Source organism: Paenibacillus anseongensis (assembly GCF_009757995.1).
Lineage (GTDB): Bacteria > Bacillota > Bacilli > Paenibacillales > NBRC-103111 > Paenibacillus_E > Paenibacillus_E chondroitinus.
On the sequence record NZ_WSEM01000003.1, the window covers coordinates 1 to 57,671 of the forward strand.

The 57,671-nt window shown below is 44.3% G+C and carries 54 protein-coding genes and 1 rRNA gene (1 of these 55 running past the window's edge); 18 read left to right on the plus strand and 37 right to left on the minus strand.

Annotated elements, in window-relative coordinates; translation table 11 throughout:
- The 5 genes from GON05_RS01105 to GON05_RS01125 all read right to left on the minus strand — a co-directional run.
- Positions 1-245: ribosomal RNA gene (locus tag GON05_RS01105) — 16S ribosomal RNA — on the minus strand; the annotation flags it as partial.
- Positions 246-609: 364 nt separating this feature from the next.
- Positions 610-1,119, minus strand: coding sequence for a GNAT family N-acetyltransferase (locus GON05_RS01110; protein WP_157317423.1), 510 nt, complete (start codon positions 1,117-1,119; stop codon positions 610-612).
- A gap of 32 nt (positions 1,120-1,151) precedes the next feature.
- Positions 1,152-1,931, minus strand: a complete 780-nt coding sequence (locus GON05_RS01115) for a putative protein N(5)-glutamine methyltransferase (RefSeq protein ID WP_157317424.1) — start codon at positions 1,929-1,931, stop codon at positions 1,152-1,154.
- A 175-nt stretch (positions 1,932-2,106) separates the two neighbouring features.
- Entirely contained in the window at positions 2,107-2,466 is a 360-nt protein-coding gene (locus tag GON05_RS01120; protein WP_181646094.1) for a DUF1304 domain-containing protein, read from the minus strand.
- A gap of 115 nt (positions 2,467-2,581) precedes the next feature.
- Positions 2,582-3,625, minus strand: coding sequence for an LLM class flavin-dependent oxidoreductase (locus GON05_RS01125; protein ID WP_181646095.1), 1,044 nt, complete (start codon positions 3,623-3,625; stop codon positions 2,582-2,584).
- A 304-nt stretch (positions 3,626-3,929) separates the two neighbouring features.
- On the opposite strand from GON05_RS01125, the gene GON05_RS01130 reads away from it, so the two are divergent.
- A complete protein-coding gene (locus GON05_RS01130; RefSeq protein ID WP_181646075.1) occupies positions 3,930-4,118 on the plus strand; it encodes a sporulation protein Cse60 in 189 nt (62 codons plus the stop codon).
- Positions 4,119-4,476: 358 nt separating this feature from the next.
- On the opposite strand, the gene GON05_RS01135 is transcribed toward GON05_RS01130, so the two are convergent.
- The 7 genes from GON05_RS01135 to GON05_RS01165 all read right to left on the minus strand — a co-directional run bounded on the left by GON05_RS01135 (position 4,477) and on the right by GON05_RS01165 (position 13,942).
- Positions 4,477-5,670, minus strand: a complete 1,194-nt coding sequence (locus GON05_RS01135; protein WP_157317427.1) for an MFS transporter — start codon at positions 5,668-5,670, stop codon at positions 4,477-4,479.
- Positions 5,671-5,899: 229 nt separating this feature from the next.
- Positions 5,900-7,198, minus strand: coding sequence for a purine/pyrimidine permease (locus tag GON05_RS01140; RefSeq protein WP_157317428.1), 1,299 nt, complete (start codon positions 7,196-7,198; stop codon positions 5,900-5,902).
- A 10-nt stretch (positions 7,199-7,208) separates the two neighbouring features.
- Entirely contained in the window at positions 7,209-8,777 is a 1,569-nt protein-coding gene (locus GON05_RS01145; RefSeq protein WP_157317429.1) for a glutathione ABC transporter substrate-binding protein, read from the minus strand.
- A gap of 355 nt (positions 8,778-9,132) precedes the next feature.
- Positions 9,133-9,666 (minus strand): RICIN domain-containing protein, encoded by a 534-nt coding sequence (locus GON05_RS01150; RefSeq protein WP_157317430.1) that lies wholly within the window; start codon positions 9,664-9,666, stop codon positions 9,133-9,135.
- Between the two features lie 302 nt (positions 9,667-9,968).
- On the minus strand, positions 9,969-11,195 hold the full coding sequence (locus tag GON05_RS01155; protein WP_181646076.1) for an amidohydrolase family protein: 1,227 nt from the start codon (positions 11,193-11,195) through the stop codon (positions 9,969-9,971).
- A gap of 39 nt (positions 11,196-11,234) precedes the next feature.
- Positions 11,235-12,719, minus strand: coding sequence for an amidohydrolase family protein (locus tag GON05_RS01160; protein WP_157317431.1), 1,485 nt, complete (start codon positions 12,717-12,719; stop codon positions 11,235-11,237).
- A complete protein-coding gene (locus GON05_RS01165; protein WP_181646077.1) occupies positions 12,716-13,942 on the minus strand; it encodes an amidohydrolase in 1,227 nt (408 codons plus the stop codon). Before GON05_RS01165 ends, GON05_RS01160 begins: the two co-directional genes overlap by 4 nt.
- Positions 13,943-14,134: 192 nt before the next feature.
- On the opposite strand from GON05_RS01165, the gene nikC reads away from it, so the two are divergent.
- The 9 genes from nikC (at position 14,135) to GON05_RS01210 (ending at position 23,050) form a co-directional block, all read left to right on the plus strand.
- Complete coding sequence (nikC, locus tag GON05_RS01170) at positions 14,135-15,034, plus strand: nickel transporter permease (protein WP_157317433.1); 900 nt, start codon at positions 14,135-14,137, stop codon at positions 15,032-15,034.
- Positions 15,035-15,114: 80 nt separating this feature from the next.
- Complete coding sequence (locus GON05_RS01175) at positions 15,115-16,035, plus strand: ABC transporter permease (RefSeq protein WP_127457365.1); 921 nt, start codon at positions 15,115-15,117, stop codon at positions 16,033-16,035.
- Positions 16,036-16,049: 14 nt separating this feature from the next.
- The gene (locus GON05_RS01180) at positions 16,050-17,081 is read left to right on the plus strand and encodes an ABC transporter ATP-binding protein (RefSeq protein ID WP_157317434.1); all 1,032 of its coding nucleotides are present in this window, start codon (positions 16,050-16,052) and stop codon (positions 17,079-17,081) included.
- Positions 17,078-18,085: an ABC transporter ATP-binding protein gene (locus GON05_RS01185; RefSeq protein ID WP_157317435.1), complete on the plus strand. Its 1,008-nt coding sequence runs from the start codon at positions 17,078-17,080 to the stop codon at positions 18,083-18,085. The genes GON05_RS01180 and GON05_RS01185 overlap by 4 nt, the downstream gene beginning before the upstream one ends.
- Positions 18,086-18,162: 77 nt before the next feature.
- Positions 18,163-18,918, plus strand: coding sequence for a sensor histidine kinase (locus tag GON05_RS01190; protein ID WP_157317436.1), 756 nt, complete (start codon positions 18,163-18,165; stop codon positions 18,916-18,918).
- A 12-nt stretch (positions 18,919-18,930) separates the two neighbouring features.
- Positions 18,931-19,629 carry a response regulator transcription factor gene (locus GON05_RS01195; RefSeq protein ID WP_157317437.1) on the plus strand — a complete coding sequence of 233 codons (699 nt, stop codon included), beginning with the start codon at positions 18,931-18,933 and terminating at the stop codon, positions 19,627-19,629.
- Between the two features lie 2 nt (positions 19,630-19,631).
- Entirely contained in the window at positions 19,632-20,945 is a 1,314-nt protein-coding gene (locus GON05_RS01200) for a sodium:solute symporter family transporter (RefSeq protein WP_157317438.1), read from the plus strand.
- Positions 20,946-20,960: 15 nt separating this feature from the next.
- Positions 20,961-21,848 (plus strand): DMT family transporter, encoded by an 888-nt coding sequence (locus GON05_RS01205; RefSeq protein WP_157317439.1) that lies wholly within the window; start codon positions 20,961-20,963, stop codon positions 21,846-21,848.
- Positions 21,849-21,970: 122 nt separating this feature from the next.
- Complete coding sequence (locus tag GON05_RS01210) at positions 21,971-23,050, plus strand: stalk domain-containing protein (protein WP_157317440.1); 1,080 nt, start codon at positions 21,971-21,973, stop codon at positions 23,048-23,050.
- 67 nt (positions 23,051-23,117) lie between these two features.
- Here GON05_RS01210 and GON05_RS01215 read toward each other — a convergent pair whose 3' ends face one another.
- Positions 23,118-24,581 (minus strand): sulfatase family protein, encoded by a 1,464-nt coding sequence (locus GON05_RS01215; RefSeq protein ID WP_157317441.1) that lies wholly within the window; start codon positions 24,579-24,581, stop codon positions 23,118-23,120.
- Positions 24,582-24,806: 225 nt separating this feature from the next.
- Between GON05_RS01215 and GON05_RS01220 the strand changes: the two genes are divergently transcribed.
- Complete coding sequence (locus GON05_RS01220; protein ID WP_181646078.1) at positions 24,807-25,604, plus strand: AraC family transcriptional regulator; 798 nt, start codon at positions 24,807-24,809, stop codon at positions 25,602-25,604.
- Positions 25,605-25,773: 169 nt separating this feature from the next.
- Here GON05_RS01220 and GON05_RS01225 read toward each other — a convergent pair whose 3' ends face one another.
- Positions 25,774-26,688, minus strand: coding sequence for a DMT family transporter (locus GON05_RS01225; RefSeq protein WP_157317443.1), 915 nt, complete (start codon positions 26,686-26,688; stop codon positions 25,774-25,776).
- A 144-nt stretch (positions 26,689-26,832) separates the two neighbouring features.
- On the opposite strand from GON05_RS01225, the gene GON05_RS01230 reads away from it, so the two are divergent.
- A complete protein-coding gene (locus GON05_RS01230; protein ID WP_157317444.1) occupies positions 26,833-27,723 on the plus strand; it encodes an AraC family transcriptional regulator in 891 nt (296 codons plus the stop codon).
- A 60-nt stretch (positions 27,724-27,783) separates the two neighbouring features.
- Here the strand turns inward: GON05_RS01230 and GON05_RS01235 are convergent, their stop codons facing one another.
- The 7 genes from GON05_RS01235 to GON05_RS01265 all read right to left on the minus strand — a co-directional run bounded on the left by GON05_RS01235 (position 27,784) and on the right by GON05_RS01265 (position 34,568).
- Positions 27,784-28,584, minus strand: coding sequence for a hypothetical protein (locus GON05_RS01235; RefSeq protein ID WP_127457377.1), 801 nt, complete (start codon positions 28,582-28,584; stop codon positions 27,784-27,786).
- A gap of 448 nt (positions 28,585-29,032) precedes the next feature.
- A complete protein-coding gene (locus GON05_RS01240; protein ID WP_157317445.1) occupies positions 29,033-29,518 on the minus strand; it encodes a hypothetical protein in 486 nt (161 codons plus the stop codon).
- Positions 29,519-29,528: 10 nt separating this feature from the next.
- The gene (locus GON05_RS01245) at positions 29,529-30,683 is read right to left on the minus strand and encodes a Ger(x)C family spore germination protein (RefSeq protein WP_181646080.1); all 1,155 of its coding nucleotides are present in this window, start codon (positions 30,681-30,683) and stop codon (positions 29,529-29,531) included.
- Complete coding sequence (locus tag GON05_RS01250) at positions 30,680-32,152, minus strand: spore germination protein (RefSeq protein ID WP_157317446.1); 1,473 nt, start codon at positions 32,150-32,152, stop codon at positions 30,680-30,682. The genes GON05_RS01245 and GON05_RS01250 overlap by 4 nt, the downstream gene beginning before the upstream one ends.
- Positions 32,149-33,237, minus strand: coding sequence for an endospore germination permease (locus GON05_RS01255; protein ID WP_157317447.1), 1,089 nt, complete (start codon positions 33,235-33,237; stop codon positions 32,149-32,151). The genes GON05_RS01250 and GON05_RS01255 overlap by 4 nt, the downstream gene beginning before the upstream one ends.
- A gap of 132 nt (positions 33,238-33,369) precedes the next feature.
- The gene (locus GON05_RS01260) at positions 33,370-34,065 is read right to left on the minus strand and encodes a CTP synthase C-terminal region-related (seleno)protein (protein WP_157317448.1); all 696 of its coding nucleotides are present in this window, start codon (positions 34,063-34,065) and stop codon (positions 33,370-33,372) included.
- Between the two features lie 29 nt (positions 34,066-34,094).
- Positions 34,095-34,568, minus strand: coding sequence for a hypothetical protein (locus GON05_RS01265; RefSeq protein ID WP_157317449.1), 474 nt, complete (start codon positions 34,566-34,568; stop codon positions 34,095-34,097).
- A 278-nt stretch (positions 34,569-34,846) separates the two neighbouring features.
- Between GON05_RS01265 and GON05_RS01270 the strand changes: the two genes are divergently transcribed.
- On the plus strand, positions 34,847-35,455 hold the full coding sequence (locus tag GON05_RS01270; protein WP_157317450.1) for a hypothetical protein: 609 nt from the start codon (positions 34,847-34,849) through the stop codon (positions 35,453-35,455).
- A 14-nt stretch (positions 35,456-35,469) separates the two neighbouring features.
- Here the strand turns inward: GON05_RS01270 and GON05_RS01275 are convergent, their stop codons facing one another.
- A complete protein-coding gene (locus tag GON05_RS01275; protein ID WP_157317451.1) occupies positions 35,470-36,108 on the minus strand; it encodes a hypothetical protein in 639 nt (212 codons plus the stop codon).
- Positions 36,109-36,377: 269 nt separating this feature from the next.
- Complete coding sequence (locus GON05_RS01280) at positions 36,378-36,833, minus strand: NUDIX hydrolase (RefSeq protein ID WP_157317452.1); 456 nt, start codon at positions 36,831-36,833, stop codon at positions 36,378-36,380.
- Positions 36,834-37,783: 950 nt separating this feature from the next.
- Between GON05_RS01280 and GON05_RS01285 the strand changes: the two genes are divergently transcribed.
- Complete coding sequence (locus tag GON05_RS01285; protein ID WP_157317453.1) at positions 37,784-38,905, plus strand: DUF4303 domain-containing protein; 1,122 nt, start codon at positions 37,784-37,786, stop codon at positions 38,903-38,905.
- Positions 38,906-39,209: 304 nt separating this feature from the next.
- Here GON05_RS01285 and GON05_RS01290 read toward each other — a convergent pair whose 3' ends face one another.
- The 3 genes from GON05_RS01290 to GON05_RS01300 all read right to left on the minus strand — a co-directional run bounded on the left by GON05_RS01290 (position 39,210) and on the right by GON05_RS01300 (position 41,111).
- The gene (locus GON05_RS01290; protein ID WP_157317454.1) at positions 39,210-39,512 is read right to left on the minus strand and encodes a hypothetical protein; all 303 of its coding nucleotides are present in this window, start codon (positions 39,510-39,512) and stop codon (positions 39,210-39,212) included.
- A gap of 194 nt (positions 39,513-39,706) precedes the next feature.
- A complete protein-coding gene (gene lepB, locus GON05_RS01295) occupies positions 39,707-40,369 on the minus strand; it encodes a signal peptidase I (protein WP_157317455.1) in 663 nt (220 codons plus the stop codon).
- 190 nt (positions 40,370-40,559) lie between these two features.
- Positions 40,560-41,111 (minus strand): cupin domain-containing protein, encoded by a 552-nt coding sequence (locus tag GON05_RS01300; protein ID WP_157317456.1) that lies wholly within the window; start codon positions 41,109-41,111, stop codon positions 40,560-40,562.
- Positions 41,112-41,302: 191 nt separating this feature from the next.
- On the opposite strand from GON05_RS01300, the gene GON05_RS01305 reads away from it, so the two are divergent.
- Together GON05_RS01305 and GON05_RS01310 are read left to right on the plus strand one after the other, a co-directional pair.
- Positions 41,303-41,638 (plus strand): PadR family transcriptional regulator, encoded by a 336-nt coding sequence (locus GON05_RS01305; protein WP_157317457.1) that lies wholly within the window; start codon positions 41,303-41,305, stop codon positions 41,636-41,638.
- Positions 41,635-42,969, plus strand: a complete 1,335-nt coding sequence (locus GON05_RS01310; RefSeq protein ID WP_157317458.1) for an FtsW/RodA/SpoVE family cell cycle protein — start codon at positions 41,635-41,637, stop codon at positions 42,967-42,969. The genes GON05_RS01305 and GON05_RS01310 overlap by 4 nt, the downstream gene beginning before the upstream one ends.
- A gap of 465 nt (positions 42,970-43,434) precedes the next feature.
- Here the strand turns inward: GON05_RS01310 and GON05_RS01315 are convergent, their stop codons facing one another.
- From GON05_RS01315 to GON05_RS01330, 4 genes are all read right to left on the minus strand, one after another.
- On the minus strand, positions 43,435-44,472 hold the full coding sequence (locus GON05_RS01315) for an NAD(P)/FAD-dependent oxidoreductase (RefSeq protein WP_157317459.1): 1,038 nt from the start codon (positions 44,470-44,472) through the stop codon (positions 43,435-43,437).
- 161 nt (positions 44,473-44,633) lie between these two features.
- Positions 44,634-46,223 (minus strand): helix-turn-helix domain-containing protein, encoded by a 1,590-nt coding sequence (locus GON05_RS01320; RefSeq protein ID WP_157317460.1) that lies wholly within the window; start codon positions 46,221-46,223, stop codon positions 44,634-44,636.
- A gap of 151 nt (positions 46,224-46,374) precedes the next feature.
- Positions 46,375-47,373, minus strand: coding sequence for an ABC transporter substrate-binding protein (locus tag GON05_RS01325; protein ID WP_157317461.1), 999 nt, complete (start codon positions 47,371-47,373; stop codon positions 46,375-46,377).
- A 675-nt stretch (positions 47,374-48,048) separates the two neighbouring features.
- Positions 48,049-48,444 carry a VOC family protein gene (locus tag GON05_RS01330; RefSeq protein ID WP_157317462.1) on the minus strand — a complete coding sequence of 132 codons (396 nt, stop codon included), beginning with the start codon at positions 48,442-48,444 and terminating at the stop codon, positions 48,049-48,051.
- A 236-nt stretch (positions 48,445-48,680) separates the two neighbouring features.
- Here GON05_RS01330 and GON05_RS01335 point away from each other — a divergent pair, with 236 nt between their 5' ends.
- Positions 48,681-49,265 (plus strand): TetR/AcrR family transcriptional regulator, encoded by a 585-nt coding sequence (locus GON05_RS01335; RefSeq protein ID WP_157317463.1) that lies wholly within the window; start codon positions 48,681-48,683, stop codon positions 49,263-49,265.
- A gap of 7 nt (positions 49,266-49,272) precedes the next feature.
- The gene (map, locus tag GON05_RS01340; RefSeq protein ID WP_157317464.1) at positions 49,273-50,019 is read left to right on the plus strand and encodes a type I methionyl aminopeptidase; all 747 of its coding nucleotides are present in this window, start codon (positions 49,273-49,275) and stop codon (positions 50,017-50,019) included.
- Positions 50,020-50,103: 84 nt separating this feature from the next.
- Here the strand turns inward: map and GON05_RS01345 are convergent, their stop codons facing one another.
- The 7 genes from GON05_RS01345 to GON05_RS01375 form a co-directional block, all read right to left on the minus strand.
- On the minus strand, positions 50,104-50,601 hold the full coding sequence (locus tag GON05_RS01345; RefSeq protein ID WP_157317604.1) for a DinB family protein: 498 nt from the start codon (positions 50,599-50,601) through the stop codon (positions 50,104-50,106).
- Positions 50,602-50,861: 260 nt separating this feature from the next.
- Positions 50,862-51,695, minus strand: coding sequence for a carbohydrate ABC transporter permease (locus GON05_RS01350; protein ID WP_157317465.1), 834 nt, complete (start codon positions 51,693-51,695; stop codon positions 50,862-50,864).
- Positions 51,696-51,714: 19 nt separating this feature from the next.
- Positions 51,715-52,599: a carbohydrate ABC transporter permease gene (locus tag GON05_RS01355; RefSeq protein WP_157317466.1), complete on the minus strand. Its 885-nt coding sequence runs from the start codon at positions 52,597-52,599 to the stop codon at positions 51,715-51,717.
- Positions 52,600-52,691: 92 nt separating this feature from the next.
- Positions 52,692-54,134, minus strand: coding sequence for an ABC transporter substrate-binding protein (locus tag GON05_RS01360; protein WP_157317467.1), 1,443 nt, complete (start codon positions 54,132-54,134; stop codon positions 52,692-52,694).
- 240 nt (positions 54,135-54,374) lie between these two features.
- A complete protein-coding gene (locus tag GON05_RS01365; protein ID WP_157317468.1) occupies positions 54,375-55,481 on the minus strand; it encodes a GntR family transcriptional regulator in 1,107 nt (368 codons plus the stop codon).
- A 110-nt stretch (positions 55,482-55,591) separates the two neighbouring features.
- The gene (locus GON05_RS01370) at positions 55,592-56,161 is read right to left on the minus strand and encodes an NAD(P)H-dependent oxidoreductase (protein ID WP_157317469.1); all 570 of its coding nucleotides are present in this window, start codon (positions 56,159-56,161) and stop codon (positions 55,592-55,594) included.
- Positions 56,162-56,223: 62 nt separating this feature from the next.
- Positions 56,224-57,671 carry the 3' portion of a DHA2 family efflux MFS transporter permease subunit gene (locus GON05_RS01375; RefSeq protein ID WP_157317605.1) on the minus strand. Its footprint extends 247 nt past the window's final position, so the window shows 1,448 of its 1,695 coding nt (coding positions 248-1,695); its start codon lies beyond the right edge, outside the window; it ends in the stop codon at positions 56,224-56,226.

The window sequence follows — 57,671 nt, forward strand, 5'->3', positions numbered from 1 at the left end:
CTAGCTAATGCGCCGCAGGCCCATCTATAAGCCACAGATTGCTCCGTGTTTCATGATTCCCTCATGCGAGAAAACCAGTTATCCGGTCTTAGCTATCGTTTCCGATAGTTATCCCAGTCTTATAGGCAGGTTGCCTACGTGTTACTCACCCGTCCGCCGCTAAGCACCGAAGTGCTCCGCTCGACTTGCATGTATTAGGCACGCCGCCAGCGTTCGTCCTGAGCCAGGATCAAACTCTCCATAATAGAAAAGCTGAATAGCTCAATTGACTTGCTAGCGAGATTTCACAATCTCATTTATAGTCGATTACTCGACTGTGCTTACTCACTCGTTGTTCAGTTTTCAAAGATCAATTTCTTTCGTTCACTACCGCGTTGCCGAAGCAGCGAGAAGTAATATACCATGTAAGAATTTCAATTGCAAGTGTTTTTTTTCGAGCCATTCTTAAAGTTTTCAACATGTTATTTAATTGATTTGTCTGACTACTTCATGTCTATTCTTTAAATGAAGCCAAATGAATTACTCACGTTATTCATCCGCGTTGAATGGCGGATTTGCAATATACCACGGATTTAAAACTATTACAACCTTTTAGTCTAAAAACTTTTTTCATACATCGAGCCCTAGTCTCCAGTCATTACACTGCATGAAGTTCCCCGGAGGGTATTCAAACTCGCAGTCACTGATTAGTTGAAAGCCAAGCTTCTCGCAAACTGCGTTCGATGCAGGGTTATGAATAGATGGGAAAGCGTGAATATACTTATGTTTCTTCTCCATAATGGCGTTCCCGACAGCCTCTATTACCGCTGAGGTCGCTATACCTCTCCCTTGATAGGAAGGCAGGACGCTCCAACCAATCTCATAGATACTCTCTTCTTTCCACTTGCTATCCCAGTAACCAATGCTGCCTACCGTCTCATTGTCTGGAAGCAGTATAATGCTATACATGCGACCTGATCCCTTGTCGCCGATCTCGAGATATCGTTGGTGGCGCTTTAGCAACTGCTCCTCCGTTTCAGAGCCACCTAGGTGTTCCATCATCTCAGGGGCATTGATTTTACGAAGCAAATCAAGATTAGATTCCGACCAAGATATTAATTTGACATGTGGTGTTTTCATAGATAAAATATTAACAGAACACATGTTCTGTGTCAAATAAGTCTCGTTCCCACGATAACCGTAGCATCTAATTCTTCGAATCTGGACACGGTCGGAATCAACCCGCTCCGAACAAAAATCTCTACGGCTTGCAGCGCCTGCCGCTCGCTGACCTCAACCAACAGGTGTCCGCCAGGCACCAGCCAAAGCGGAGCTTCAAGCGCAACACGCCGCAGCACATCAAGTCCGTCCTCTCCCCCATCAAGCGCCAGGCGTGCCTCATGGATACGGGCTTCTGAGGGAAGCAGCTCAATTGCTTCGGTTGGTACGTAAGGTACGTTTGCCAGTAGAATATCAATACGGTTACGTAATGTCACGGGTAGGGGTTCAAAGATGTCTCCTTCGAATACATGACCTCCCACGGCTTTAATGTTTCTGCGGGCGCACTGCACTGCTTTAGGATCGATATCCACGGCATATAGCTCAATGTCTTTCATCTCTGCAGCCAAAACCGCCCCCAATGCGCCTGTTCCACAGCATAGATCAACGACGACGTCTCCTGTTTTGGCAATTTCGGTGGCCCGCCGAACAAGAAACTCTGTACGTTGACGGGGAATGAAGACGCCAGGGTCCACCTCGATCCGAAGACCGCAGAACTCCATCCAACCAATTACGTGTTCTAGCGGATGACCTAAAGCTCGTTGATCCGCCATTTCGGCTAACTCGATCGGCGACCTAGCTGCCGAAATGAGCATTTGAGCCTCATCTTCTGCGAAAACACAACCCGCAGCACGAAGTCCAGCGACAAGACGATCATAAGTAATAATCTCCATAAAAACTCACCACGTTTCTCATTAGCGATAAACTCATTTTATCCTTTGTGCCGTTTGCCGCACAGGTAGAAATCTTTTATAAAGAACTTTTCTTCCGCTCATTCCCTTAATTCGTCCAAGCATACTGGGCAGCAAAAAAGGCCCCGTGCTAACAGGACCTTTTCATTGTATAGTCTTACAAGAGAACAAACAGCAAGGCGATTACAGCCGGCAAACCTTGCACGAGTAAAATCGACCTTTTTGCGGTTGCCCCGCCATACAAGGCAGCAACAATCACACAACAAAGGAAAAAAAGTTGAATGGAGCGCCCGATCAATGGATCTGGATGAACAAATCCCCAAATGAGCCCAGCCGCCAAAAATCCATTGTATAATCCTTGATTGGCAGCCAGCGATTTGGTGGCCACTGCCTGCTCCTTCGTCATACCAAAAGCTTTCATCCCGCGAGGACTAGTCCATAAAAACATTTCCAGAACAAGAATGTACACATGTTCTACTGCCACTATGCCCACGAGAATTGACGCAATTATCGCAATAATAAGCTTATCCTCCTAAACCTTATTGGGTACCCCCTAGTACGTTTATTATATTTTATTAACTTAAATTTCGATAGTAAAAAGAAGCCTCCACGATGGAAGCTCCTTTCATCCCTTAGGCTTTCATTCTTGCAATCTGTTCCCGAACCCGCGGTGCGACTTCCGTTCCCAGCAGTTCAATGGCTTTCAGAACTTCATCATGCGGCATAGTGCCGACGGGTAAATGCAAGAAGAACCGCGAGAAGCCTAATCGCTTACTCATATAAACAATTTTATTAGCCACCGTTTCGGGATCGCCTACATATAGCGCACCTTCCAGGCTGCGAGAAGCATCGAACTGTGCACGGCTATAATGCCCCCATCCGCGCTCTTTACCAAACATATTCATGGATGCCTGAGTAGGTGGAAAATACCTGTCGACGGCAAGCGAGGTGCTTTCGGCAACGAAACCGAGCGAGTGTACAGCTACCGGTAATTTTGACGCATCATGTCCTGCACGCGTAGCTGCTTCCTTATAGAGCTTCACGATGGGAGCAAATTGCACTGGGCTCCCGCCAATGATCGCCAAAACAAGCGGCAATCCCAATACGCCTGCGCGTATGGCTGATTCCGGGTTCCCCCCGCTGCCAATCCATACGGGGAGAGGGCTCTGAACCGGACGCGGATAAACACCTAAATTCGTAAAGGCGGGGCGGTGCCCTCCTTTCCAGGATACTTTCTCCGAGTCCCTCAGTTTCAGTAATAGCTCCAATTTCTGCTCGAAAAGCTCTTCATAGTCGTTCAGATCGTAACCAAACAAAGGAAACGCATCGACCATAGAGCCTCGACCCACAATGATTTCTGCACGTCCATTGGAAATGCCATCGAGCGTTGCAAACTCCTGAAATACACGGACTGGATCGGCCGCCGAGAGCACGGTAACCGAACTGGTTAAACGTATATTTTTGGTCACAGCCGCCCCGGCTGCCAAGACTACAACACTAGCGGAATCCCCAAATTCCTTACGGTGGTGCTCGCCGACTCCGAATATATCGAGCCCAACCTGATCGGCAAGCGCGATTTCTTCGACAACCTCACGCAATCTCTCCGCATGACTTATCGTTTTGCCAGTATGAACATCCGGCGTTGTTTCCACAAATGTATCTACACCTATTTCCACTTTAAAAGTCCCCCCATTATGATCTATCTTCTTACCCATAATATTATTTATCCTAACATTAGGAATTATATTATTATTAAATCGAAATCGTCAACCATGTGTAAGAATTTGGTTTAGCAATACCCGCCAATTCCACTAGGCATTATCAGCTAAACTATCAGAACTATGCCTGATTGACAGCGTTTACTTTCAGTGGTATGGTCAGAGGAATACGCAAGGCATTCCACGTCTAAATCGGAATGTCTTGTTGTATTTCGTCCTTTTTTACATTTCATGTATTTATTAATGAAAGGAGGTTTTGAAAGTGATTCAAGTGAAAGAATTTTTAGACACGGATTCATCCTACGCAGAGTCGAGAGCTAACCAATTTCTGACTGAGCTATCGGATGATCAGGTGATTAACGTATGCTACGGCTCTATCTTTAAGACAGGGAAACATGATGCTGGACTCCAACGAAGTTCCATCCTTGTTGTTTACAGGACAAAAGAATAAATGCCGATTTTCCTGCGTTTATCAACTATTAAAGAGGTACGGATATGAAATCAAGAGTTGAAACTTTCCTTAAGTTAATCTCATTGGTCTCAACACTTTTTCTCGCAGGAGTATTGGTATATGTCATCTTACGCAATATCTGAATTCCCGGTAAAGGATGCCACGAAGAGGTATTAAGAGCATAGGCTTTACTTTTTAAAAGCAGGGAGGTTCGCAATATGAACATGTATTGGCATTGTCGTCTGATCATTTCCGGAGGAATTTACGATGAACCATAGAGTACTGTGATGTAACGACAACATCGCAAAGAAAAAAGGGGCAATCCGTTTAGCAAATAACTTCGCTAAATGAATTGCCCTTATTTTAATATTCGGTTTACTTGCTCTGTACTCAACATCATCAAAACAATAAAAGCCAGCACAATAAAAGGGAACAAATTGATGGTCATCTGTGAAGCGAGCAAGCCAAAGAGCGGTGGTAAAAACGTGGATCCCGTATACGCGACTGCCATCTGAAATCCCATTAGCTTGGCGGAATTTTCGCGACCAAAGCGTGCAGGCGTTTCATGCAGCAGGCCAGGGTAGATGGGAGCAAGCCCGATGCCAATCAGAATAAGTCCAACCAAGAAAATTTGAGGCAGCGGAAGCAACAGCATCCCCCCACCGGCAATGGCAATGATCTGACCGCACCGGATCAACACACGATTGTGGACTTTCATAGTAATAAACCCTGTAATCAGTCTTCCAATCGTTATTCCGCCATAGTATAAAGAGATCCACCCAGCCGCTGTCTCGGCTGTCATATTTCTTGCACCAACCAGATAGCTGGCTCCCCATAATCCTGCCGTAGATTCTACCCCGCAATAGAACAAAAAAGCGATAAGTGTCGGTTTAACACCTTTGATCTGAAGCACACTAGCTTTGGAAATAGCCGCCGGTTGTATCTGCTCTCCGACCTGGTCTTGTGGATTCTCACTGTTTGGACCCTCAGTCTCCTTAATAGCAGCTACACGTTTCCATAAAGGGAGCGTAACAAGCAATACAATGGCGAGTGTGAACTGTATCATAGATACCGTTGAATAACCATCTCTCCAGGAGTTGTGCTCAGCAATGTAAAAGGACATGATAATAGGTCCGAGAGTTGCGCCTACACCCCAAAAACAGTGCAGCCAGTTCATGTGATGGGCTTTATAATTTTCAGCTACATAATGATTTAGCGCCGCGTCAATCGCACCTCCGCCCAGACCAAGAGGAACGGCTAAAAAGATAAGCCAAATCATTGAAGGCGCCATTGAGAACCCCAGCAGCGCTCCTGCAGTAAGGCAGCAACTGATCAGGGTAATTTTGCCCGTCCCCACTCGCTGAACCAAACGCCCGCTTGCCAGACTGGATACGATGGTTCCTCCTGCCACAATCATCGACAAGATCCCCGCGAAGCCAAATGAAGCGCCGATGTCGGGTCGTATCACGGGCCACGCCGATCCCAGCAATGAGTCTGGAATTCCCAGGCTAATAAATGCCAAATAGATAACAACTAAAAACATGGTTGCCATCGTGCCACCCCTTCTCCTTCGATCATAAGCATCGCCTGTATCGAGGATATCACTACAGCGCCAATACTTATTAAATTATTTTAATAAGTCCAGATCATCTTAGCAGAAGTTGCATGTAAGGGCAATATAAGATTTAGTTGTTCTCGGTGGCACTGACCGTTGCTAACGCAAAAAATTGCCGCTTCTCCAGCTCTGAGGCTAGATAGCGACAATTTTTATAGATATATGCTTATGCTTTATCAGCTTTCCATAGTTGTTCAAGCAAAATCACAATCATCGTGCCTACAAGCAGTCCATTGCTGAATACATATTGCAAGATCGATGGAAGTCCTTGGAATGCTGTTGGCGGCAGAAACATAAGCCCAATGCTAATCAATAGCGTGATGCCTAGAATCGTCAGTCGGCGTTGATCCAGCGTTTCCCTTAGAATAGACTGGAACGCGATCCCGATCATTTGAACAAAAGATGCCAGTAATGCCGCCGTAGCGATCGGTCCTGGGAGCAGCGCCAAGAAATTCACGATAACCGGAACCAGGGATATCCCCGACAAGGCCAAACAAGCCACAAGAAACGGGCGAACCCGGGTCTGTTCGGTTAGTCGAATAAAGCCCGCGGATACCGGTAAGGGAACGACGCCAATTGTCGAAAATACAGCACACAAGAAGTGAGAAATTCCGCCGGCTATTCCGCCGCGATTCAACATTTCTTTTAATTTCCTCGGAGCTTCCGGTACGACTTGACTGACAGCCGAAACCGCAGCGATCGTATTGGAGACTAAAATAAACGTAAACAGAATGGCCGTGATCACGATTCCGGCATTAAAATGCGGATTTCCCCATGCGAACAACTCCGGCAGCTTAACCCAAGATTCGTTCGTACTAACGGAAGCCGAACTTTTGCCGAGCAGCGTATATAGCAGCCACCCGGATAAGATTCCGATTAGCACGGCATAGTTTTTGATCCATCCTTTTCCTTTGACCGAAAGAAGGATGACGAGAATAAAAACGCAAAACGATATAGCTGCAGTTCCATAATCGGGCAAGGATGATTCTCCTTGTAACGCGATCATTCCTTTCATGAAAACACCGCTAAGCTGAAGCGCTAAGATCAAAAGAAAAGAACCGGTAACCAGAGGGGTGAACAGGAACAGCAATCGGTGGAAATATCCGCTCAAGCCAAGGATAAGGAGGAGTAGACCCGCAATAAGGAATCCACCCTCCAAAATTTGCAGCGTTTCCTTCAAGCTTTGCCCCTGTCTGACTGCTACGTCTGCTAATATCACAAACACACTGACCCATGAACCTGCAGGACCGTCTGCGATCGGATACCGATGCCCTAACCATCCTTGGATGAAGGAACTCAAGCCAACGACCAAAAATGTTCTCTGCATCAACGCCGAAACTTCCTCTATTGATAAGTGAAAAATGCCACCGATGACGATAGGCAGTGCGACAGAATTGGCCAGCAGGAAAATAAACCATTGAAATGTGCTTAAGCTGCCGTAGAACCGGCGATTTTGTGTTTCCATTGTACCTCCCTTACTTTACGGTAACATCGTTTAACATCAGATATCCGATTGGACTCAACGAGAATCCTTTGACATTTTTAGCTGTTACGGCTACGTGATCAATAGTGCGAATTGGAATTAACGGACTGTCTTTCATCTCGATATCTTGTACTTTCGCGTAAATCTCTTTACGTTTCTCCACATCTTTCTCACGACGGCCGTCTTCAATTAGCTTATCCACTTCCGCGTTGGTATAGAAAGCCAGATTGCCTTTGCTTCCATGGGAGGAGCTGTGAAACACATTATACTGATTATAATCCGCATCCCCGGTCGCATTGCCCCAACCACCGATAAACAGATTGTGTTCGCCTTTACCAGTAATATCTAGGTAAGCACCATACTCCATCACTTTGATTTCGAGGTCGATGCCAATCCCTTTCAACTGAGATTGAACCACTTCCGCCAGGTTGATGCGCTCTTTTCTATCGTCAGTTACAATAGATGTTTTAAATCCATTTGGAAAACCAGCCTCAGCAAGCAATTCTTTCGCTTTGTTGATGTTGTACGTATATTCGGCCAAATTGGCGTTAAATCCGATCATCTTAGGAGAAAGAGCGGAGATCGCTTTGCTGCCCACGCCGTTATAAACGCCTTTGATAATGGAGTCCTTTTCAATGGCATAGGAGAATGCTTGACGAACGCGCGGGTCATCGAACGGTTTTTTCTTTGTGTTAAAACCGATGTATTCTACCCCAAGCCCTTCAGTGCGAGCCAGCGTCATGGAAGAAGAATTTTTCACGCGGTCTAATTCGGTTACAGGCAATTGATCGCTAATCTGAACTTCGCCAGATTCCACCATGGCGACACGCGTAGTATCCTCTGGAACTACTTTGTAAACAACTTTATCTACTTTCGGAATCTCGCCCCAGTAGGTATCATTTTTGACAAGAACCATCTCTTGTCCTGGTGTCCAAGACTGGAATTTGAATGGACCTGTTCCAATTGGATTTTTGGAAAGCTTGTCCGCTTGTTCCGCAATAGCTTTCGGGCTAAGGATACTGCCTTCGGTGCTAGCAAGAATGGACAGAATAGGAGCATACGGATAAGACAAAATGAATTGAACCCTGTAGTCGTCCACAACCTTCACTTCTTTGACCATGGAGAAATTGCTTGCTCTTGGTGAATTAACTTTTGGATCCAAAGCACGTTCCATAGTCTTCTTAACCGCATCTGCCGTAAATGGCGTGCCATCGTGGAACTTCACACCCTGACGCAGCTTGAACTCCCAAGTTAAGTCATCGACCTGTTTCCATTCTGATGCCAGAGAAGGCTTGTACTCCATATTTTTATCTGTCATGAGCAGACCTTCGTAAACTTTACCATAAATGTAGTTCGCTGAAGGAATGTTTGTAATAAACTGCGGATCCAGGTTGTTCGCATCTGCTTTTCTTGCGATGGTCAGCGTACCGCCCGCTTGGGACGCTTCAGCCGCTTTCCCGCTATCTGTTGTCGAATCTGGTGAAGAGGAGCATCCGGCCAACACGGACATACCTACAAGGGATATCGCGAGAAAGCCGCCGAGAATAAGTTTTCTTTTCATTGTATAAACCCTCCTATTTCTATCGTTTATCTACTACTTTAAAATGGCTTATTAGCATTATAGAAAAAAATAGCTTTAGAACATTGCACATTCTTTACGTCTATTTACAATATCTTTACTATTTTTAATATGCAAACAAGCTACGACCAAGAAAGCGCTAACATTGTATCTTTCATGCAAAATCCCCTTTACGAATGAATGGTCTTCTTATTTAGATAATAAATAATTTTCAGATTATTTAGTTTCACAATCTTTACTTGTATTTATATAATCTTTACTTCTTTTTCTTAAAAAAATAATAAAACCGCCAAGTCCACCTTACCTTGACAGTTTTATTAGGTTTGACGAGTATTCGTTATGATAATAAATACCAGTGCTGATTGTGGCCGCCATTATCATACCATTGAATGGCTTGCCCTCCATCGGATGTCGATTGGCCCGACATATCCAACAATTTACCGCTGCCTCGGTTTTTAATTTTCACCGGATCATTTTCACCTGTTCCGATAATTTCCCACTGTTGATTCCACCCGTTATTGTCTGGCCATTGAATGACAATGGCCCCATCATAGGAAGATACTCCGCTAACATCCAATAAATATCCACTGCCTACGTTTCTGATATGATAATATCCGTTTCCTAAATATTCGAGATACCATTTCTGATAATCCCCTTCTACATTCGGAAATTGTTGAATTAGCGCACCTTCCGCTTGTTTATCCCATCCGCTGACGGATAGCGCCTTTAAGCTGCGTTCATTAATAAGTCTCAGAGCAAATTGTGTTCCCGATGCGTACGACGTCGAAGTTCCTGCGAATGGCGAGATGGATGCAACTAACACAAGCACCAATATCGTTATCCATCCGTACCTAATTAGACATTGTTTCATGAAAGTGCACTCCCTTTTTAATTGATTAACTTACGCCAGTGATATTTAAGAACGAGTTTTATGTATTACACTTTAATCACCTCCTAAATCAGTCAGGCAATCAAATTCTCATTAAATTCTTTATTTGGGATTAATTTCAATTCCATCCTACACTACTGGCAGCACTCTTTTCATTGATATTTTCGGTGTATTCCTGACTAGTTCCTCACCAGCATGACAAATATGATCAAGGATTTGAGAAACACACAATAAAAAAAAGGCATAGCCCTCTCCCGAATGAGAGAAAACTATGCCTTTGGTGATTACAACGAACCGGAAACGACATTCCCGCGATATAACACCGCTTGACGCTCGGCTCTCCGCGCTACCGCTTCCGCCGAACAACTCGCGTGAACAAGCACCGCGCTTGCTTCGTCGCCAACAGCTGGCCAGACGCGGGCACCTTCCGCAGAAAGCGGAAGCTTGTCGCCTGTAATAAAGCCGAGCGCCTGCGCTAGCGAGCGCTCATCACTCCATCGGAATCGCTCCGCCAGACGGCCGACTCTTTCCAAACTGTCTCCTTGGCCGAAAGGGGACCAATGATCTGTAATGCTATCGTCGCCAAGCGAGACGGATACGCCTTTTTGCTTGAGCAGCGGAATCGGTATCGTCGCTCGGTTAATTGGCACGGTCGAGGTGATCGCGATGCCCAGCTGAGCAAACAACTCGGCCACTTCGCTTTGCAGCTCGACCGGAACGTCAGCAAATCCTAGCGCATGACTGACGGTTACGCGCCCCTGCCAACCCGCTTCCTCGGTTAGTGCGGCAAGCCTTTTGAATGTGAAGATACCTAAATGACCCGGATCATGGATGTGAACGTCCACGTCAGCATCAGCCTCTACAGCCAATTCCATAATCGTATTCAACGATTTCTCAATGTTCTGATCGACCGAAGCCGGGTCTACGCCACCCATGGATGTCGCTCCCATTCGCAGCGCCTCGCGCGCCATCTCCACAACGTTGCTGCGCAGCAGCCCGTGCTGCGGGAAGGCTACAATTTCGCCAGACAGCTTGCCCGAATAAGTTTCAAAAGCTTGCAGAGTGGCTTCAAGATTTTTCAAGCCAATATAGGGATCGATATTGCAATGGCTGCGGACGTGGGTCGTCCCGTTTTTCAGCAACAGTCCAAGCATTGCTTCCGCTCGTTCCCTGGCCGTTGGGAGCAGCTCTGTCAGCAGCGTCTCTTCTTCCTTTAAACGAGTAAAAATGTTCACGGGCGGGGAACAAGCTTTCCACGGCCCTCCGTAATACGTTTTATCGATGTGAATATGCATATCGCGGAACGCTGGAAGCAGAAGCAGCTTCTTCGCGTCTTGCTTAGGCAGATCGCTGTCTAAGCTTGCGTCAGCAGACACGATTTGCGCAATCTTCCCATCTTCAATAAGGAGGTGGCAAATCTCCGTTTCTGTGCCTGCAATTCTTCCATTTTCATAGCGATAGCCGCTCTCCAAACAAACGTTAGTTAGCCAATAAGTCGTTGTCATACTCATGTTGGTTACACCCTTTCTCCCTGTCAAATTTGTAATCTCTTACAGCAACTCAGGATCAAAACGTTTCTCATCCACATAAGCTCTTGAGTGACCCCAGAAATATTTGGTCGGTTCCATATATTTCTGCAGTCCGGCACGCTCAATCGTCCGCTTCGCTTCTTCATTCGCTTCATCAAGTGCCGAAAATTCATCAACGGTTAGCACTTTGCGATCTTCCATCACGATTTTCCCATTCACGATAACGTTGTCTACGTCGCTCCCCACGGCCTGATGGACCAAACGGTGCACATACATATACTCAGGTGTCAAATGGGGCTGGCGCATGTTGACCGTAATCACATCCGCTTTTTTCCCAGCTTCCAAAGAGCCTAGTTCATCATCCCAGCCTACACAGCGGGCGGCATCAATGGTCACCATCTCCAGCAGCTTGCCGGCCGGCAAATAATAGTAATCTTTGAGAGCTGCTTGATGAATCATCTGCGTCTTGCGCATCGCTTGAAACATGTCAAAGCTGGCTGCAGGTGAGGTACCGTCCGTGGAAATCGCCACCGTTGCGCCCATCTCCATCAGTTCCGTAATGGGCGTTCGCGCATTCACTTGTCCGAATCCTGGCGCTGAGCTCACATTGGTTCCTGTTTCAGCCAAAATTCGCGCTTCATCAAACGAAATGCCGCGGCAATGCTGCAGATGCACATCTGGACCAAGCAGAGCGTTTTCCTTATCTTGAATCGCCAGATGAATCATGCCTCCGAAGGCATCCGAGTGAATCCGAGTGTTATATTTCCGAGCGATCTCGCGAATTTTTTTCGCTTGATAACGATCATGATCGGTTAAGCCATATAACTGATCCGGCGGCGTCGGGGCTGACGGGTTCACGGAAGTAACGATTACAAAAGGCGTGATGAAAGCACGAATATGATCGTCGTGCGCATGATGCAAAGCTTCAATGACCGACTCGGCACCTTGCAGCACTTCTTCGTAAGTCACTTCTCTGGTTACCCGCTTCCCATCCACCCAGCGGCTGAACGAATGCGGCCACGGCGGATTGCAAGGGCCCGTACAAACGATCTCCCGAATGCCAACTTCGGAGTAAGCTTTGGCATGATTAAGCGCAAAGATCGGATCGTCGGAGCGAGGCATCGAACCAAGCACACAGGCGCCTGTCGTGATCCCTGCTTTTAAACGTTCAAGCGCGTTCAGCTTACCTTCGTAATACCAGAACTCATCCGTTACAAAGTGCTTATACGTATGCGTCATGATTGGCATCCAAAAACTGATATTGTCCATGGCGATTGTCTTGAACATGGAATGGCCGCCGTGACCATGGACATCGATCAAGCCAGGCAGAACACAGTGGTGATTGCAATCGATTGTTTTCTTCGCCTCATACTTCGCAAGTAATTGCTCGGTGTCAGCAACCTCCAGAATTCTCCCATCGTGGATCGCGACAGCCCCATTCTCGAGAATGCGACGATCTTGATCCATGGTAATCACGACGCCATGAACGAGTAATAAATCGATCATGGCTGGAGTCCTCCTGCCACCAATGTCCCGCGGTAGAAGACGGCCTTGCGTTCAGCTCTTCTCGCGACAGCCTCCGCCGTGGAAGTAGCCTCCACCAGAACCACGCTAGCCTCATCTCCGACATTAGGCCATGCACGTTTGCCGTCTCGATCCAGCGGCGTCTTTCCTCCAGTAATGAAACCGAGCGATTGCGACAAGGAATATTCGTCAATCCAACGGAAGCGTTCGGCTAAGCGGCCTGCCCGTTCCAAAATGTCTCCGTTCCCGAAAGGCTGCCAAGTATCAAAAATATTATCGCAGCCTGCCGCAACAGCCACCCCTTTCTCATGCAAAAGCGGTACCGGCGGCAGCGTTCTGCTGTGGGGTGCGCTTGTGATGATCGTAATGCCGGCCTCGGCTAAAATAGCGGACAATTCCGCCGCTTCACCGGCAGGCACTTCGCCAAGAGCGAACGCGTGGCTGATCGCCACTCTTCCTTGCAAACCCGCTTCCATCGTAAGCGCTGCCAACCGTCTCATGGTAAAAGTGCCCAAATAATCCGGATCGTGCAGATGCAAATCGACGCCCGCATTAGCCTCAACAGCCAGCTCCATCATCTGCTGCAAAGAGGCTTCAACGTCCCCGTCCACCATGGCGGGATCGACGCCGCCGATCAGCGTAGCGCCTTCACGAAGGGCTGCTCTAACCAGCTCTTTGGACCCGGATCGCAATAAGCCATGCTGTGGAAAAGCTACTATTTCATAAGAAAGTTTCCCCTCATAAGTATCCAACGCCTTCTGCACGGCTTCCAAGTTATGCAGTCCTGCTTCCGGATAAATATCCACATGCGTCCGCACTTCAGTTGAACCAGCACTTAATAGCGTAGCCAGCAAGTTTTCTGCTCGCTCCTGGGTCGAAGTCGGCAGTGAAGGAAGAATCCGTTTCTCCACTTCGAAGCGTCCCATGATATTAGCTACAGGGGTGACTGCACGCCACGTATCCCCAATTAACGTCTTATCCAAATGAACATGTTTTTCAATAAATGATGGCAACAACAGCAGGTTCTTTCCGTCTTGCTTCGGAAGATCTGTTTCTAGCGGTTTATCCGCTGTAACGATTTCATGGATGACACCACCCTCTATACGCAGATGGCAGATTTCAGTATCTGTCCCGGAGATCACGCCATTTTCATACAAATAGCCGCTCTCCAGACGAACATTGGTTAACCAATAAGATGAACTCACGAATTGCTCACCCTTCCTTCCTTTTCCCAAAATTCGGTGTGATTTGCTCGTACTCCCTCAATTATAAAGAATATTCTGTGTTTTATTTTCACAATCTTTACTTCTATTTAAGGTATCTTTACGAGTTGCCCAAAGCTTATTTACTTCGCCTTGTTTTCTGATAACTTTAATTAAACAAAGGAGGACTGCTAGATGAATGTTGAATATGCTGGACAAAAGCAAGCGCTACCAAAACAGGCTCTCTCCGCTCGTCCTGGCAAGTGGAGAACATTTTATTTAAAGCTTCGGAAAAATAAGTTAGCGATGTTGGGTGGGTACGTAATTCTTTTTTACTTCCTTGTCGCAATCTTCGCTCCGCTGCTAGCACCATACGATCCCTATCATATTGATTTAGTGAACAAACTAAAACCTCCCTCAATCGAACATTGGATGGGGACGGACGATAAGGGTCGCGACGTGCTTAGCCGGTTGATTGTCGGGACACGCCTCTCACTATCTGTAGGGTTCGTAGCCGTATTTATCGGAGCCTTCTTTGGAATCGTTCTCGGGTTATTTGCCGGCTATTACGGAAAATGGGTGGATACGATCATCATGCGTGTGATTGACGTTTTGCTTGCTTTCCCGGGCATTTTGCTCGCCCTCGCCATCGTAAGCGCCTTAGGCCCAAGTCTAATCAATGTCATGATCGCCATTGGCGTATTTTCCATTCCGATGTTCGCCCGGATTGTTCGTGGTTCGACCTTGTCGGTTAAAAAATTGGAATACATCGACGCCATTCGCTCATTAGGAGCCAGCGATATGCGGATCATCTTCGTGCACATTTTCCCGAACATCCTGTCACCGATTATCGTTCAAGCGACTCTAAGGCTCGCAACGGCTATCCTCTCTGCCGCAGGCTTATCTTTCTTGGGACTAGGCGCTCAACCGCCTTTGCCGGAGTGGGGTGCCATGCTGAGCAATGGCCGCGACTTTTTATTCACAGTCCCTTATTTGGCTCTATTTCCGGGACTAGCTATCTCTACATTAGTTATTGGTTTTAACGTATTTGGAGACGGGTTAAGAGACGCTCTGGATCCAAGAATGAAACAGTAAGCTCGTTTTCCTAACCGAAAACTTAAGCGTATGCTTTCGAAGCCAGTCTTCCTAAAAGGAAGACTTTAAGGGGGATATCCATGTTCGTATACATCATTCGCCGGCTGCTCCAGATGATCCCGGTACTGCTCGGCGTCATTCTAGTCGTGTTCCTGATTATGCAGCTCGTACCGGGCGATCCGGCCGTTCTGCTTGCAGGAGAAGGGGCTTCCGCTGAGACCGTAGAACGCATCCGGCATCAATTGGGGCTGGATCAGCCATTATTTATTCAATATGTCCAGTACGTCTTTGACGTGGTTCAAGGAGATTTCGGGACTTCACTACGTTCCAATCTGCCTGTTTTTAAAGAAATCATGATTCGTTTGCCGATCACTATTGAACTTGCTGTGGCCAGTATCTTCATCACCATTGTTTTGGGGATGCTTGCCGGCATCATATCCGCAACGAAGCAATATACGGTATCGGATATTACGATCATGATCATCGCTTTGCTCGGTGTATCTTTGCCCAGCTTCTGCCTCGGGCTCTCGCTGATTTACTTTTTCTCCGTGAAAATGCACATCTTTCCTGTCGCAGGTTGGGGAACTTGGAAACATGTTGTGCTCCCGGCCATTACGCTAGGCGCTTCAGGTGCCGCCATTGTCGCCCGGATGACGCGTTCGACCATGCTGGATGTCATTCGCCAGGATTATATTCGAACAGCCAAAGCCAAAGGTTTGAAATTACGCATTATTATCTATAAGCACGCCCTGAAGAACGCGCTAATCCCTGTCATTACCGTGGTTGGTCTACAATTCGGCGTACTGCTCGGCGGTACGGTATTGGTAGAGTCTGTCTTTGCTATCAACGGACTTGGACGGCTGATTGTAGATGCCATCCGTATGCGTGACCTGCCTGTGGTTCAAGGCGGCGTACTGGTCGCGTCCATGATTTTCGTCTTGGTTAACCTTGCAGTCGACGTACTGTATCGCAACTTCAACAAACGTATCGAGCTGGATTAAAAGGAGGGAATGAGATGCTTAAACAACAAGAAAAGGTTCTGGAAGTAAGCAATCTTCAGACACACTTCTTTACCAATGAAGGCGTAAGCCGAGCTGTTGACGGGATTGATTTTACACTCCATAAAGGGGAAACACTCGGGCTTGTAGGCGAATCGGGCTGCGGTAAAAGTATCACATCGCTTTCCATCCTCAGGCTGATCGCAAGTCCCCCAGGACGCATCCTTAACGGGGAAATCCTGTTCAAAGGGCAAGATTTATTGAAGAAAACGGATAAAGAAATGGGTGCCATCCGAGGCAATGAAATTTCGATGATTTTCCAAGAGCCTATGACTTCATTAAATCCCGTGTACACAGTTGGAGAACAAATAGCGGAAGTGTTTCGCCATCACCAGAAGATGAGCCGAAAGGAAGCTTGGGAGAAAGCCGTCGACATGCTGCGTCTTGTCGGTATTCCGTCCCCGGAGAAACGCGCCAAACAAGAGCCTTATGAACTGAGCGGAGGCATGCGGCAGCGCGTGATGATCGCGATGGCGATGGCCTGCAACCCGGAAATACTAATTGCGGATGAGCCGACAACGGCTCTTGATGTTACGATTCAAGCTCAAATTCTCGATTTAATGAAGCTGCTGCAAAAGCAACTGGGCATGAGTATCATCATGATCACGCATGATCTAGGCGTCGTTTCGGAAACATGTGACCGCGTCGCTGTCATGTATGCCGGCAAAATCGTCGAATATACCGATGCCAGCGAATTGTTTGCCAATCCGAAACATCCTTACACGATCGGGTTACTTAACTCTCTGCCTCGCGCGGACCAAGACCAAGAAGAGCTTCAAGCGATCAAAGGAAGTGTCCCAAGTCCGTACAACATGCCGGAGGGGTGCCGTTTTGCTCCTCGTTGTCCTCACGCCAGAGAGTTATGTCAAACAACGATGCCGGAGCTAATTGACGTCGGTAACGACAGTCAAGTTCGCTGCTGGATGTATACACCAGAATGGGACGCACAGCCTGATGCGCGTAGGAAAGCGGGGGATTCCATCCAATGACCATACCTGTGGAACGTGACGTGGAGAAGAACGTTTTAGTTGAAATCAACCATTTGAAACAATACTTTCCGATCAAAGGCGGCATCTTGGGACGAACCGTCAACCATGTAAAAGCTGTGGACGACATCAGCTTCAGCATCCATGAGGGTGAAACGCTTAGCATTGTAGGTGAGTCAGGCTGTGGCAAATCAACCACAGGACGAGCCTTGCTGCGCCTGGATGAACCGACCGGAGGAGATATTCGTTTTCAGGATAAAGATGTCCTGGGCCTGAATAAAAGCGAGCTCAGAAAGCTGCGCAAGGACATGCAAGTCATTTTCCAGGATCCTTTCGCATCGCTGAATCCAAGGCAAACCGTCCGCCAAATTCTCGGTGAAGCGCTGGCCATACAAGATGTCATTCCGAAGGAAAAGCGGACAGAACGTATTAAGGAACTGCTCGACAATGTCGGGTTACGACCGGACCATATCGATCGGTACCCGCATGAATTCAGCGGTGGTCAACGCCAACGTATCGGCATCGCGCGCGCACTCGCTGTGGAGCCGAAGCTTATCATCTGCGATGAAGCCGTATCCGCCCTGGATGTGTCGATTCAGGCACAAGTGCTGAACCTCTTGAAGAAGCTGCAGAAACAGTATAAACTGACTTATCTGTTTATCTCTCATGATCTAGGCGTGGTACGCCACATCTCCGACCGAGTGATGGTCATGTATCTGGGCAAAATCGTAGAAATTGCTGATAAAAGATCGCTTTTCGATAACCCGCAGCATCCTTATACCAAAGCACTCCTTTCCGCCATTCCTGTACCCAATCAGAAGGAAAAGAAGGAGCGAATCTTGTTGACCGGCGATGTTCCCTCTCCGATCAATCCGCCGCAAGGATGCCGTTTTCATACACGCTGCCCGTTCGCCGTCGAAGCGTGCAAATCGCAAGAGCCCGAGCTGCGCTACACCAGTGAAGGACATCAAGTCGCTTGCCACTTGATTGCTTCAGGTAATTATTGACTTCATTCGCTTTATCATGACGAATAATTTAAACTGGTAGAGAAACCATATATTAAAACGTATGCAGAAGGGATCTCATGCTTAGCTTTGAGGGTTTTACCTTACTCATTTTATTGTTCATTCTAGCTCCAATTATTGGAGCTATTACTTTATTATTTTTGTTCGTTTTCGAGAAGCGCATTGATCTCTTGGAAAACAAAACAAAAAAGATCGAGCTGGAAAAGGAGCTTCAGCAATCTCTTTACAACCAATTGAATCAGCAAATTCAGCCCCATTTTTTATTCAATTCGTTGAATGTGATTCTAACCCTGGCGCGATTGGAACGGACGGAAGAGTTGGTCAGAGCCCTTGAGGTTTTCTCCCAATTCCTTAAGTTTAAATATAAAACCACGGAACCTGTCATTCCCCTTCGGGAGGAGATTCGTTACACAGAGTACTACATCGAGATTCAAAAGCTGCGTTTCGGCGCTCGCCTGACGGTCACGCTAACGTGTGAGGAAGACATTCAGGAAGCCTATATTCCGCCTTTTGTTTTGCAAACCATCGTTGAGAATGCGTTTAAACATGGGCTGGAGAGGAAAATTGGCGCCGTGAACCTGGACATCCATTTTTTCCTCGAGCAAGAGATGGCTAACCTTACGGTCTTCGATAATGGCACGATGGAGCAAGTGGAAGCGGACATTGAGGAGAAAAGCGGGCATGGCTTAGACAACATCAGACGCCGTCTGCATCTCTACTTCAACGATCACGCCAGCTTGCAGATTCAATCGATCCCAGAGACAGGTACGAAAGTGCAGGTCAAATGGCCTTTCATCCTAGAACCTAACTTATAAAGAGGTGACTTAATGAACGTATTACTCGTGGATGACGAGCCCCTTGAGCTGGAGCAGCTTGAGTATCTGATTCACCCGCTTTTTCCTTATTGGAATTTGTACAAAGCATCCGATAGCAGCCAGGCTGCCGCCGTCAGCCAAAAGGTGAAAATTCATCTGGCCTTTCTGGATATCAATTTACCAGGCAAATCAGGACTGGAGCTTGGCGAAGAGCTGCGTCAGCACAATCAGGATATGGAATTCATTATCGTCACCGCTTACCAAAACTTCCATTATGCCAAACAGTCCATCCGACTAGGCGTAGTGGATTACATGACAAAGCCGGTCATTCAAAGCGAATTAGTGGATATTCTAAGCAAATACCGCAACAAAATGCCGCAATCCAAGTACTCCCACGTCATTCATGACGCGCTTACTATCATCCATGAAAAATATGCAGACAAGCTCGCGCTTGCCGACCTTGCCGCAGAAGTTCATATTAACCCAACCTATTTAAGTCGGCGTTTCCATGACGAGGTTGGTGTGTCGTTCTCTGAATACTTGATGCAGTACCGCATCCAGATTTCTAAAAAGTATCTCATCGCCCATCCCGAGTGGAGTATTTCTACCGTATCAGAGAAAAGCGGCTTTAACAGCCAGCATTACTTCTGCACCATTTTCCGCAAAAGCACCAACCAAACACCGAAAGAATTTCGCGAGAAGGAGAAATAATCTTGCAGTACCAATCATTTCGTGAATATGCGCAGGGAGCAGCCAAGATTGGCATTGGCCTCGGGGTCATAGCGATCTTAGCCAGATGGGTAACCGGAATTACCATCTTCGCTTCTCCCGAAGCACTCGTCAAATACGGCATCTTTGGTGGAATTGGCTATGCGTTAATGGGAGCTATCGCGCTAATGGCTTTCGGATGGCTTGGAAAAAAGGTGCGTAGAGAGTACGGCGACGGCTTAACTATTGGGGATTTTTTTCAAAATAAATTGCACGGCGTCGGCTATTGGATGATGATTGTGATTCTGCTTATCACCAGCATTGAGGGCTTGTTTACCCAAGGAATGGCTGCCGGCGTGCTTGTTAACATTCTGCTGGGCGTTCCGATTTCGATCGGCATGCTTTGTTTTTTCCTGCTTTGCGTGATCTATGTCGGCTTTGGCGGCATGGCGCTTATCCAGCGCTTGGCATTCGTTCAAGTCATCCTGATGTTTGCCGCAGCGATCTTGATCCCGCTTTATTTCTTCATTGCTAAAGGGGTTGAAAACGTCTATCAAGGCATTCGCCTCTATCATCCTTATTTGCTTGTGCTGAACAATCATGAAGGCTTATTTTTTATGTGCACAGGCCTATTAATTGGCTTCGGGCAAATTTTCGTCGACCAAGCAACGTGGCAGCGTCTGTACATGATCGAAGGCAAAAAAATCGTGCCTACCTTCCTGCTCTCCGGGCTCATCTGGGCAACCGTTCCGCTGGCTTTTTCATCGTTAATCATGGTTGTCATCTTTACAGGCAGTTTTAATAACATTTATTCGCTCCTGTTTGATCTTATCCGTAAGATTGACACAATCTTCCTACTGGTTTTGTTCGTTCTCTGTTCATTCGGCGCTGTGACCTCCGCTTTCGGGGCAGGTCTGCACTCCATGATCAGTCTTATTGCGGGCAACGTATATCCGCTCTTGAAGCCTGACGCCAATGAGAAGCAGAAAATGCGCATGGGATATATGCTGGCGATAGCGATCGGCGTTCTATCGTTTGCGCTTACTTATTTTTATACCCCTACACTTCTGGACCTGCTCTTTTTCTTTGGCATCATCTACGCGGCTCTCATTGTCCCTCTTCTGTTCATCGTTTTCAGCAAAGGCAAAGTGGACAATTTCATTCCGCTCTGCGCATTGATCGGACTGGTCGCGGGCTATTCAAGCCGATACACACTAGGAAATTTAGAGGCCGTCTGGGTGAGTATGATGGTGTCGAGCCTGCTCGTGATTGTGTATTGGTGCGGTAAGTTGATGAAGAAACACCTTGGAAATCATTGAGAGGAATTCACTTACATGCTTCGTTCCTACTTGTTGTTAATCTTTTGCGTGACCGTTTGGGGGAGCAACTTTGTCTTTGGCAACATCCTTGTCCAACAATTCTCCCCCTTATTTATTGCCATGGCTCGCTTGCTCTTCATATCCTTATTTCTAATTGGCTATACATGGATCTGGCACCGCTTCCTTCCCATTAGCAAACAGGAGTGGAAGCTGCTTATCCTGCTAGGCATCATCGGTGTGTTTATTAACCAGTGGTCATTTTATCAAGGTTTAGAAACGGCCGACCCTACCACCTCGGCGCTTATTCTTGCGCTAACCCCTATTACGACAGCCCTTTTGGCAGCCCTATTTTTAAAAGAAGCTTTATCGATAAGTATGCTGGTCGGCTCATTAATGGCCATCTTGGGTATATTTCTCGTTGTTTTCAACGGCTCCCGATTGGAGTTTCATATCGGTCACCTATGGATTTTTATTACGATGATTACGTTTGCTATCTCCATCGTCTTAGTACGTCTGCTGGCTCGCAGGCTGCCGCCTATCATCATCACCGTGTATTCGACCCTGGTCGGATTCGGCACGATGGTACCGATTGTGCTCGCGGGCGGGACTGGCTGGAACATCAGTCATGAAGCATGGGCATGGATTTTGCTCATTGTCACGGCTATCCTGATGCACGGCATCGTCACCCTCGTTTGGAACAGCCAGCTGCAAAAGGTTGGAGCAGCAAAGGCCGCCATGTTTTCGAATCTGGAACCGTTTGTCGCGATGATTTTTGGCTATTTGGTCCTCGGCCAGCTCGTTACTTCACAGCAAATGTTTGGTTCCGTGTTTATCGTGGGCGGCGTTACGTTGGCATCTTTGACTTTTACTAAAAGGAAATCTCAGCAGGTGCTTTCGCAGTGAGCGGATTCATGGACAAACAAATTTTTTTCAGGACAACTGCAACCTTTTCGAACCGACTTCCGTTTGATGAATTGTCGACATAAATCAACCTACATTTCAAAAACCGGAAGGAGCTTTATCATATGAAAAAGAAACTAACTGTAATATTAACTTTGGCTGGAATCCTTGGTACAACGGCGGCAGTCGGGGCTGAAGGAATCGTGGAGAAAGTAACAGGTTACCTGCAAAAGGATGTAAAAATTATTGTTAATGGACAAGACAGCGCACTTACACCTGTTTACATTGATGGAAAAGCCTATCTCCCAGTACGCGATGCTGCAACTCAGCTTGGATATACTGTAAAATATGACGAAGCTAACAAAGAAATCGAGCTCGACGAAGCGGCTGACTTGATGCGTGCAACCGGTGTCGTTGTAAGCGTACAAGCTAAAGAAGACGGGAGCGCTCGCATCGAGCTGCTTGGCAGCACTTGGGTCATTTTAAACGTAGATTCATCCACTGTTATTAAAGGCTTAGACGGTAAAACGTTAACTGCAGCCGATCTGAAAGTAGGAACTCAAATTGATGCCGGATTCGGACCAGCGATGGCGATGAGCTATCCAGGTCAAGCACAAGCTGTAAACATTAACGTTTATGCAGACCGTTTGGTCAAAGAAGATGCCATTAAAGAAGTCAAACATACAGATGACGGCTGGCAAGTTCAATTAGATGGTTTAGTACTGAACGCAGGTAAAGAAACTCGCGTTATGACATCCCAAGGTGAATCCGTGAATTGGGAAGATTTGAAAGCCGGCACGAAAGTTAAAGCTTACTACGGTCCGATGGAGACTAAGAGCCTTCCTCCTCAAAGCCCAGTTTACTTGCTCGTTGTTCAAGCTCAATCCCCTGTAATTGGCACTCCGAAAATGTCGCCAGAGGCAGCTCAAGAGTACCGCAACTTGGCGTGGGCGCAAGTGAAAGAACAAGCGTCTCATATTACAACGAAACAAGACGAAGCTGCTGTTCAAATCGTTTCTGCTAAAGAAGCAGGCGTATTGGCTTCCACAGATGAGCAAAAGAAATTGCTAGCTGAAGTTCAAGCTGCTAACGGCAATTTCGTGACGGTTACTTACAACACAGATCAAGACGAGCTTCTTGGACCGTTGACAGCTGTGTTCGATTTCAACACAAAAGCTTTTGTTGGCTTCAACGCTAGAAGATAATCATTTTGATAAAAAAGAGGCTGCCCCAAGTCATATGAATGACGAGGGGTGAGCCTCTTTTTCCATCCTACTTGAACTCCGCCGGATGCCGTCTCTTAAGCTCAGGAATCGCATACGCTCTCCCCGTCTGTTCCAACCAACTGATGTACCCTTGCAGATGACCCTTCGCGTGGTAAGGCCCACCTTCCTTCATAACCGTCCATAGCGGATCGTTATCGAACTCCATCGAGTCCATCATCTCGTCATGCCATTCATTCAGGTAGTACACCGCATCTTTGCATAGATTCCTCTCCGCTTGTGCAAGATTGTGCTGTTCATGCGGATCTTCCTTCAGATTGAAGAGCATTTCCTTATCAAACAAATGATAGCCGTCATGATAAGTCCGCATGTACAAATAATCGCCGAAGCGGACACTACGTTGGCAGACATGCGCGCATTGCGACACCACCAAATAGTCCCGGCCGCAGGCCTCACCTGTCTGCAGCGCCGCCGCATAGCTGGTGCCATCCCAAGACGGAGCCGGTGACTTGCCCAGCAGCTCGGCGATCGTCGGCAAAATATCCAGATGATAATGCAAGCCCTCATCCAAGTGGTTCTTCATCATGCCCGGCCACCGGATAATCATCGGAATTCGGCAGGTGCCTTGATCGGCGGTACCGTGTTCTCCGTAGATCCCGAGCTCCCCAATATTCTCACCATGGTCAGCAGTAATGATTACGACGAGGTCTTCCATCACACCTTGACGCTCCAACTCAAGAAATAACATACCGATATGATCGTCCATATGGCGAATGCCGCAGTCATAACCGTCGATGACACGGCGCAATCCCTCACGGTCCGTGAAATCTCCCGGGTGGCGTGGAAACTTCGGATTCGTTTTATTATCAAACATGCTGATCTCACGGGCGCTATGCGGGCCAACCTTCCGTGTCGTATGTTCCTTCAGTACCTCATCCGTAATCCACGCGGGCAGAGGGTCATCAGCGAACGGATTACCGAACTCCTCCGGTGCGCGGTACGGGGTATGCGGATCCCAATAATTGACATACAGGAACCAATCGTCTTGCTTCGCATTTTGCTCAATCCAATTCAAAACGAGCGGAGTGACCTCCTCGGCGGACTCCATGCCGCCTTTTCCTGTATTATGAATTTCGTTAAACCCGGCATAAAATGTCCAAGCAGAATGTCTTTCGCCGAAAGGGCTGATGAGAGCCGTTTTCATACCGGCGGAGCGAAATAAGGCAGGGAAACATTCGCTCGTTAAGCGACTGCGGAACTGACGGTCCTCTCCTTCATGCCGAACGTCAGCAGCTGTACCCCCATGTCCAACAACTCCGTTATGAATGCCAAATCGTCCGGTCATGAGCGCTGTCCGTGAAGGAAAGCAGGGTGCGTCCGACGTATAATAATTCGAAAATCTGACGCCTTCCTCCGCGATTTTGTCAATATTTGGTGACGTATTTCGTTCGTAACCGTAGCACCCTAAGTGATCGGGTCTGGTGGAGTCCAAATCAAGCAGCAAGATTCTCATCTTTTAAAATCTCCTTCTCGTATGATTTAAGATGTCACTTTGAAAACGCTCTCCTTATTGTGAATAGTACTAAACCCACTGGTGGATCGTCCATGCATATTATATGGATCATGTGTACAATTCTCTTCTAACTTTTTAGTCAAAAAGCTCATTCATAAAAGGATTATTGAATATTTTCATGTATACTGCTAATGTCTAGTTATACTGCCTGAAAGGAATTTTCCTATGCTGTCCCTTCGTTCCGTACATTTTGATAATCGCATTCCGAACTGGCGTACTAACTTAATGTTGTTAAACCATAATGTGCTGGTGCTTATGATTGAGGGTAAAATCAAATACACGATCAACGATCGTACGGTGATTGGGGAAAAGGGAGAATTGCTGTTCCTACCGATTAATACCTTGCGTGCAGGTGAGAACCATGAAGGTGAGCATCAGAAATTCACCGTTTTATTTAATCACGGCGAAGAGGATTCAGAGGAGCTTCCCATTTTCAGAAAAGGACAGTTCATCAAATGCAAAATTCGTAATTTTGAGTATTTCAAGCACCGATTCGAAAAACTGTATCTTGAAGTCGTTGGAGACGGCAAATTCAATCGCTATTTGGTCAGCGGAATTTTACAGGAAGTAGTCGGAATGGCCGCACGTGAATTTGAACTTGTGGAAGCAGCTCCGATCAAGCTGAAGCTCGCGAACGAATTGCAGAAATACATGGTCGCTCACTACAGGCAACCCGTTCAGATCGATGAACTTGCCTCCCTCATACACCGCTCGTCCAACTATACCATCTCCATGTTTCGCGAAGTTATGGGCATCTCCCCCATTCAGTACATTCACTTATTGCGCATGAAAGAGGCATGCAATCTGTTGACGAACTCCGACCTTTCGATAACCGAGATCTCCGATTATTTGGGTTATTACGATCATTCGTATTTCTTCCGCATTTTCAAAAAGTACACGTCTATGTCTCCGACAGCCTATAAGCATTCGGGATTGGACCCTCCATCGCTGCAGCTTTTTTAACCGAACTAAGATACGAGGATAAACGACTTCGTCATCCTTTTAGGACGAGCGCGTTTGTCAAGGTAGATGCGAAGAAGTATAACACTTATACTCTCTTATCTACTGAAAAAGCGCCTCCCGTTCCGGGTGGCGCTTTTTGCGATTCGATTTTATGCCGATACCGCTAGAATCAATGATTAATGGTGGCCTTCCTGCCCCCAGTCAAAGTTTTGAACCAGAAATACATGCCCATACCGAATAAAGTCAGCATACCGCCTAAAAACTGAAATAAGGAAATGGCCTCCCCTAATAATAAATAAGCAAGAATAATAGCAAGAACGGGTTCACCGATAATGCCTACTGAGACTGTCGTTGCCCCCACCGACTTCAATAATAGATTAAAAATATATTGTCCGAATAGGGTCGGAATGAGGGCAAGCAACAAGAAATACGTCCATTCGGATGAGTCATAACCCGTAAGCGGGATGTGATTCATTACATTGTAGAGAAGCAAGACGGTTCCGCCAATGAAAAAGACGATAATGCTGTATACATTCGCATCTATTTTATGGCTTATTTTCTGCCCCGCCAATAAATACACGGAAACAAATAACGTTCCTGCTAACGATAAGCCGTCTCCAATCAGTGCTGCTTTCGAAATCCCTATATCTCCCCAAGCGATAAGAATTGAACCCAGAAGCGCAACGACTAAGCAACCGGCCATTAGCCGATTTACTTGTTCTTTGAATAATAAATAAGAACCGATCATGACAAACAGTGGCTGCAGCGACAAAATGACCATAGAGCTTGCTACTGAAGTATAGACCAGAGATTCCATCCAGAATAGAAAATGCAGCCCAAGAAAAAGGCCGGCCAAAAGCACGATCCCCCACTCTTTTCTATCCATCCGTAAGGAGCGAATCCTTCTCCATGGGACAATAGCGAGCATTAGAATGACAGAAATAAACAATCTGTACATTCCGGCCACGGACGTCGGCGAATCCAAAAATTTGATCATGATGGATGAGATCGAGACGGATAAAATGCTGATGGCTAGTAAAATAAACGGATGTGATTGCAAGGCAGATTTCATTAATCTATCCATAATTCCTCCACGCTGTTCAACAACTCCTGTGCACAGAATTGTAAAGGTTAGCCGAAGCTGGATATAATAATACCATCATCATTGCAGATTTTGTGCAATTATATCCCTTATTTATATAGATATATCGTCAAAAAGGAGAATCCCTTGAAAAAACAATTATATGAAGCCATTCAATATCCTGACGAAGCCTTTCCCTATATCATGTACACCCATACGAATCATGGATCTGTTCCTCTAGGCCGAGGAGTTAACGACTTACACTGGCACGAAGAATTACAAATGACTTTGGTAACCAAAGGAAAACTGACGATTCAAATCAATGGCATTGATTATGATTTAAGTGCAGGGCAGGCTATTTTTATCAACAAAAGCGTTCTGCACATTGTGACTCGCCTTTCGCATGACGGGGAATATGTGAGCTTTAATTTTCCGGAGAAGCTGCTCGCCTTTTATTCAGATAGTGCCATGGAGAGAAATTATGTACTTCCTTATACCAACTCCTACTTACTGTCGCTAGAAATCAAAGGAGACGCAGCGTGGGAACATGAAATCCTTCAAATCCTTTACGATATGAAAAAAGAGTTTGAATGGAAAAAAAACTGGGGATGGCAGTATGAAATTTCGATCAAAACGGTCAAGTTATGGTTAATCCTCATCTCGAACATTTCGTTACCTTCAGAGGAAGCCTCTAAACATAGCAGACTACAACAAGAAAGATTGCAATTGATGCTTAGCTTTATTCATCAGAACTATACAAATAATTTAACGTTAAAGGAAATTGCTGATGCGGCTCATTTGAGTGTATCGGAGTGCACCCGCGGCTTTAAAAAAAGCATCCATATTACCCCTTACGACTATTTGATCAAGTACCGCATTAAGAAGAGTTGTGAACTATTGGCATCGACGGAATATGCGATAACCGAAATTGCCAGAAGAGTTGGTTTCAATCACGTCAATCATTTTATCCAATCATTTAAAAAACATCGCGGCCTTACGCCCAAAGAATTCCGCTCTTCTTCCTCCTCTATTTTCTGAAACATATGTAAAAAGCTGTTCCGGGTCGTCCGCCAAGACGGATCCGGGACAGCTTAAACATTAGGCCAGCTTACGTCTTTTCTTTACAGGGCGACGTAACGTATCCTTCTTCATAAATCTCATTTTTGCAATGATTCTGGCGTTTAGTTTTTTCATCGACGTCAGATTGTTTTTAATAATTCTGCCTCGGCTGTTCGAAGCGTTCTGCAGCACAATTTTACTTTGTCTGGCGGTGCTGCACTGTGACGATACAATCTGCGGATTCTCGTTCGGAATCGTTGGAAACATGAGATTTTGCGGATTGTTGCTGTGATCGCTGCCAGGATTGGATGGATCGTTAATCGTAAAGCTGTTCTGGTTGCTGTTCAAAAACCGGCCGAATAAACAGTGCCCGGCTTCATGTGCAAGCCCGTACGAATTTAGTGCTCCGTCGCTCATGACGATATGACCATACAGACCATAATCGGTAGTGCTGTTAAAAAATTTGAAGCGCGGTCCACCCATGCCAATGACGTTGCCGGAACTGGTGAGGAATTCCCCACTTACATAGATGACATAAAGTGCAGTAGCATTGTTCGTTTGTCTTTTGGCCATATCGAATAAGGCGACGAGTCTTGGATCATCTAAACTAGTAACGGATCTGCTATTAATTGTAGTAGGTGTGTTAAAGCGGCCTGCTGCAGTAAACGTCATACCACATCTTACTCCAGGGGAGAAGCCGCTTCCCCATGCCAGGTTCGAACTTGAAATGTCATTTCCTTGCCGGGCTTGCCGCTCTTGGGAAGTACCTCCAGAAGCTGAACCCGCTGTGAAAATAGAAACCACAGGAACCGTAAAGGCCATCTCTACCACCACTCTCAAAAAAATTAAGAATTCCTATATATGAAATGAGAAATAGAGTGATTTGGTATGGACGGATGCAGCGGGACAAGATCATCAATTTATATAGAAGCGTCTGCAAGATTGAAGAGGATGATAGAGGCATTATTAAAATATACTGCTCGGTTAATTTTTTTTACCGAAAAAAAGCAAACCAGAACCCTTAAATTTCTCCATTGTTTTGACGTCGCCAAACAGGTAGGCTATCAGAATGCAAGTCATTTTCAGTATAAATATAAGAGGTTACGAGGTGATCCTATGTACTATTGCATTCGGTGTAAAGAACTCCACCTGCTTTCTAAATCGAAACATATCCTAATTTTTAGTTCAGGGTTCTATTATAATAATTCAACTCTTTATCATGCGGGAGTTTGCCGCATTGAAAAAAAGTGATCTCGTAGTGCTTTTTAAGAAGTGTGCTTAAAGATCTTTAACTCTTTTTGAGCTGAGTAACAATTAGTTTTTCTACAAGATGAAATAATATTCCAGCGATTATTCCTACTACCAATCCTGTAAAAATGTACGTTCCTAAAAACTTTTGACTAGACCCTGGCACTCCTCCGATTAAAAGTCCGAAAAAGAAACCAGTAAGTTTATACTCACTTGAACGACCTTTGCGCACTATAACATCGTAATTATAGGCATGCCAGATAGCAAAGCTATAAACGGCTGGGAAAAATATGGATGGGTTCTCTGCAAAAATCGAATTTGCCTTTTGAAAATCTCCTGCAAAGGCATAAAAAATAGCGTTATTCAGCTCTGAGAAAATCATGAATATGCCAGTATAGGCCATAAACAATATTCCTATAACTTTGTTACCTAAATAAAGATGACCTAAGCCTGGCATAGCAATAGACCAAATCAATGCAAAAATACTACTTTTATATGTAGCCTGTTCATTGGGTTCATTGATCATTTGAGTTCCCTCAGTCTTTCTTTTTAAGTATTTTAGCTATCCCTACATCAGTTATTCCTATACTTACATCGATCTCCCCTAAAGACTCAGGCTTTAAAGGTAAAGACCCATTTTTAACGAGTCGGTGCCATTCCTTCGGATTGGAGCGGTAGAGTGAATCAGAAAGACCTAGAAGGTCTGCCTCTGATTTAAGGCCGACCAAGTAGGTTTTTTGAATCTGCTTCCGTATTTCCTTCTCAGCCAGTTCTTTCAGATCACTCTCCTTTGCCGGCTTTTCTTGCTCCGTTACTGATCCTTCCATTTGGACTTTAATGTGAAAGGTTAGTTTGCCGTTCGATAGCTTAGGTTCGATGGAGGGTTCAATCTTTTTAACAACCATCATTGCGATTGGTTTATTGTCTACCTGAAGCATCAAAGGAGTGCGCACCGTTTCTTTCTCCATCCATCGCAGACCCATAATTTCGTCAATCTTAAAGCACCCCAGCAATTGTTTATTTTGTATGGCACATACCCCATCTTGTTGAAGCTGTGGTGCCGGCTTCTTGTTCTCTATCCAGCTAGCTTCATTGACGCTTAATTCGGGAAGCAACAGGATTTGGCTATTTTCATCCCATTTCCAAATAAATTTGTACAAATATAATGGAGCAACAAGCGAACTTTGGGAATAACGGTCACGCGGGTTATTTAATTGTGAGTAAAGCGTCGACATGTTTTGGGTTGGGCTTGTGCTAAATATATCCTCGATCGAGCCATGAGTTGCCATCGTCCATATGGTATACCGGAACTCATAATACCTGTCCATTTGGTCCAAAACGCCATGAATGACATCCTCCCGCAGCGCCGCTTCCGTAAATGCCAAAGTCTTCACATGACTCCAGGCCAATCTTTGCTGTGACGTCTTGTATAGATCAAAGATAGCTTCATCCACGGTTCTACCTTCACCTTTGCCAATGGAAACCACTTCCTTGCTCATCCCGGCTCCCGCTTCTTTCTTGGCAATATTATTAAAACTGATCATTTGGGTATAAAACACCACTTTGCCTTTTACATAATCAATACCAATCGAATTAACATAGGCTAGATGCTCAATCTCCCTTACCCCCCAGCAACCGGTAAGCACTAGAGGGAGAATGCCAATCACCAATAAAAGTGGTATGAACCTCACGTTTGATCATCTCCGGTTTTTCTTATGAAGTCAGGCATACCTTCCTTCTTCCCCCAAGGCATACGGAATAAAATTTTTAATAGATCGCGGAAATTAATTGGTGCCACCGGACTTAGATATTTGATTCCAAACGATTGCAAATTAACCATATAGATAGCAATGGCTAACATACAAATCAATAATCCAAACAAACCTAGTACACCGCTTACAATCAGTACGATCAATCTTATCAGACTGACGAAGCCCACCATATTTTGATTCACCATGGTAAACGACGCTAATACGGAGATGGCTACGACAACAAGAATACCTGGTGCCGTCATACCTGCGCTGATGGCTGCCTGTCCGACAATTAATCCGCCAACAACAGAGATGGTTTGTCCGAATGAAGATGGCAAGCGCATCCCCGCTTCCCGAAATAATTCAAATAGAAGAATCATCACAACGGCTTCGAGAGGAGCCGGCAGCGGAACACCTTGTCTGGAAATGAGCAGAGTACCCAGCAAAGTAAATGGGAGCTGATCCTGATGATAAGTAAGCAGTGCGATCCAAAATCCAGGAAGAAACACAGAAAGAAATATGCCACACAACCTCATCAATCGGGTAAACATGACAAACCAATTAAGTGTATAAGCATCTTCCGAAGTATTAAACAAAAAGGTAAAGTTAACAGGCCCAATGATTGCAGTTGGGGAACCATCAACCACAATGACAAACCTGCCATGCATGAGGGAATTCACCGCAAAATCCGGCCTGCCGGTATAGACAAACTTTGAAAAAAACTTATTACTATCTAGTCCCTCCTCCAGTTGAGAACTGCTGATCACCCCTTTGAGTTTCAAGCTGGCCAATCGGGATGTGACCTCCTCAACAATCGTTGGTTTAATCGCATCTTTCAGATAAAGAAGTAATGTCTTGGTTTGCGTCTGCGTCCCAAGCGTATATTCTTCTATGGCTAAAGCATTTGTTTTTAATCTTTTTCTTATTAACGCGACATTGACCTTCGCATCTTCAATAAAGCCGTCACGAGGTCCTCTTACCGAAATCTCGGCATTCGATTCCTCCGTTTTTCTCTGCGGGGCATTGGCTATATCCCATGTGTACAGAGAGGCATTTTCTTGGAAATATGCCAACAACTCTCCATTAAAAACCTTATTTATGATGATTTCGTCATCCCAGCCTTCCGGGATCGGGTTGAGCTGAAAGGGGAGGTGCTGCTGTAGTTCCCCGTCGTTCGATATGACATGTTCTTTAAACATTTCAATCAGGTGAGGAATAAAAAATTGATGAATTCGGTGTGTATCGCACAACCCCTCGCAATAAACAAACAGTAACAAAAATGAGGATCCATCTTGTTGGGTGAGATTCAGTTTGTTAATATGCACATCACTGCAGTCTTTGAACAACCGCTGAAATGAACCATATGGCTCTTCCTCCGCTGATCCCAACGATTCCACCCTATTTTTCATGATTTCACTCTTCTCCATCTGTGTCCAAAATGAATTAAACCAATAATAATTAAGAAATAGCCCGACATCCCCCAAAATATAGCTGGTAACAGAACATCAGTAATCAGGTTAATAAATTTAGGATCGCTAATTGGCAAGCATATCGCTAGGATTTGAATAGAACATATAAGGAAGAGGGATAATGTCTTACCCCTTTTTTTCTCAATACCCAGAATATCGTTAATCAAAAAAAGAGTCAGTGAAATTCTCAGAAAGGCCCCACTGAACCACTGATATATACTTAAAAAATCCATGTGCTCAATAAAGTGGCCTATTGTCACTAACCTCCACTCTTCATAAGCAGGGAACCTTAAATGGGAGGCTTGCTTGGGACCGAACTCGATAATTGCGCCGACTAAAGGACCAAATGTTAGTAAGATCAGAATCAAGGTCAGTGCCACAAGGGACATGAACGAAATACGAGTACGGATATGATGCTTTATAAATAACAGCAGCGATAATTCGAGTAATCCTGCCTCAACATAGATGACCCCATGCCAGACAGGCTTCATGCCAAATTCCAGAAAAGGCTTTAACAAGGAGTATTCCTTATTCGGATAATTAGCAGTCATCACATAAAAGCCTAATATGACGACAAACGGTAAAAAGATAGCCGCTGTATTGGCTATCGATTCGATACCTTTATAAGCATTAATTGAACAAACGATCAGCAAGGCAGAGGCTAAAACAATGATGGGGGTATTCGTTGAGAAGGCAAGATGAATCCATGTAACGGTATCTTTTAAAGTAATCGTTGATAAAGTAAATATGTAAATGCACGCTAATCCTGCCAGCAAGTAGGATACCATTGCGCCGTATTTTAGCTTAAGCCATTGGAATAGAGGCATATCCCGATTCTTACCAATAACCGAATAAAGTAAAACAACCCAAATCATAAAAAACGAGCCCGCAAGCAGAACGGAGATCCAGCTGTCGCGGTGTGCTTTTTGTAACAACATCGGAATGATAATGACATGGTTTAACAACCCAATAGAAAGCATTAGCATCATGCTTGTTTGCAAAAAGGTGATTGAGCCGTTTTTCATCAGCATCCTCCGATTCCTAATTTAGTAAATTGTTCCTGTAGTATGCTGCATTTTCATGAATTTATACGATACAGGTTAAATCAAAGAGGCTGACTAGTTGCGTTGAAAGCCGCATAAATAACAAAAGAGCACCTATATTAGGCGCCCTTTTACTGTAGTGATAAAGGAGTCAATGATACAATGTGTTGAATCTACAGTGGAATTTAATTGGGGAACAAATAACGTACCAATAAAGAACTTATGTTCAGGTATTTCTATAATTCTTGGATTACCTACTGGATCTGTTCCTACAATTTTTAACCCGCTATCATGAATTTGTTTTTCATACTCGGAACTTAGTCCATAACTACACCTAAATTGTTCGTTTGTAGTCTCGGTCTTATAAATGTCAAAGGTTTTCGAAGGTTTCCTGATGATAACTTCACCTTTCTGACCAACTAAGGAGCAGGCCAGTTTACTAATGATTAATTGTGAAGCATCGGGGTCGCGTTCTTCGTGGGCTGCATGTTCCAACATCAATTTATGTTTGGCATATTCCATAATGATGTATTGAAACCCGCCGCATGTCCCCAGCAAAGGTATATCGTTTTCACGTGCAAATTGAATAATGCTTAGTACCCCATCGATTGAATCTGGATAACCTGGGCCAATCCAAAAACCATTGTAAGTCCGCTTGATGGCTTCCAGTTGTTTAGTTATTGTTGCTGTTGCAATCCACTCAAACTCAATAGAAATCCCTAATTTACCTAGAGTGTGCCTAAGCGCATTGTTAGTAGCGATCTGTGACGGGTATTCTGGGCTAAAGTCACCTACAATGCCAATTTTCATTTTTTATGTGAGCCTCGCTTTTGGTAGATCTAGATTCCACAATGAAACAAATAAAATGAGCCTTCAGATAATATATTTGCAAACGTGACAATTTTATCAAATTGCTTCAAAACTTCATTTCTGTTGAGAAATAACTTTTCATAGTGACCAGAATCGATCTGGTCTACAATCGTCATGTACTCTCCCGTTAATTTTAAAACCTCAGGTGAATTCTCAAATAAGTGCTTCCAAAAACTAAACACATTACCTAAGATTGTTGCAGACTCCTCGTCAAAAAGAGTAACGCCATGGTAGTTAATCCCTGCCCCTCTCGGAGTTCCTCTTAAAGTAGGGTTTTTACTTGGAATCCACTTTAAAGTGTCGCTAATGTATAAAGAAATAATGTCGTCATGAATATCCACACGATCAACAATTTCTGGCCGATTCTGTATCCCCATCCAAAAATGCTGCACGTCAATTGTACTTGGCACAAGATAGAACTCATGGGTTAACGCGATATTCAATCACCTTCCTCCAGATATTGTTATGTTTTCTACGTTGCCTGTTATTTCAACGGACAACGGCAGCCGATTCTATGTGTCGGCTGCCGCGGTTGTCGTTGTTTAACTATATTTTCCAGGGTAACCATACCATCATCTTTTCGAACTATTTACATCTTTAATCTATTCTTTAACAGATTGGCTTTTCCCTTTTTTTTGTAACTAAAGCTGTTTTTCTATTCCCGCTTCATTATTGTTATAATTGGAAAAGGAATACAATAGAAGTCAAGGAGGCTATAATGATGGCTTGGTCTGAACTGAAAATGATACCGAACGAATACAATGATGAAGTCAAGGCAATTGACGAATCCCTTATCCGACTGCTAACTGAACGCAAAGCATTATCTAAAGGTAGGCGACTCATTCCCTCTAGAGAACTTGTACAAGAATGGTCGAACCAATATGGTCTAGACATTCCACAAATCAATTGGTTGCTTAACAGTATTAATTCAAGCAACACTCCAATTATGCTTAACGAATCCGGGGAACTTTTAAACGTGCTACCTATTATGAAAAAATCCATAGTTAATGGTTTTGAATATTCCCTGACACATTCCATGCAACATGAAAACAGCAGCATTGTATTCGTTGAAATACAGCAACTTCAAAACGACGCAAGCACTGGTTACATACGCCCCCAACTGTTGCTTGATATTAGTGGTAGTCAACAATACAACGTCCACAGGAATGGTTCTCATGGCGGTGGTGGGCATACTCAAATAACCTTTTTAATTACTCCACGCTTACCTGACAATATGAATGAAGTCCGTTTCGCTTTGATCCCTTATGCTCCACCAATGGAAAGTCCACCGAAAGAAGTTATTTTGGATCAAAATGTTCAATTTGAATAAGACATCTACCCTCACTACTTTAAAGGGTATACAAGTTGTATATCCTTATTTCCAACCAAACCTTCATATATCGCATGATTATGGTCTGCACCCACGATACATAAGATTCGTTTCCCTAGATGTTTATTAATTGCGTTATTTATTCGTTGAATCATTATTAGATGTCTACACTCCCATCGAAATATATGTGACTCAGGGTTAATTTGCTCTAACCATTTGTACTTTTGTTTTGTTATATCGTCGTATTCTAATGAATTGAAAGGAATAGCACTGGAATTCCAAGTGGAAAGTTGTCTCTGAAACCATTGCTCTGATGCAGCAATCAAAGCACTTCGTTGCAACTCACTATGATTCTTGAATGGGTCAAAATCCATCCAAACATCAAGTTCCACCCAATCAATAGGTACAAAATCAACTTTGAATTCTTCGCATAACGGAAAAATTAGATCCCAGTACTCGCTCGCTGGTTCGCCCCAATATCCTCGATGTGTGGGATCAGTTTTGTATTTCTCCCAACTGTCGGGAAGTACTTCACCGCATATTACATCTGGATTAAATTCTAGAATTAACTCTTTTATTATTTCCAAAGTTAAATGGTACCTCTTCCGTAATTTATTGTCATGAACTACTCCTAAGATTCCTACCGTTGACATGAGTTCCCCCAATCTAGTCCACGAATCGTTGACTGTAAAGGCTTATAATTATGTGACTAAACATACTGCTTTCGATAAAAGTACCCAGATTAATTTACTATTCGTCTAATTAGATTAATATCTAATTAGAAAATACTGGAATACCTTGATTTTGTCAACCGCTTTTCACACTCTCCAAACTGTTTTGTAACCTAAAAAGGCTGCCGATTGTGGGCAACCTCTTCCTGGATGTGTATGGAGCTATTGTTATCGAATAGCTAGATGAAATTTTACCATTTCACTATATATCCAGATCTTTTAAGATAATGCTTTGTAAAAGGATTCAAATTCTCTATTGGTTCTTCCAAAGAAAAATATCTAAGTTCATGGCTTTCATTGTCATTTACTTTAGGATTACCCTGTACATTCTGGGCTTCATAAATTGCCATAACATTATAGATTTCATCACCATGAGGATATTTATAGTACATATCCTTCCCGGATAAAACCGTGATGAATTTGAAGGATTCCGCAATCAATCCTGCTTCTTCAAAAAGTTCCCGAGCCGCTGCTTCTTCTAATGATTCTCCTAGTTCTAATGAGCCTCCAATGGTTCCCCAATCATTACTATCGGTTCTCCTTTGGAGTAATAATTGCCCTGCTTGATTAAAAATTAGTACACATGATCCAACCATTATTAGCGGGCTTGAGCCAACAAAGTTTCTTAAGTCCATTATGTATCCCATGAATTGGTCTCCTTTGTCTTTTACCGTTCGTTAAGTTCATCTAACATAATCATGTATTCACGAAGACGAATTCGATATCCTGCTTGGTATCATGAAAAAGGTTGCCGTTTTTGGTTGTCTGATTAATTTGTATGGATTGCATGAATTGAGCTCTCGTTATCCGTTAGCTCAATCCTTACTGTAAATTATACTGAACTCCGCCCAAAAAAGTAGATTTCTTCTCCTCCCCAAAATACTCTAACGTATGCTGATTACAGTGAATTACATTACTTTTAAAATTAAAAGTATTTGATACTTTATCGAAGCTTCTGATTTCAGACCTGTCAAATGAAAACTTATTATATTTCATAATCTTGATTGTTTCGGTATGACTTATGCCAAATGTAATACCATTACCAATCGGGAAGGTTATAGGACTGGTTTCAAATCTAAAATCCATTCCCTGTAAGTTTAGTGAAGTAGTGATTTCAAGCATTGAGCGGTACACATACACGTTTAAGGCGAATTCACCAATTTCTCCATACTCAATCCTATCAAGATTTTCTATGTTGAACTGTCTTTCCGTAAAGCCAATAAATATCCTTCACCCATGTAGTAGAGGGGACGGTCTTTTATCTTTAATTCTGGGGCTTTCCATTCGTTAAATACTTGTTCCATTGGGCAGAAACGAACAATACTGCATAGCGAGCTCCACTCCATCTGATATCTCACCCACGTTCATATAAACTAATAATACTACCATAAATTATATCGGAAATCGTTGAAGTAATCTGCCCTTTACCTTAATGGCCACGGCCATCTTTCCATTGAACATTTACATAACTACTATGTAGAGTTAGATTTGATTTTAATACAAGCCAGCCTAGAGCCTGTTTTTTTGTTGTATACTAGCAACAGGAGGAGAATGTAAACTCAATTTGCTCAAATAGCACAAAATAAAGGAGAAAAATATGAATCTTTATTATACGGGAATTTGCCAGCTACTAGACGGAAATAAAGCTTTAAAAGGTGAAGGTTACTATGTCAAAACTGATGATAACCGTCTGTTGTACACAGAGTCAGCACCACTAGAAACTAAAGTAGTAACCTTCCAAAATCTAGAAGATGCATTATTTGAAGGATGTAAAAGAATTATAAATAATTTCTCTATCTCCAAGAACAATATTGATGTCTATGCATTCAATTTATATGCTGACGAATACAACAGTTTCTACGTCTACATGAATACAATTGCTGGCTTAGAGAACATAGTGAAGAAACACTATCCAAACTACTCTGATACACAGATACAAAGTTTGAAATACAACCAAGGGGATTTTGCTTTTCAATTCTATCCAAGCGATATGGGAGAAGTAGCAAGTACAATTGAAGGGTTTGAAAGAATGGCTTCAGATTTGTCGTATGAGGATGAAGAAGCTGAGGAGTTTTTAAGCGATGATGTTCCAGTTGTAGCATATGAGAAGAAAATATTTAAAGACGGTCACTACTTAGCTGCACTAAATGTAGTTAAACGGCTTGCTAAAGCAGATGCGTTCTCCAATTTAAACAAAACTGAGGATTTCATATATTACGCAGCTACGGGACATGATTACAATGATTACAGTCTGGTGATGAGAAAAACAATTGATCCTGAACTGTTTTATCAATGTTTTCCTGATCTGAGAGTTAAGGATGAAGAGTTTAAGTCAATTTTAGTTCAGCAAGCTAACAACACTGTTGAAGAGTGCCTTGACTACTGGGTAGAAGCATTCAAGAGTGAATTTAATAAAAAGTCTCCTTATCAATATACGAAAACGGAATACGATGTATTTTTGAGTCTAGAGAGATATAGCCGCGAACTAGCTAAGGAATGTGTAAGTAGACTACATCAGAAACTAGGTAATGGCTTAGAAGATAACCTAGACCTAGATGAAATCTTTATTTATGTCAAAGCTCTGGAATTTGTTGTACATAATTCTGATGATGAAATAATTAATAGTTGCAAGCTAATATTAGAGACTTTAGATAATGAATCAGATGAAATTTCAGTTTCAATAAGCAAAGATATTAAAGAGATCTTGAATGTTGCATAGTTCAACAGTAGCCAGCCTAGAGGCTGGTTTTTTAGAGCTAAATCATCTTCCCAATCCATAACTCTTCACGCATTTCCTTCTTAATATCAAGAAGCTTTTCAATAGCCAATTAGCAACCTCCACCAATACGTTTTCAAACATATTCGAGTTGTTCAATAAAAACACCTCTTGTGCAGCATTACTGCCAGTTTGCATAGTAAGGCTGCCGATCTAACCGGCAGCCTGCTAATTTTATGGAGTAATTACTTCTTATATAGTTGATACATGTTAACTAGTTTATACCTGCTTTGTTTTGGTCATTTATTTAGTCTAGTGCGACCATCATGCCATACTGACAGAAAGCAGAGATTCCAATAAAAATTGGAGGCAGTAGAAGTAATAAAACACTATCGACGTATTTTTTACAAAGCACATACAGTAGCGGACTAAGAAAAGCTAAATTTAGTAATAACATCCCTGCAGCAGCCAATAGTGGACCTAAACCAGCAAGAAATCCATGAATATAGTACTCATGAAAATAATCATCATATATCTGATACAGCAGAAATGGAAGAGCAATTGAAACCATGATTTGTAGACATACAACGATAGCTTTTCTATAAGACATAGTCTCACCCTTTCCACACAGAATCGAGTTTATGTATGGATTAAGTGTAGATTATCTTTATTGAATAATCACAGTCGTATCTTTTTATAGTACCTTTCTCTCTGCAAAAAACTCAGTTTAAACAACTCGCTGCCACTATTGGACTAATGTTCTTGCGTTAGTTTAAACTTGATCAATGGTTTGGATTCTGAAAGTTATTCGTTACTAGCGTATCCCAATACCTTTCCCTTGACATTGGCGAAAGGCAAAGAACCAAAAATTTGACTGTCAATACTTCTCCACCACGTATCCACCATTACAAAGAGATGCCCTTCAGGCACTCTAACCTTATCCATTTCCATGCTAAAGTATTCTTTCATGGTTTTTTGGCATGATTCATCGCATATAGCTGCGCCTGGTTTGTTAACTGTCTTAAAATACTCTTCTTCTTCGAGCCCCCAACTTAGGGCCTTACCATAAAAGGTATCTAACCTTTTATCATTAACATAAACCTGACCATTCTTTATTTCAATCTCTTCGCCTGGAAGAGCAATAACCCTTGATATGTTAAACTCAGGCGGATTTAGCCTTGGATATTTGTTTATATTAATTGCAGGAGTTTTATAATAAATTACATCACCGCGATTATATTCATTCTCCTTGAAATAATTCGGGTCAACAGCTATCTTCCCTTTGTCTTTGGAGATGTATTCTAAGTTGTGACGCGCCATTCCATCGTTATGATTTTCAACAGCAATTAGGCCCTGTTTCATTTCAACTATCTTTGGTGACTCTAGAGTGCTTGAGTCAGTAATGCTTTGTTCACTGCATCCGAGAACAAACAGAAAAAAGAAAACAATGACTAATGACTTCTTCATGGGTATCCCCCCTATTTTAGATAATACTCAATTTCGGAAGGATTTCTCCAAAAAAATCCAACGTTATTATGAAATTTCACTCATAATCAATGTTTACGTTAAAGGCTGCCATTTATATCGGCAGCCTGGTGTCGTTGTTCTATAGTTCTGCATTAGCGGAATGACCCATCTTTGAAGTTGTACCATAAATTTAGTGGTTTTCTTCAGATCCCATTGCAATTGCTTTGGTTTCATGAACTGTACCATATGGATGCTGAGGTGGTGCATAGATAACGTAAATTTTAAGTGGTTTATTACCTGTATTCGTTACATTGTGCCATTTTCCAGCAGGTATCATAATTGCATAGTCATCAAAGGCCATTTCTTGAAAATCCAAATTTTCTTTGCTATCACCCATTTGAACAAGGCCCTGACCTTCTTCAATACGTATGAATTGATCCGTTGTGGGATGAACTTCTAAACCAATGTCATCTCCAACATTAATACTCATTAGGGTCACTTGATAGTGTTTCCCTGTCCATAAAGCGGTTCGGTAATTATCGTTTTGCTTAGTAGCTTGGTCAATATTCACTACAAATGGTCTTGGTCCATAATCTGTCAATTTAATGTTTTCATAACGATTCCAGTTGGTATTGTTCCAATTGTAATAATGAGGATACCAATTATAATTCCATCTTAGGTTATTCCAGCTGCAATGCATAGGATTATGCCATTGATAGTAATAGTACGAATTACGGTACATATTCATGTTCCTCCAATAATTTCATTGTTTACCTTTTATCCTATGCGGTTGCCTAATTAAAGGATTGAAAAATGAGCAAAAGCCTATATCGTTATCTGCCCGTTAGCGTGGAATAATTTGCAAGAAGTAAAGCGATACGTTATACTCATACCTAGATAACCGATGCATGTATTACATAGAAAGGAGTACTTATGAAAATTAGTAAAGAACTCATGAAAGGTAGTACTGTCATCCTTATACTAACGCTTTTGAACCGTAAGGATATGTACGGATATGAGATGACCAAGGAAATGGAAGCGCACACGGATGGTGTTTTTACTTTGAAAGAGGGGACGCTGTACCCTATTCTTCACACACTTGAATCAGATAAATTCGTTGAATCCTACTGGAATGAGAAAGATGGCCGCAAACGAAAATATTATCGTATTACCAAAAGCGGTAAAGCTGAACTAGGAATCAAAATGGAGGAATGGACGCTGTTTCGCAGCACTGTCGACCGCATTATAGGGGCAGGTGAAGTTGGGTGAATACGATTCGAAATGAGGAAGATGTCAAACAGTTCCTAAAGCAGGTATGCTCACATATTCGAGCCAAAGAAGTTCATCAAGCAGTAAAGTTGGAGCTGGAGGGGCATTTACAGGATATCATCGAAGAGAAATTAGAACGAGGGTTTGCATTACATACCGCCATAAAGGAAGCTATTAACCAGATGGGTGCTCCCGAACTTATCGGTGCTGAATTTCATAAGGTACATCGCCCACGAACGGATTGGAAGTTGCTTGGGCTTCTGACCTTCTTCATCCTGTTCGGGCTTGTCGCGGTTTTTAATGCTCAGGTTTCACTTGTTCAAAGATTAGGTTCTTCCTCAATTGGATTACAACAAGTCATCTATATTTGTGTTGGTGGATTACTTATGGTTGGAATCCGTTTGTTTGATTATCAGAAAATAGCCCGCTATTCCTGGATCATATATTTTAGTACGCTCGGCTTACTGGTCTACTCCATAACCACAGGTTCCGGAATAAACGGTGTTAATAACTATTTGCAGCTGGGTAGATTCGTCGTGAATGTTATTTCCATTTCCCCTTATTTGTTTATCTTGTCGTTAGCGGGAATATGGTCGGCTAGACCTACTCCTCAATTAAATGAATCACAGATGAAATTGATTCTGAGGTCATTATGGTTGAACTTTGGTGTTCTTTTAATACCTTGTGTATTTTTCCTAAAGGCACACTCACTTACTGATTTTATATTGTTTTTCTTAGGGTCAGCATCCGTTCTTCTTACCCTAAAGAGAAAACGAAACATACTAATATCACACGTGAGCTTGATATTCGGTTCGGTCATCTTCTTTTTGTTAACCTCACGCCACCAGACTCATTCAATTTATCGATGGATATCTTTTTTAAAACCCCAAGAAGATATACAAGGGTTTAATTATATACTGACACAATCCAAAAAAGCCATCTCATCCGCTAGCTGGTGGGGACATGGCTATGGTACTCCCTTAACTACGTTACCTGAACTTCATTCTAATATGATGTTCGCCTTTTTAATCTATTGCTTCGGGTGGATTGCCGGTATTCTCATTTTCGTGATGGTTATCTTTTTTATCATCCATTCCTTACAAATCGGTTTAAAAATCCGAGATACTTATGGAAAATCCCTTCTTAAAGGATTATTTACGTTATTCGTAATTCAATTTCTTTGGTCTATGCTCATGTCGGTCGGTTGGGCGCCTCTAAGTGCTTTTTCGCTTCCCTTTATTAGTTTTAACGGACAAGTTGTCATTTTTCAGTTTGCAGCGATCGGCCTAATTCTTAGCGTGTATCGGCGTAAAGATTTAATTGGTCTATAAATAAATACATAGGATTTATGAGGGAAAATTTATAATTCTTTTTTTTGAAAAATAGATCCCTCTAACTGCCATTTGTATAATTAGACGAAGGAACACCCCAAATATTTCTTATAATGGTAAAATATACATTTAAATTTCCTGCTTACAATTTAGACATATGTACAAATCTTTATAGTTTGTGAAGATGTCAAAAGGAGCTGCCTTGGCAGCTCCTTGATCGTGTTTGTATAGAATCCTTTATAGAACTATAGATCCCAGATAGCTTAACAGCAACCACTATTAAATGCTGTTAGGAGTGCTCCCCACATCTTGCAACACTTTCTCGAGGATGTGACTGTGCTTTACCTGATAAAAGTTTCATCAAATATCCGCCTACCTATTGTTTGGCAGCATCTTTGAAAGTTTGCAAAAAAAACATCGATTCGCTGCATACCTTGGATGAGGTGCTTTCAATAACAGACCCTGTTATTCATCGGATGAGCCAAGCGCTTTGTTCAGTTCTTTAAACCTCTCGTTATGTGACGATACATAAGCCATTCTCGGTGCCTCTGGATCCATGTACCGTTTGGCGCTGTTAAGCGCTACGGCAGCATCCGTGAACGCCCCTGCAATGAGGTTAAGCTTGCTTTCGTAATTGGCGAAGTCACCAGCCCCGAAGATGCCCGGCAAGTTTGTTTCAAGTCTCGGGCTGACGAATATGTTCCAGTCGTCCATATCCAGTCCCCATTCCTTGATACCTGTAAAATCGGACTTCAACCCGTGGTTAACAATAACCTCGTCTATTTCTAGCTCGCGCAAGTCCCCTGATTCGATATGGGTAATCGTCACCCGTTCAATCGTCTTTCCGTTGCCGCTGTATAACTGCGTGACTTCATATGGCGTAAGCACATCGACAGAAGATTCCTTCATTCGAACAATGTTTTTCTCATGTCCGCCGAAGTGATCGCGCCTATGCACGACTGTGACCTGAGCAGCAATGGGAACCAACTCGTTCGCCCAATCGACAGCGGAGTTTCCTCCACCCGAAATAAGTACTCGTTTCCCCCTAAAAGGCTCCAGCTCCTGCACCGTATAGTGCAGATTGGACACTTCATAGCGCTCAGCCCCTTCCAGCTCCAGCTTCGCCATTCGCAAAATGCCGCGGCCGATAGCTAGAATGACCGTTCGTGTCCAATGCTTCTCCCCCGTTGCCGCCTCCAGCATGTACGTCGAATCCGCTTGTTTCTCTAATCCGATAATGTGCTGGCCAAATACAATTGTCGGGTCGAACGTCTTCGCCTGCTCTGACAATTGGGCAATTAACTTCTCGCATAGGATCGGCGCAACCCCTCCAACATCCCAAATCATTTTCTCAGGATAAATAAGCATCCGCCCGCCAAGCTCGTTTTTCGCTTCTATTAGCTTCGTCTTTAAATCGCGCATTCCACTATAAAAAGCAGTATACATTCCCGCAGGACCACCGCCGATAATCGTCACATCGTATAATTCAAGCTGCTCAGTCAATCCATGTCCCCCTCCAGCCGGCTCATGTAACGTCCATGCTATGATAATCATTATCAACATAATTGTAACTTCGGCAACGTGACAATAACAATGGACAAAATCGACGGTTACTTTATACAAAATGGAGGATGCAGACCTTTCAGTCGTAAGCAAAAATCAAATCAAGCTAATGATCGCAGGATATCATCGATTTTTTTGCCGTTGGAAATAATTCCGTTATTCATCCAAGTTAGAAAATCAACCTCGTAAACGCGGCTGTTTCGTACAGCGGGCAGTTCAAGCCACTCTGGCTGCTCCAGCAGTTCCCTCTCCTTTCCTTCTGCCTGGCTATGCCACTTATCGAAAGTAATGAACAGATGATCCGCGTTTAACGTACGTAGGTCTTCTACAGAGAGATTGAACATGCCTGGCCTATTCGCTTTTGAAGCGACACCTACTGCGGAGTGAGAGCGCAAGCCAACATCGCCATAGAGAACAGTCGAAACAAAGCCCTGCCCTTCTTCCGTATATTGGATAATATGGTCCGCCGAGATACGCAAAAAAGCGACCGTTTCACCTTTCATAACCTGACTCAGCGTATGACTCGCGCTCCGTGCTTTGAAAGTATACTTCGCGATAGCATTGTCGGCCAACTCCCTCCGACCGAAATAATCGGCGACGGTACGCAGCAGCGTACGCCAATTATTGGTCTGCTCACGCAGAATGCACGTGTTGGAAATGCGTCGGCACTGAGAATATTGCTGTTGATCGTAACGATCCATAAGCAATATCAAATCCGGCTTATAACCGGAAAGAGTGTCAAAGTTGCCACCGTTCTCGTCGAACGTCGGAATATGGTTTAAACCTAGATAGTCTTGTTTTCCCCATTTCGCATGCCAATACTGGGCAATAGGCTGCATATCTAGCGCGACTATGAAATCCTCCAAATATGGCGCTACTACTCTAAGCTGTCCCTTGCGGCTGCGACGATATTGTCCGGGCGATATGCCTACCGTCTGCTTGAAACGACGATTGAAATAATATTCATTGTTGAAACCTACATTCAGCGCAATATCGAGCAGCTTGTCATCTGCGCTTGCCAGCCATTTCTTGGCTTGATTAATCCGTACTTCATTCAAATACTGGAGCGGTACTTGACCCGTAGCCTCTTTGAACAGACCGGTATACTTCCAACGATCAATGCCTGCGAGGGAGGCCAACTCCTCCACAGTTAGAAGCTCACGATAATACTGATGAATATGCTGTATGCTAAGCTCTACCCCATGCCACTCAATATCCGTTCCCTTATCCTCGGCAGCAGGTGCATTTTGGCGGAATAGAAAAAGCAGCAGCTCTTGAAATCTCACAAATCGTTGGAACAGCTCGAGCTCGCCACTCGCTCCACGGAGTCCATATAACTCGTCAAGTAATTCTATCGTCTTCGCGAAGGGTGCGCAGGCAAGCTCTTGCTTATCCGGCAGCAAGTTCGAAGCTGCATCATCGCCGCTAATTACGAAGCACAATCGGTAATAGCTGCAGTTCATAACCTCTTGATCAACAGATAAAGAGCTTCCAGGCCCCTGCAAATAGCATTTTCCTTGTCTCGTCCCGCTCATTATGATGAGCAGTTCAAAGCTTTCCGTATCCTTTCTATCGCTCCCGTCGAGATCACTCATTTCTGCTTGCTCGCCCGCAACGATTAAGCGGATCGATCGCAGCACATATTGGACTAAAGGAGCGTTCCCAGCTTGTTTGCGCTGTTCAATATTCATCGTTACTATCAACCGCCTTCTAATTGATATTCATTCTCAATACAATTAGTGTAAATCAAAACGAGCCGCCCATCAACCTTCGTTGAAAAGCGGCTCTTTTCCAATTATGGCGATGAGTCCCGCCATTGAACTTAATCACTCTTATTTCCTGCTATGAAGCCAGCAATCGAAGTAAATCATCCATCTTCAACCCGTTGGCCGTAATAGCTCCCGTCTGCCAATACGATCTCTCTACCGGATATACATGGCCGTTCTTAAATGCAGGAACGGTCTGCCATAACGGATCTGCCTTCATTTCCTCAAGCGCTTGAGCGGTACTCTTTTCATCCCACCTACCGTTGGACGGAAGCAAAATAATATGGTCCGCGTCAAGCTCCGGAATGACCTCCTTCGACAAGACGATATTGCCCTCCGTCATCGCCTCGGCGAACTTCGGCGCTTTCAGCCCAAGATCCTCATACAAGATTTGTCCGACAAATGTGTTATGAATGCCGAAAATATTAATCGATTTGTCCGCGACGTTCATCCGCAGAACAACAACCTTCTCATCGCCGATCGCCGCTTTCAGCTTCGCCTTCACATCAGCAATACGGGCTTCGTAATCGGCAAGAACCTGATTCGCCTTGTCGCTGAGACCAAGCAATTCAGCGATTAAGGTCAATGTTTTGCGCGAATCCGCAAGTACGTCGTCCGGCAAGCGAAACGTCGGCGCAACCTTGGAATAGAGCGCGTATTGTGCTGCATCGACCTCTCCGGCGCCGATAACCAAGTCCGGCTCGGACGCAAGCAAAGCTTCGATGTTACCGGTCACGTCAAACAACGGCACTTCCAGCTTCAAATAATCCTGCTTTCCCCACATCGGGTTATAATATTGCACAATAGGCGTTACCCCAAGCGCAACCAAATAATCTTCACGATAAAGAGCTGAGATTCGCTTCGGATTTTTCGGAATCTCTACCTTTCCGAAGCCATCGGTTACAACGCGTGTTTCTGTCTGAGGCGGAGCTTCGCTTGGCGCTGCCTGTGCTGGCTGATCGGTAGTTACCGTGGCCACAGCTTGATCGCCTGTCGAGCCGCAACCTGTCACCGTAATCATTGCTGTCGTTATAAGCGATATCCATCCTATTTTCATAAATCCCGATCTTGCCATGATTAAATTCACTCCCATAAGTTTTATGTTTTGTAGCAAACATTTCATTTATAATGATAATCATTATCATTTAGTAGATTGTACTCCAAATTGGACTGCATGCTCAATACACATTTTCTACGATCGGCTTTATACAAACTCGGCATTCGGAACAATACCTATCCTGTAGAATACTTGTGCTGTATTATAAAGTCTCACTAATCTAGAAAATAATATAGACACGCGAAACGGGGAGAACCCTTGTAACTTAAGGATTCTCCCCTAATTTTCACCAAAAAGTATACGTTCATTTGTGGTATGGTTCATGCGAATAATCTTTAACTATGCTGCCCGTTAGCGTAATGCTTGATCAGCATGTTGCAATAAAAAACCCACCCGAACGGTAAACGTTTTGGTGGGTTCATTAATCGTGTCACATCATATCAAAGATTATGATTATTAAGCGTTTCAAATATTTCTTTGTCGATTATATTCCCCCAGTTCGTAGAAAGCGATTCAAAATACAAATTTTGAATATGGTTTTATATTACAGGATATGTAATATACAATTAAAAAATCTCGAAGTGTCTGAGGAAACTTAAAATGATTCTTTACTTCGTCTTGCCTTAAAGATTCAATTACTGTTGAGATATCCAACCATTCAAATCCTACTGACTTAACTAACTTAACTAAAATCTACAGATAATTTATTTGCCACGAGACTCCAAATCGGTCATTCAGCCAGCCAAACTTTTTACTGAACCCATAGTTACCTAATGGCATTAGAGCCTGTCCCCCTTCATTAAGTTTCCCATAAAGCTCATCAATTTCTTCCTCCCTATTGCAAACAACATAAATCGAAAACGAAGGCGTAAAGGAAAATGCATGTTTAACATGACTGTCAATACACATAAACTCCTGCCCTTTTAATGTAAAAGTGGCCTGCATGATGGTTCCTTCATCTCCAGCTTCATTAGGACCATACCTAACAATCCTTGTAATTTCAGAATCCTCAATGAGCGAAGTATAAAAACTCATCGCTTCTTCCGCCTTGCCATCTTGAAACATTAAGAAAGGTATTACTTTCTCCATTTCATACTCCTCCTTTAAACTATTGCATCATATTATATCCAATATTCAACTTAACTCCCGTTACTTCAATTCCTGGGCGCGCGGTGTCGCCGACGCATGGCGGCGATCAACACCCCACGCACGAGGACTGCCGTCATGTCGTAATTCAACAACAAATCTTTTGCATTTCTTACCATCATACGTTACTATTTTTATATCGACAAATTTGCAGGTCTATACTAGGAGGTTAACACGTTATGTCCCCCCGTACCAAAGAACAAAATGAGCTCATACGTATACAGCGCAAAGAACAGATCCTGGACGTCGCCGCGCTCTCCTACTTTCGCACGGGCGGAAGCTTTGATATTCGCGACGTCGCCCGCGAGGCAGACCTTGGTTATGGCACAGTATACCATTATTACCCCAACCGGCATTTATTAATAGAAGATGTGTTAGAAAGCGGGTTCGAGCGATGCGAGCAAGTTATCGCAAAATGGGCGAACACCAGCGGTAGCCCCCCGGATGACCAGCAGTTATTGGCTTATTGTAAAGCACTGCTCCAGCTGTGGCAGTCGGAAGCCCGCGCATATCTCGTCTACAAAATGGCAGCGGAACATTATGCAGGTTTGCCTGAAAGGGATCGACAACACGCCAAAAGAAAATTTATGGAACGGCTGTATGTTCCACTCCAATCAATCGCCCAGTGCGAAGACAACAACATAGACCATATGCTTGCCGTGCTTGTCGGTTGCTGTGGACTGCACTACTATGCAGGCAATTCCGACCTGGACGTCGATCGAATCGCCCGACTCGCTATGCAAGCTATTACGAAGGAGCTCTGATACGAACATGGTCATTTTAAAAAGCAAGCATGAAATTGAGGCTATCCGTAAAGCATGCCAAGTGGTGGCTGAATGCCATCGTACAATCGCCCCACTTATCAAACCGGGTATCACTACCTACGAGATTGATCGCATCTTCGAAGACATTATGTTCAAGCACGGTGCAAAGCCATACCAAAAGGGCTATAAGGGCTATCCCTATGCGACCTGTGCTTCCGCCAACGATGTGATCGCACATGGATTCCCTAGTAATAAGCCACTTGTGGAAGGCGATATCGTGACGATCGACACTGTCGCTGAGCTAGATGGCTGGTTAGGCGATTCGGCCTGGAGTTACGCGGTTGGGCAGATCTCGCCGACGGCCAAGAAGTTGATGCGCGTCACGAAGGAATGTCTTGATCTGGGCATCAAACAGGCGCGCCCCGGCAATAGACTCGGCGACGTGACGAGCGCGATTCAGCGCCATGCGGAATCACACGGTTTCGGCGTCGTGCGCGACCTTCTCGCGCATGGTATCGGCCGCGATCTGCACGAAGAGCCGACTTATATGCATGTCGGCAAGCCTGGAAAAGGCCTCCGTATCAAGGAGGGTATGGTGTTTACGATTGAGCCCATGATCACCGAAGGTAGCTACTTCATGACAATCGATCCGGACGGTTGGACCGCACGGACGATAGACAACAAGCTGGCCGCTCAATACGAGCATACAATCGCCATCACGGCTGAAGGTCCACAAATTTTGACCGCGCAATAAATATGAAAACAGGGAGCAGCTGCCACGGCAATCTGCTCCCTGTTTATTTTGCTATCGTTTAGTTCAGTGCCGTCGCGTCTTCGTTTATTTGACTTCCTCATCGGCCGAGGGACCGTACATTCCCGGCACTGGAATATCGAGAAGCCGCAAATAAACGCCGAGCTGCGCCCGGTGGTGAACCATATGGCTTATTCCGAAGGTGCGAAGCGCAATCGCCCGTGGTTGGCGCAGGATGACATGGTCGCCGTTCCGCAAGGTCCATTCCTCGCCGAGCGTTAACTCGTCACATTCGGCTAACAGATTCTCAAGCTTGACGACGTTCGCGTCGAATTCCTCCAGCATGTCATCGCGTCTTTCCAAAGGTTCGCGCCGAAGCGGAACAGTCGAAAGATCGAATTCTGGGTAAAGAAAAATAGCCACTTGCCAGTTCAGCAGGTTGATTAAGTGCGTGGCCAGCCCGCTTAGTGTCATCGATTTTACATGAGGCTTCCACGCCATTTGCTCCTCGGGCAAACGCTCCAGGATGCGGCGCGTAGTGGCTAGCTCATGCATGAAGTCGCCGACAATCAATCGTTTCATCATAGATTCTCTCTCCTTCATATGAAATGTACTTAATTCTATACTAGCATATATTGTAAACAATGTAACATTACTTCATCGAACAACGACAACCAAGCGTGCTCCTTCAGCCGTCACCCATAGCAAAAACCCTCACCGCTAATTGGCAAGGGTTTTGCTCGCTGCGTCTGATAATTTCCAGTCCGTGAAGGGGAAGCTGTGTTATCCTCTCCAATGAGTTCCTGGATCGCTCGACTTTAAGTAAAGCATGGTAACCATTCCCCCTACCCTTTAGTCCCGCCTTGAAGGCCAAAACCTTTGGACATAAATTGCTGAGAGAGAATATACATGATAACGGACGGAATGGCATAGAGCGTAGAAAACGCTGCTAATTTCCCATAACTCACCATGCCGTACTGCCCAAAGAATTGATACAGCTTAAGCGCTGCCGGGAACTTCTCAGGCGTACTCAAGAGAATGTAGGGAACGAAAAAGTTCCCCCAGCTACCGGAGAAGGTAAAGATAGCAACCGTGCATATGCCCGGAATCATCAAAGGAGTGACGATCCTGCGGATGCCTGCTAGAATGGACGCACCGTCCACCCATGCCGCTTCTTCTAACTCGTTCGGTACGGAATCCATGAAATTTTTGAGCATCCAGATGCCATAAGGCATGGCCGACGCGACTTTAAAAAGAATGACGCCGAAGATATTGTCATAAAGCTTTAAAGTCAAAAACAACTGATACACAGGGACCATAACGGCTGTGATCGGCAGTGAGGTCATGAATAAGATGGTTAACATGAACGGCTTTTTATACTTCAATTGATATCTCGACAGTGGATAAGCCGCTAGCAGACCTATTATAACGACAATCAAAGCTTGACCGAGCGAAATGAAGAGTCCTATTAGAAATGCGCGCTGATTCGCGCGACTAGTGATCACATCGATATAGTTGCCTGCTGTCAAAGAGCTGGGAACCTTGAGCGATTGCATCGCGTTAGGATCCACGGAGGCAACTAGCACCCATAAGAGTGGTAGCAGGAAACAAATGCCGATAAAGGTGAGGGCTGCGTAGGGCAAGGTGCGATAAACGACTTTACGGTAGATCTCAGTCATACCAACTCTCCTTGTGGTTTTACTCTTTTAAAGTGCGGATATAGAACAAACTCAACACAATACCCAGAAGCAAGAGTAATAATGAAATGGCCGTGCCGTAACCGAGCTGATAGTTAATGAACGCCTGGTTGTACATAAAGATAGGTAAGGTCGTCGTTGCCGTGCCTGGCCCCCCGCCGGTCATCGCATAGATGAGGCCAAAAACGCCCAGGGTCTGCAAAGTGACCAGCATCGCATTGGTAGTAATCGTTCCTTTAATATAAGGAAGGATAATGGAAGTTAAAATCTTCCAACGTGATGCTCCGTCGACAAGCGCCGCTTCCTCGATTTCTTTCGGCACATCGTCAAGTGCTGCTTGAAAGACAAGCATAGAGAAGGCTGTTCCATGCCAGACGTTGGCTAAAATAATCGTGAGCATCGGAACGGTGTATAGCCATGTGACCGTGGGAATGCCTACTGTACTTAGAATGGCGTTTAACGTACCCTCGTCGCCGAAAAAGCTGTAAAGACATAATGCGCAGACAATTTCTGGTGTGACCCAGCCGGCGAGAACGACAGTTCCAATCACACGGCGGAACGTTTTATTCTTACGTTTCATCAAGATTGCGATTAGAAATCCCAGCACTTGTTGACCGATGACAGCTGAGCCGATCAGGAAAACTAACGTGTTCCAGATACTGACTCTAACGGTTGGATCCGCAAACATGCGGACATAGTTGTCAAAACCAACAAATTTCAGCTGTTTGGCCGATTCTCCGGTCAATGCCAAGTTCGTAAATGAGTAGAAAAACGTTAGCAAGATCGGATAAATGAAGAAAACCAGCATAACGGCCAACGAAGGAAATAAAAAATACAACCATGTGTACGTCTTTCTAGAGGTTATCGGGATTGCCGAACTGCTCATCATAGTTCTCTCCTTTCTCCCTGGTGATGTAGGGCAAACCGAGCTTGCCCTGACCCCCGTCTGAAATAGGGCGCCAGGGCAAGGTGTTGCTATTACTTCACGCTGACTTTATCCTCTCCAACAATGCGGGTTACGTCTTGCTGATACTTCTTCATCGCATCGGCAGGTGAGGTGCCTGTCGCCACAGACTCAACCATAGCCTGTATTTGTGTGGATACTTCTGGATATTTATCACGAGCAGGTCGGAACTCCGCATTTTTCAAATAATCCGTAGCAATGGAATTAAACGGCATTTGCGTATAGCCCGGATCTTTGGCAACGTCGGCCCGAACCGTAATGTTACCGCCTGCAATTACAAGTTTTTGCGAGTTTTCTTTGTTAAGCGCATATTTGATAAAGTCCCAAGCCTCGTCTTTATGTTGAGCATTAGTAGGAACAGACAGCGCCCATCCGCCAGCTAATGTAATGGAACCTGGAGCTTGACCTTTACTTGTCGGCATTGGAGCAAAGCCCAAAACGTCTTTATACTCCGGCCATGGAGCTGCACCATTCGGCAGATAGTTGCCCGCAATCCAGGAACCGTCCAAGGAGATGCCGAGTTTGCCTTTTGGCAAATATTCACGAGCAGAGGAGTTGCCCGCTTGGCCGTTCAATACTTTGGAAAGAGGTGGGCCAAGTTTCTCTTTGTTAATGGTATCGACAAATGTAAGCGCATCCACAATACCTTGACTTTTAACAGTCCATTTCGAAGTCGCGTCATCATAAAGTCTTTCGCCTGTCCCGTAAAGCAGCATTTCGTAAGTTTGCATGGAAGTCGCTTCGCCAGTTGCTTTACCCATGTTCATCCAGAAAGGTACAACATCCTTGGCTGCTTTTTCCTTGATTGTTCTTGCTGCGCTCAAGACTTCATCCCAAGTTTTTGGTTTCCAATCTTCAGGCAATCCGGCTTGTTTGAAAATTTGCTTGTTGTACCAGAGTCCCCGGGAGTCCGTGTTATACGGTACGCCGTAAATTTTACCGTCGGCGGCTGTTACCCCTTTTTTCATCGCTTCGATGAAGGAACCATTTGTCCAGTCGGCCCAGGTTTTTACTTTGTCATCCAAAGGAGACAAGAGGCCGGCGCTGGCATCGGAGTTTAACATGAAGGTGTCTTCTGTAACGATATCCGGTGCTGTGTCTTTGGATTTGAGGGCTAGCGCAATCTTCGCGAAGTAATCGCCTTCAGAAGCCTGGATCGGCGTCTGCTTGATGATGACATCTTTGTTCGGATAGCTGGCAGCCGCATCTTTAAACCATTTGAAGAGCGTTCCGTTCTCACCAGTACCATCGTCTCTATATGTGATGGTGATGGTTTTTTTTGCAGCATCGGGTGCTTTCGTTTCCTTTGCTGCAGCTGTAGCTGCACTAGTTGCTGCCGGGGCCGTTGTACTGGCTGTGGTGTTTGTCGTTTCAGTCCCCTTCGAACAGCCGAATAACACAGTTGCACACAAGACACAGGTGGAGATGGATAACATTTTTTTATTACTCCGATACATACTGTTACCTCCTCAGAAAAGTAAGAATAGTATGACACTTCCTGATACAAACAAGCCGGTAAATGTGTTTGTATACTAAGTATAATAATATGGGCAAATCTACCATGTCCACTACGATTTTGCGACATGCATGTACAAAATTTTACTGTTTCGACGGTAGTAGACAGCGATAGAGAAATTAGAAAAAACAAAAACCATGGAATTTGTATTCCACGGTTTCTCTGTTCATAAATTTACTTGCTATTCTTTCACAATCATTCTATGTTCGACAATTCTCTGTTCTGTGACAACTTCTCCATATAACTGCGAGACCAACAAATCCACCGCTTCTTCGCCCATCCGTTTCTCATCTTGCCTAATGTGAGTGAAAATTGGTTTTCCCAAAAAATCGTTTAAGGAGTCGAAGCACACGATATCGTAGGTCTCCAACCTCTTTCCTTGTGAATCAATGGCTTGAGCCAACATGGTGGCGACCAAATATTCCGAAACAACAAATGCTTTTACATGGATGTTTTGTTCCAAAAAACTTTTGAGCGTCTCTAAATCCTCTGCCCATGAACCTGAACGGGTCCCTGTAATATTCGTTAAACAATAATCCTGATCCAACTTCAGTCCTTCCCGGGTAAAAGCCAGTGTATATCCCAAAAGCCTATCTTCCAGCGCTGACGTATTTTCGACCGGTGGAGATAAATAGCCGATGTTTTGATGGCCTTTCTCGATGAGATGAAGCGTAAGTTCTTCCGCAGCTTTTCTATTATCCGTGTAAACGGAACATACCGGAATGCCTTTCAAATACCGATCGACCAATACAACAGGAAACTTGCCCCAGACCAGACGAATGAGTTCCGCATTATAATGCGTGCCATGGACGGGGGTCACGATTAATCCTTTGACACCTAATCTGACAAAAAGTTGGATCGCCTGCTCTTCATCCTCTTTGCTGCCGCCAGTCCTCTTGATGATTAAATCGCACCCATGCCGCGCGCTCTGCTTTTCCATGGATTGAAGAAGCTTCAAACCATATTCATCCGAAAAACCTGGAATAATTAATCCAATGAGTGGCCTTTCTTGAGCAGGGATCTCCGCATTCGTTCTTTCCTCCGATTGGCGCATTTGCTCCAAACTCGAAGTATAACCATTCGCCACAAACGACCCTTTTCCCTGGATACGTTTGATAACACCCGCTTCTGCCAACCTTTCGAGCGCCTTTTTAGAAGTAATGCGGCTAACACCAAATTGTTCGGCCAATTCTTTTTCGGATGAAACACGATCCCCAGTCTTTAATTTACCCTGTTGAATCTCATGCACGATATGCGTATACAACTGTTTGTATAAATGCGTCTCCATTTTATTCACCCTAACGCTTTATGTTGATATACTTAATATATCATTTCAGGGATGAATATCAATTCTAATCTATTATCCAACGGTCAATGCAAAAAAACAGCTGAACATCATCAGCTGCCTTGTCTAGAAAGATTCTCCCTGCCGGTCAGAAAGATTTTTGTCATATTAGCCACGCGTGTACCTAAAGATTCACCTAATAAGATCCCCTTCTCGTAAAGGGAATGACTAAGCTCATCATCGGTATCCTCATCAGGCGAGGTAACCCCTATTCCATAATAGCTGCCGTAAAATGCATTCCCCGGAATACTAGCGGGTAATCCGACAACCATCATGCCTTGATGCAACATCGGTGTAATCAAGTTAAGCAAAGTCGCCTCGATGCCACCATGTACGGTTGCTGTTGTACAGAAGACTGCACCGATTTTATCAACTAGATTTCCTTCCGCCCATAACGAACCGAGCTTATCAATCCAAGCTTTTAAGCCCGAACTAATCGTGCCGAAGTGTCCGGGGCATCCCCAGATAATTGCATCCATCTGAGCAAGATCCCTGACATTTGCGTTATTGACATGATGGATAAAAACCTCTGTCCCTTCCACATTTTTAGCGCCTTTTGCAATGGATCGAGCAAGCTTTTCTGTATGCCCAACCTCGCTATCATAAACGATATAAATCTTCATCGTATACCCTCCTACATACAGTAGTTTTATCACTATTTCACAATAGCCCATCTCTTATAAACTTAAAGTTGGTCTGACTCTTCTTTCAGTTTTTTAAGCGCATCTCGATAGGCTTTATCGTCAATGACAACCGCATCACTCGTATCCTTCTCATTTCCCTTTAACCCGTGAAGAGCCTTCCTGTAATCACTATCGTTAAAAAGCATATCTTTTTTTGGAGAGTTAGATTTGTTTGAAAAACCTTTTATTGCATTACGAAATTCATTATCAGCAGCCGTGTGCTGAGCCGCATATTTAATTTCTCCAAGTCGTTCTGTGGGTTTATATGCAGGCTTTATTTCACTTTCTTGAAGTGATGGAACTTCATCGGTACCTTGTTTTACTTTTTTGATAAAGAAGGAAAGCACCAGACCAACAACACCAATAGCAACAATAACAAGATAGGCATCGTTAATTCCTTCTATGGTTGCATTTGTTATAATTTGAGCCTGTGTTGCGCCTGCAGCTGCTCCACCATTAGCCATCATATCCTGAAGATGCGTTTTTGTTCGATCGCTCATGACAGTTACAAGCAGAGAGGTGCCGATAGCTCCCGCTACTTGACGCATGGTATTTGAGATTGCTGTCCCATGAGGGTTCAATCTTGCTGGCAATTGATTCAAACCTGCGGTTTGAATTGGCATCAGTAATAAAGCCATGCCAATTCGCCGTGCAGTAGACATGAGCACCAAATAGGTGTATGTCGTTGAGTCTGTTAATTCAACAAAACCAAGCGTTGTTCCAATCGTAATGAGCAATCCAATGATTGCCAACCATTTTGCACCAAATCGATCGAACATTTTACCGGTTACAGGCATTAGGAAACCCATCACGAGAGCTCCAGGAAGCAACAAAAGTCCGGACTCCAGAGCGGTATATCCTCGTGCATTTTGCAAATAAAGCGGCAGCAGCATCATATCTGCATACATAATCATCGTCACCGCGATACCGATGATCGTCGTCAAGGAAAACATACTGTAACTGAATGCCCGCAAATCGAGCAGAGGAGTCTTCGATGTCAACTGAAGCCAGGAGAAAATAACAAGCGAAACAACACCAACAGCGATTGTTACAAGAACCTCCGTACTCGACCAACCCAAGCTTCCTGCTCTGCTAAAGCCATACAGCAGGGAGCCAAATCCGATGGTAGAGAAAGTGACGCTAAGGATATCGAAGCGAGCGTTGATTCGTTCTGATACATTTTTCAAAAAAGTGAACCCGCAGGCGATAACAATAACAGCAAATGGAATCATGCCATAAAACATGACCTCCCATTTGTAGTGTTCCAAAATATAACCCGCTAGTGTGGGTCCAATGGCTGGAGCAAAAATGATGGCAAGTCCCATCATGCCCATTGCAGCCCCTCTTTTTTCGGGCTCGAATAACGTTAAAATAACCATTGAGAGGAGGGGCATAACAATGCCTGCACCAGCTGCTTGAATCATTCGACCCGTAAGAAGAGTTGGGAAGT

Excerpts from the sequence above, each read along its gene's own strand:
- GON05_RS01150 (WP_157317430.1), bottom strand. The coding sequence starts at position 9,666 with ATGAAACAATGTCTAATTAGGTACGGATGGATAACGATATTGGTGCTT.
- GON05_RS01350 (WP_157317465.1), bottom strand. The coding sequence starts at position 51,695 with ATGACTGAGATCTACCGTAAAGTCGTTTATCGCACCTTGCCCTACGCA.
- GON05_RS01320 (WP_157317460.1), bottom strand. The coding sequence starts at position 46,223 with ATGAATATTGAACAGCGCAAACAAGCTGGGAACGCTCCTTTAGTCCAA.
- GON05_RS01355 (WP_157317466.1), bottom strand. The coding sequence starts at position 52,599 with ATGAGCAGTTCGGCAATCCCGATAACCTCTAGAAAGACGTACACATGG.
- GON05_RS01325 (WP_157317461.1), bottom strand. The coding sequence starts at position 47,373 with ATGGCAAGATCGGGATTTATGAAAATAGGATGGATATCGCTTATAACG.
- GON05_RS01180 (WP_157317434.1), top strand. The coding sequence starts at position 16,050 with ATGCTTAAACAACAAGAAAAGGTTCTGGAAGTAAGCAATCTTCAGACA.
- GON05_RS01140 (WP_157317428.1), bottom strand. The coding sequence starts at position 7,198 with ATGGAAACACAAAATCGCCGGTTCTACGGCAGCTTAAGCACATTTCAA.
- GON05_RS01205 (WP_157317439.1), top strand. The coding sequence starts at position 20,961 with ATGCTTCGTTCCTACTTGTTGTTAATCTTTTGCGTGACCGTTTGGGGG.
- GON05_RS01285 (WP_157317453.1), top strand. The coding sequence starts at position 37,784 with ATGAATCTTTATTATACGGGAATTTGCCAGCTACTAGACGGAAATAAA.
- GON05_RS01110 (WP_157317423.1), bottom strand. The coding sequence starts at position 1,119 with ATGAAAACACCACATGTCAAATTAATATCTTGGTCGGAATCTAATCTT.
- GON05_RS01345 (WP_157317604.1), bottom strand. The coding sequence starts at position 50,601 with ATGATGAAACGATTGATTGTCGGCGACTTCATGCATGAGCTAGCCACT.
- map (WP_157317464.1), top strand. The coding sequence starts at position 49,273 with ATGGTCATTTTAAAAAGCAAGCATGAAATTGAGGCTATCCGTAAAGCA.
- GON05_RS01175 (WP_127457365.1), top strand. The coding sequence starts at position 15,115 with ATGTTCGTATACATCATTCGCCGGCTGCTCCAGATGATCCCGGTACTG.
- GON05_RS01255 (WP_157317447.1), bottom strand. The coding sequence starts at position 33,237 with ATGAAAAACGGCTCAATCACCTTTTTGCAAACAAGCATGATGCTAATG.
- GON05_RS01280 (WP_157317452.1), bottom strand. The coding sequence starts at position 36,833 with ATGGGATACATAATGGACTTAAGAAACTTTGTTGGCTCAAGCCCGCTA.
- GON05_RS01270 (WP_157317450.1), top strand. The coding sequence starts at position 34,847 with ATGGCTTGGTCTGAACTGAAAATGATACCGAACGAATACAATGATGAA.
- GON05_RS01225 (WP_157317443.1), bottom strand. The coding sequence starts at position 26,688 with ATGGATAGATTAATGAAATCTGCCTTGCAATCACATCCGTTTATTTTA.
- GON05_RS01335 (WP_157317463.1), top strand. The coding sequence starts at position 48,681 with ATGTCCCCCCGTACCAAAGAACAAAATGAGCTCATACGTATACAGCGC.
- GON05_RS01260 (WP_157317448.1), bottom strand. The coding sequence starts at position 34,065 with ATGAAAATTGGCATTGTAGGTGACTTTAGCCCAGAATACCCGTCACAG.
- GON05_RS01250 (WP_157317446.1), bottom strand. The coding sequence starts at position 32,152 with ATGAAAAATAGGGTGGAATCGTTGGGATCAGCGGAGGAAGAGCCATAT.
- GON05_RS01195 (WP_157317437.1), top strand. The coding sequence starts at position 18,931 with ATGAACGTATTACTCGTGGATGACGAGCCCCTTGAGCTGGAGCAGCTT.
- nikC (WP_157317433.1), top strand. The coding sequence starts at position 14,135 with ATGAATGTTGAATATGCTGGACAAAAGCAAGCGCTACCAAAACAGGCT.
- GON05_RS01215 (WP_157317441.1), bottom strand. The coding sequence starts at position 24,581 with ATGAGAATCTTGCTGCTTGATTTGGACTCCACCAGACCCGATCACTTA.
- GON05_RS01160 (WP_157317431.1), bottom strand. The coding sequence starts at position 12,719 with ATGATCGATTTATTACTCGTTCATGGCGTCGTGATTACCATGGATCAA.
- GON05_RS01145 (WP_157317429.1), bottom strand. The coding sequence starts at position 8,777 with ATGAAAAGAAAACTTATTCTCGGCGGCTTTCTCGCGATATCCCTTGTA.
- GON05_RS01135 (WP_157317427.1), bottom strand. The coding sequence starts at position 5,670 with ATGGCAACCATGTTTTTAGTTGTTATCTATTTGGCATTTATTAGCCTG.
- GON05_RS01365 (WP_157317468.1), bottom strand. The coding sequence starts at position 55,481 with ATGGAGACGCATTTATACAAACAGTTGTATACGCATATCGTGCATGAG.
- GON05_RS01115 (WP_157317424.1), bottom strand. The coding sequence starts at position 1,931 with ATGGAGATTATTACTTATGATCGTCTTGTCGCTGGACTTCGTGCTGCG.
- GON05_RS01330 (WP_157317462.1), bottom strand. The coding sequence starts at position 48,444 with ATGGAGAAAGTAATACCTTTCTTAATGTTTCAAGATGGCAAGGCGGAA.
- GON05_RS01155 (WP_181646076.1), bottom strand. The coding sequence starts at position 11,195 with ATGAGTATGACAACGACTTATTGGCTAACTAACGTTTGTTTGGAGAGC.
- GON05_RS01220 (WP_181646078.1), top strand. The coding sequence starts at position 24,807 with ATGCTGTCCCTTCGTTCCGTACATTTTGATAATCGCATTCCGAACTGG.
- GON05_RS01300 (WP_157317456.1), bottom strand. The coding sequence starts at position 41,111 with ATGTACCGTAATTCGTACTATTACTATCAATGGCATAATCCTATGCAT.
- GON05_RS01185 (WP_157317435.1), top strand. The coding sequence starts at position 17,078 with ATGACCATACCTGTGGAACGTGACGTGGAGAAGAACGTTTTAGTTGAA.
- GON05_RS01240 (WP_157317445.1), bottom strand. The coding sequence starts at position 29,518 with ATGATCAATGAACCCAATGAACAGGCTACATATAAAAGTAGTATTTTT.
- GON05_RS01360 (WP_157317467.1), bottom strand. The coding sequence starts at position 54,134 with ATGTATCGGAGTAATAAAAAAATGTTATCCATCTCCACCTGTGTCTTG.
- GON05_RS01305 (WP_157317457.1), top strand. The coding sequence starts at position 41,303 with ATGAAAATTAGTAAAGAACTCATGAAAGGTAGTACTGTCATCCTTATA.
- GON05_RS01210 (WP_157317440.1), top strand. The coding sequence starts at position 21,971 with ATGAAAAAGAAACTAACTGTAATATTAACTTTGGCTGGAATCCTTGGT.
- GON05_RS01275 (WP_157317451.1), bottom strand. The coding sequence starts at position 36,108 with ATGTCAACGGTAGGAATCTTAGGAGTAGTTCATGACAATAAATTACGG.
- GON05_RS01370 (WP_157317469.1), bottom strand. The coding sequence starts at position 56,161 with ATGAAGATTTATATCGTTTATGATAGCGAGGTTGGGCATACAGAAAAG.
- GON05_RS01290 (WP_157317454.1), bottom strand. The coding sequence starts at position 39,512 with ATGTCTTATAGAAAAGCTATCGTTGTATGTCTACAAATCATGGTTTCA.
- lepB (WP_157317455.1), bottom strand. The coding sequence starts at position 40,369 with ATGAAGAAGTCATTAGTCATTGTTTTCTTTTTTCTGTTTGTTCTCGGA.
- GON05_RS01190 (WP_157317436.1), top strand. The coding sequence starts at position 18,163 with ATGCTTAGCTTTGAGGGTTTTACCTTACTCATTTTATTGTTCATTCTA.